Source organism: Azotobacter salinestris (genome assembly GCF_009363155.1).
In the GTDB taxonomy this organism is placed as follows: domain Bacteria; phylum Pseudomonadota; class Gammaproteobacteria; order Pseudomonadales; family Pseudomonadaceae; genus Azotobacter; species Azotobacter salinestris.
Map to the genome: position 1 here is coordinate 2,986,374 of NZ_CP045302.1, position 57,671 is coordinate 3,044,044.

40 protein-coding genes, 1 tRNA gene, 3 pseudogenes and 1 riboswitch (1 of these 45 only partly in view) are annotated in these 57,671 nt (G+C 66.9%); of the genes and pseudogenes, 24 read left to right on the forward strand and 20 right to left on the reverse strand.

Translation table 11 applies throughout. The features are described 5' to 3' along the window. Nucleotides 1–163: 163 nt before the first annotated feature. A pseudogene (locus GCU53_RS13810) lies at nt 164–447 on the forward strand (transposase); the annotation flags it as partial. 96 nt (nt 448–543) lie between these two features. Next, nucleotides 544–1,524: an IS5 family transposase gene (locus tag GCU53_RS13815; protein ID WP_152385958.1), complete on the forward strand. Its 981-nt coding sequence runs from the start codon at nt 544–546 to the stop codon at nt 1,522–1,524. A 164-nt stretch (nt 1,525–1,688) separates the two neighbouring features. Here the strand turns inward: GCU53_RS13815 and GCU53_RS13820 are convergent. The 3 genes from GCU53_RS13820 to GCU53_RS13830 all read right to left on the reverse strand — a co-directional run bounded on the left by GCU53_RS13820 (nt 1,689) and on the right by GCU53_RS13830 (nt 5,364). Next, nucleotides 1,689–2,635, reverse strand: a protein-coding gene (locus GCU53_RS13820; RefSeq protein ID WP_152388129.1) for an IS630 family transposase whose coding sequence is annotated in 2 segments (ribosomal slippage) — nt 1,689–2,296 and nt 2,296–2,635 — 948 coding nt in all. Because the reading frame shifts where the segments join, the coding sequence is not laid out codon by codon here. 103 nt (nt 2,636–2,738) lie between these two features. Continuing rightward, entirely contained in the window at nt 2,739–3,836 is a 1,098-nt protein-coding gene (locus GCU53_RS13825) for an IS630 family transposase (protein WP_152385966.1), read from the reverse strand. Nucleotides 3,837–4,194: 358 nt separating this feature from the next. Beyond that, nucleotides 4,195–5,364: a calcium-binding protein gene (locus GCU53_RS13830; RefSeq protein WP_152388130.1), complete on the reverse strand. Its 1,170-nt coding sequence runs from the start codon at nt 5,362–5,364 to the stop codon at nt 4,195–4,197. Between the two features lie 1,535 nt (nt 5,365–6,899). Here GCU53_RS13830 and tpiA point away from each other — a divergent pair. After that, the gene (gene tpiA, locus GCU53_RS13835; RefSeq protein ID WP_152388131.1) at nt 6,900–7,655 is read left to right on the forward strand and encodes a triose-phosphate isomerase; all 756 of its coding nucleotides are present in this window, start codon (nt 6,900–6,902) and stop codon (nt 7,653–7,655) included. A gap of 384 nt (nt 7,656–8,039) precedes the next feature. Here tpiA and GCU53_RS13840 read toward each other — a convergent pair whose 3' ends face one another. Further along, nucleotides 8,040–9,341 (reverse strand): MFS transporter, encoded by a 1,302-nt coding sequence (locus GCU53_RS13840; protein ID WP_152388132.1) that lies wholly within the window; start codon nt 9,339–9,341, stop codon nt 8,040–8,042. 257 nt (nt 9,342–9,598) lie between these two features. Here GCU53_RS13840 and GCU53_RS25510 point away from each other — a divergent pair, with 257 nt between their 5' ends. After that, nucleotides 9,599–9,751, forward strand: a complete 153-nt coding sequence (locus tag GCU53_RS25510) for a hypothetical protein (protein ID WP_167520003.1) — start codon at nt 9,599–9,601, stop codon at nt 9,749–9,751. Between the two features lie 201 nt (nt 9,752–9,952). Here the strand turns inward: GCU53_RS25510 and GCU53_RS13845 are convergent. From GCU53_RS13845 to GCU53_RS13870, 6 genes are all read right to left on the reverse strand, one after another. After that, a tRNA-Arg gene (locus tag GCU53_RS13845) sits at nt 9,953–10,029 on the reverse strand. 156 nt (nt 10,030–10,185) lie between these two features. Then, on the reverse strand, nt 10,186–12,279 hold the full coding sequence (locus GCU53_RS13850) for a multicopper oxidase family protein (protein ID WP_152388133.1): 2,094 nt from the start codon (nt 12,277–12,279) through the stop codon (nt 10,186–10,188). Between the two features lie 292 nt (nt 12,280–12,571). Then, entirely contained in the window at nt 12,572–14,632 is a 2,061-nt protein-coding gene (locus GCU53_RS13855) for a multicopper oxidase family protein (protein ID WP_152388134.1), read from the reverse strand. 339 nt (nt 14,633–14,971) lie between these two features. Further along, nucleotides 14,972–15,850 carry a calcium-binding protein gene (locus GCU53_RS13860; protein ID WP_244306768.1) on the reverse strand — a complete coding sequence of 293 codons (879 nt, stop codon included), beginning with the start codon at nt 15,848–15,850 and terminating at the stop codon, nt 14,972–14,974. 88 nt (nt 15,851–15,938) lie between these two features. Continuing rightward, nucleotides 15,939–16,013, reverse strand: a riboswitch (cyclic di-GMP riboswitch). Between the two features lie 128 nt (nt 16,014–16,141). Beyond that, the gene (locus GCU53_RS13865) at nt 16,142–16,888 is read right to left on the reverse strand and encodes a TerC family protein (RefSeq protein ID WP_152388136.1); all 747 of its coding nucleotides are present in this window, start codon (nt 16,886–16,888) and stop codon (nt 16,142–16,144) included. A 104-nt stretch (nt 16,889–16,992) separates the two neighbouring features. Continuing rightward, a complete protein-coding gene (locus GCU53_RS13870; protein ID WP_152388137.1) occupies nt 16,993–18,297 on the reverse strand; it encodes a CitMHS family transporter in 1,305 nt (434 codons plus the stop codon). A gap of 279 nt (nt 18,298–18,576) precedes the next feature. On the opposite strand from GCU53_RS13870, the pseudogene GCU53_RS13875 reads away from it, so the two are divergent. The 3 genes and pseudogenes from GCU53_RS13875 to GCU53_RS13885 all read left to right on the forward strand — a co-directional run. Then, nucleotides 18,577–19,105, forward strand: a pseudogene (locus GCU53_RS13875) (IS701 family transposase); the annotation flags it as partial. Nucleotides 19,106–19,239: 134 nt separating this feature from the next. Beyond that, nucleotides 19,240–20,274: an IS630 family transposase gene (locus tag GCU53_RS13880; RefSeq protein ID WP_152388138.1), complete on the forward strand. Its 1,035-nt coding sequence runs from the start codon at nt 19,240–19,242 to the stop codon at nt 20,272–20,274. A 315-nt stretch (nt 20,275–20,589) separates the two neighbouring features. After that, nucleotides 20,590–23,307 carry a M10 family metallopeptidase C-terminal domain-containing protein gene (locus GCU53_RS13885; protein ID WP_152388139.1) on the forward strand — a complete coding sequence of 906 codons (2,718 nt, stop codon included), beginning with the start codon at nt 20,590–20,592 and terminating at the stop codon, nt 23,305–23,307. A gap of 313 nt (nt 23,308–23,620) precedes the next feature. Here the strand turns inward: GCU53_RS13885 and GCU53_RS13890 are convergent, their stop codons facing one another. Then, nucleotides 23,621–24,724, reverse strand: a complete 1,104-nt coding sequence (locus GCU53_RS13890; RefSeq protein ID WP_208845259.1) for a DegT/DnrJ/EryC1/StrS family aminotransferase — start codon at nt 24,722–24,724, stop codon at nt 23,621–23,623. Between the two features lie 23 nt (nt 24,725–24,747). Further along, on the reverse strand, nt 24,748–25,707 hold the full coding sequence (locus tag GCU53_RS13895) for a Gfo/Idh/MocA family protein (RefSeq protein ID WP_152388140.1): 960 nt from the start codon (nt 25,705–25,707) through the stop codon (nt 24,748–24,750). Nucleotides 25,708–26,554: 847 nt separating this feature from the next. Between GCU53_RS13895 and GCU53_RS13900 the strand changes: the two genes are divergently transcribed. From GCU53_RS13900 to GCU53_RS13940, 9 genes are all read left to right on the forward strand, one after another. After that, entirely contained in the window at nt 26,555–27,877 is a 1,323-nt protein-coding gene (locus GCU53_RS13900) for an OprD family porin (RefSeq protein WP_152388141.1), read from the forward strand. Between the two features lie 210 nt (nt 27,878–28,087). After that, nucleotides 28,088–29,425: an OprD family porin gene (locus GCU53_RS13905; RefSeq protein WP_152389899.1), complete on the forward strand. Its 1,338-nt coding sequence runs from the start codon at nt 28,088–28,090 to the stop codon at nt 29,423–29,425. A 281-nt stretch (nt 29,426–29,706) separates the two neighbouring features. Next, nucleotides 29,707–30,438, forward strand: coding sequence for a class I SAM-dependent methyltransferase (locus GCU53_RS13910; RefSeq protein WP_152388142.1), 732 nt, complete (start codon nt 29,707–29,709; stop codon nt 30,436–30,438). An 86-nt stretch (nt 30,439–30,524) separates the two neighbouring features. After that, a complete protein-coding gene (locus GCU53_RS13915) occupies nt 30,525–30,713 on the forward strand; it encodes a transposase (RefSeq protein WP_152388143.1) in 189 nt (62 codons plus the stop codon). Nucleotides 30,714–30,773: 60 nt separating this feature from the next. Then, nucleotides 30,774–31,955, forward strand: a complete 1,182-nt coding sequence (locus GCU53_RS13920; protein WP_152388144.1) for an isovaleryl-CoA dehydrogenase — start codon at nt 30,774–30,776, stop codon at nt 31,953–31,955. A 137-nt stretch (nt 31,956–32,092) separates the two neighbouring features. Beyond that, on the forward strand, nt 32,093–33,700 hold the full coding sequence (locus tag GCU53_RS13925) for a carboxyl transferase domain-containing protein (RefSeq protein ID WP_152388145.1): 1,608 nt from the start codon (nt 32,093–32,095) through the stop codon (nt 33,698–33,700). 12 nt (nt 33,701–33,712) lie between these two features. Next, complete coding sequence (locus GCU53_RS13930; RefSeq protein WP_152388146.1) at nt 33,713–34,513, forward strand: gamma-carboxygeranoyl-CoA hydratase; 801 nt, start codon at nt 33,713–33,715, stop codon at nt 34,511–34,513. Next, nucleotides 34,510–36,456 (forward strand): acetyl/propionyl/methylcrotonyl-CoA carboxylase subunit alpha, encoded by a 1,947-nt coding sequence (locus GCU53_RS13935; RefSeq protein WP_152388147.1) that lies wholly within the window; start codon nt 34,510–34,512, stop codon nt 36,454–36,456. The genes GCU53_RS13930 and GCU53_RS13935 overlap by 4 nt, the downstream gene beginning before the upstream one ends. A 281-nt stretch (nt 36,457–36,737) precedes the next feature. Then, nucleotides 36,738–37,637 (forward strand): hydroxymethylglutaryl-CoA lyase, encoded by a 900-nt coding sequence (locus GCU53_RS13940; RefSeq protein ID WP_152388148.1) that lies wholly within the window; start codon nt 36,738–36,740, stop codon nt 37,635–37,637. 71 nt (nt 37,638–37,708) lie between these two features. On the opposite strand, the gene GCU53_RS13945 is transcribed toward GCU53_RS13940, so the two are convergent. From GCU53_RS13945 to GCU53_RS13965, 5 genes are all read right to left on the reverse strand, one after another. Beyond that, the gene (locus tag GCU53_RS13945; RefSeq protein ID WP_152388149.1) at nt 37,709–38,794 is read right to left on the reverse strand and encodes an AbrB family transcriptional regulator; all 1,086 of its coding nucleotides are present in this window, start codon (nt 38,792–38,794) and stop codon (nt 37,709–37,711) included. Nucleotides 38,795–38,909: 115 nt separating this feature from the next. Next, nucleotides 38,910–39,887: a Bug family tripartite tricarboxylate transporter substrate binding protein gene (locus GCU53_RS13950; protein WP_152388150.1), complete on the reverse strand. Its 978-nt coding sequence runs from the start codon at nt 39,885–39,887 to the stop codon at nt 38,910–38,912. Between the two features lie 262 nt (nt 39,888–40,149). Next, on the reverse strand, nt 40,150–41,673 hold the full coding sequence (locus GCU53_RS13955) for a tripartite tricarboxylate transporter permease (RefSeq protein ID WP_152388151.1): 1,524 nt from the start codon (nt 41,671–41,673) through the stop codon (nt 40,150–40,152). 1 nt (nt 41,674) lies between these two features. Continuing rightward, on the reverse strand, nt 41,675–42,133 hold the full coding sequence (locus GCU53_RS13960) for a tripartite tricarboxylate transporter TctB family protein (RefSeq protein WP_152388152.1): 459 nt from the start codon (nt 42,131–42,133) through the stop codon (nt 41,675–41,677). A gap of 45 nt (nt 42,134–42,178) precedes the next feature. Beyond that, the gene (locus GCU53_RS13965; protein ID WP_152388153.1) at nt 42,179–43,159 is read right to left on the reverse strand and encodes a Bug family tripartite tricarboxylate transporter substrate binding protein; all 981 of its coding nucleotides are present in this window, start codon (nt 43,157–43,159) and stop codon (nt 42,179–42,181) included. 384 nt (nt 43,160–43,543) lie between these two features. Between GCU53_RS13965 and GCU53_RS13970 the strand changes: the two genes are divergently transcribed. Together GCU53_RS13970 and GCU53_RS13975 are read left to right on the forward strand one after the other, a co-directional pair. Continuing rightward, nucleotides 43,544–44,215 (forward strand): response regulator, encoded by a 672-nt coding sequence (locus GCU53_RS13970; protein ID WP_152388154.1) that lies wholly within the window; start codon nt 43,544–43,546, stop codon nt 44,213–44,215. 13 nt (nt 44,216–44,228) lie between these two features. Then, a complete protein-coding gene (locus GCU53_RS13975; RefSeq protein ID WP_152389900.1) occupies nt 44,229–45,632 on the forward strand; it encodes a sensor histidine kinase in 1,404 nt (467 codons plus the stop codon). Between the two features lie 30 nt (nt 45,633–45,662). Here the strand turns inward: GCU53_RS13975 and GCU53_RS13980 are convergent, their stop codons facing one another. Next, a complete protein-coding gene (locus GCU53_RS13980; RefSeq protein ID WP_244306771.1) occupies nt 45,663–46,685 on the reverse strand; it encodes a substrate-binding domain-containing protein in 1,023 nt (340 codons plus the stop codon). 336 nt (nt 46,686–47,021) lie between these two features. Between GCU53_RS13980 and GCU53_RS13985 the strand changes: the two genes are divergently transcribed. The 6 genes from GCU53_RS13985 (at nt 47,022) to GCU53_RS14015 (ending at nt 54,683) form a co-directional block, all read left to right on the forward strand. Continuing rightward, the gene (locus GCU53_RS13985; protein ID WP_152388155.1) at nt 47,022–48,668 is read left to right on the forward strand and encodes a glycosyl hydrolase family 28-related protein; all 1,647 of its coding nucleotides are present in this window, start codon (nt 47,022–47,024) and stop codon (nt 48,666–48,668) included. Between the two features lie 268 nt (nt 48,669–48,936). Further along, entirely contained in the window at nt 48,937–50,535 is a 1,599-nt protein-coding gene (locus GCU53_RS13990) for a glycosyl hydrolase family 28-related protein (RefSeq protein WP_152388156.1), read from the forward strand. Between the two features lie 614 nt (nt 50,536–51,149). Next, nucleotides 51,150–52,286: an efflux RND transporter periplasmic adaptor subunit gene (locus GCU53_RS14000; protein ID WP_152389902.1), complete on the forward strand. Its 1,137-nt coding sequence runs from the start codon at nt 51,150–51,152 to the stop codon at nt 52,284–52,286. A 5-nt stretch (nt 52,287–52,291) separates the two neighbouring features. Further along, nucleotides 52,292–53,506 carry an ABC transporter permease gene (locus tag GCU53_RS14005; protein WP_152388157.1) on the forward strand — a complete coding sequence of 405 codons (1,215 nt, stop codon included), beginning with the start codon at nt 52,292–52,294 and terminating at the stop codon, nt 53,504–53,506. Then, the gene (locus tag GCU53_RS14010; RefSeq protein WP_152388158.1) at nt 53,499–54,215 is read left to right on the forward strand and encodes an ABC transporter ATP-binding protein; all 717 of its coding nucleotides are present in this window, start codon (nt 53,499–53,501) and stop codon (nt 54,213–54,215) included. The genes GCU53_RS14005 and GCU53_RS14010 overlap by 8 nt, the downstream gene beginning before the upstream one ends. 210 nt (nt 54,216–54,425) lie before the next feature. Further along, the gene (locus tag GCU53_RS14015; RefSeq protein ID WP_152388159.1) at nt 54,426–54,683 is read left to right on the forward strand and encodes a DUF2790 domain-containing protein; all 258 of its coding nucleotides are present in this window, start codon (nt 54,426–54,428) and stop codon (nt 54,681–54,683) included. 219 nt (nt 54,684–54,902) lie between these two features. On the opposite strand, the pseudogene GCU53_RS14020 reads toward GCU53_RS14015, so the two are convergent. Further along, nucleotides 54,903–55,775, reverse strand: a pseudogene (locus GCU53_RS14020) (delta-60 repeat domain-containing protein); the annotation flags it as partial. 653 nt (nt 55,776–56,428) lie between these two features. After that, nucleotides 56,429–57,671 carry the 3' portion of an extracellular catalytic domain type 1 short-chain-length polyhydroxyalkanoate depolymerase gene (locus GCU53_RS14025; RefSeq protein WP_152388161.1) on the reverse strand. 56 nt of this gene lie beyond the right edge of the window, so only the last 1,243 of its 1,299 coding nucleotides appear in the window; its start codon lies off the right edge, out of view; the stop codon is at nt 56,429–56,431.

The following is a 57,671-nucleotide window of genomic DNA, read 5'->3' on the forward strand; positions in this document are numbered from 1 at the left end:
GGCCACCCGCAATACTAGCAGCTTGACATTCTTACTTCTGGCACATTTATCCCAATAGCCAGAGAAAAAACACTTTAATACTTGCCCCAAGAAGTTAGGAAAACCCTGAAGAAGACTTCTCGAGTCTGGTGAAATATGTCGATTCCACTACCCGAGTTTCCCGATGAAGCAGATGTCCTTCGCCAACGCCGAGTACGCCGGCAAGCGCAAGCAGACCCGCAAGGAGTTGCTCCTGATCGAGATGGATCAGGTGGTGCCGTGGAAGGGATTGATCGCCCTGATCGAGCGCATTACTCGAAGGGTGCAGGCGGTCGTCCAGCCTATCCGTTGCTGGCGATGCTGCGTCTGCATCTGATGCAGAACTGGTTCGGCTACAGCGATCCGGCGATGGAGGAGGCGCTGCACGAGACCACCATCCGGCGCCAGTTTGCCGAGCTGAGCCTGGAAAGCCACTCTCCTCAGCGTCGTCGCCTGCTAGGGAAATCCTGAAAAAGACTTCCCGATTCTGGTGAAATACACCCGCTCCCTTGTCCGAGTTTCCCGATGAAGCAACTGTCCTTCGCCGATGCCGAGTATGCCGGCAAGCGCAAGCAGACCCGCCGCGAGCGCTTCCTGCTCGAGATGGACCAGGTGGTGCCGTGGCAGGGGCTGATCGCCCTGATCGAGCCCTACTATCCCAAGGGCGAAGGCGGTCGGCCCGCCTACCCGCTGGCAGCCATGCTGCGCGTGCACCTGATGCAGAACTGGTTCGGCTACAGCGATCCGGCGATGGAGGAAGCGCTGTACGAAACCACTCTCCTGCGCCAGTTCGCCGGCCTGAGCCTGGAGCGCATCCCGGACGAAACGACCCTCCTCAACTTCCGTCGCCTGCTGGAGAAGCACGAACTGGCCGGGGGAATACTGGAGGTGATCAACGGCTATCTGGGCGAGCGCGGACTGTCGCTGCGCCAGGGCACCATTGTCGACGCCACCCTGATCCATGCGCCGAGCTCGACGAAGAACAAGGACGGCAAGCGCGACCCGGAAATGCACTCGACGAAGAAGGGCAACCAGTACTACTTCGGCGCAAAAGCTCACATTGGTGCCGACGCTGAGTCGGGTCTGGTGCACAGCGTGGTGGTCACGGCAGCCAACGTGGCAGATGTCACCCAAGTCGACCAACTGCTGCATGGCGAGGAAAACGTAGTGAGTGCCGATGCGGGCTATACCGGCGTAGAGAAGCGCCCCGAGCATGAAGGTCGGCAGGTCATCTGGCAGGTCGCGGCCCGGCGCAGTACCTACAAGAAGCATGGCAAGCGTAGCGCCTTATACAAAGCGATCCGCAAGATCGAGAAGGCCAAGGCCCAGGTACGAGCCAAGGTCGAACATCCGTTCCGCGTGATCAAGCGCCAGTTTGGCTACACCAAGGTGCGCTTCCGGGGATTGGCCAAAAACACGTCACAGTTGGTGACGCTGTTCGCCTTGTCGAATCTGTGGATGGCGCGCCGATATTTACTGGCGAATGCAGGAGAGGTGCGCCTGTAATGCGGGAAACGGTTGCTGCGACGTGCTCGCGGCAGCTAAAAAACGCAGAAACGAGCGGGTGATCTGATCGTTTTTGATCGATTCTCCGCTTTCAAAGTCGGCGGGGGGCTGAAGTCAGCCAGAAATACATGACTACTTCAGACCATCCCTAGAGCATTTTTACCTTATTCCGATTCATATCCGGCTGCCTCGAAGTAGTGCCTGCAGTCCTGTGCAGAGAACTGCGCAATCGCCTCGCCAATGCTCTGCCACAGCTGCGGCACGGTCCGCGCCGCCGCCTTTCTCAGCAGTGCCTTGAGCTTGGAGAAGGCCATCTCGATTGGGTTCAGGTCGGGGCTATAGGGTGGCAAGTAGCGCAGTGTGGCTCCTGCGCCTTCGATGGCCTGGCGTACCCCCGCTACCTTGTGGGCCGGTAGGTTGTCCATCACCACGATATCGCCGGGCGTCAGCTCGGGTACCAGAACCTGCCCGACATAGGCCAGGAAGGCCGGGCCGTTCATGGCGCCATCGAGCACCCGCGGTGCGCTCAGGCCATCCAGCCGCAGGCCGGCGGTAAAGGTCGTGGTTTTCCAGTGGCCGTGGGCTATCGCGGCCCGGCAGCGCTCGCCGCGAGGGGCCCAGCCCCGCAGGCGGGCCAGGTTCGTCGAAGCGGCGGTTTCGTCGATGAAGATCAGCTTGTGCCAATCGAAACCGGACTGCTCCTCGATCCATCCCTGTCGGGCTGCCTGGACGTCCGGCCGTTGCTGCTCGGCTGCATGCGCCGTCTTTTTTTGAACGTCATGGCGTGCCGGTCGAGAAACGTCCACATCGTCGCCAGGCTGACACGGACGCCACGCTCCCGTTCGAGGGGCGCGGCGAGTTCGGCCAGCGTCAGGTCGGGGGTCTGCTCGAGCAGGCCGAGCAGGTAGTCCGCATGGGGATCGAGCCGCAAGCCCCGGGGCTTACCCTGTCGGCGGGCGACGAGCTCCCCGCCTTCCCGGAAGCGCCGTACCCAGACGATCGCTGTTGCCGTCCCGACGTCGAATCGCTCGGCGGCCTGCCGAGCCGACAGCCCACCCATGGCCGCGTCGACGACGCGCTGGCGAAGATCCGCACTGTATGCCCGAGCCATTCCGGTCCCCTTGTCCGAGGGGGAAAGGAGAACCGGAATGACCAGGAAGAGCAACCCCTGTATGTCGAATTCGTATTTTCTAAAAATGCTCTAGTGTGGTGAATCACAAGTTCGCTTCATTATTTCTTTGCAAGGCTCGAGCAGCCCTGCCGACAGAGGCCAGGATTTCACCTGCTCCCTTACGCCAGCGGAAGGGCCTTGGATTCTGGTTGTAAGTCGCCAGGTAATACTCGATGGACTGCTCGAGATCCTTCACGCTGGTATGGGCCTGGCGCCTTATCCACTTCTGGGTGAGCATCGAGAAAAAGCGCTCCACCAGATTCAGCCATGACGCGGACGTCGGGGTGAAATGCACGTGATAACGCGGGTGCGCGACAAGCCAGGCGCGCACCTTGTCGGTCTTGTGCACGGCATAGTTATCCATGATCAGGTGGATGGCCTTGTCGCTCTCGACCGTTTCCTCGATGGCCCTGAGAAACTCCAGGAATTCTGCGCTGCGGTGACGGCGCTTGAGACGTCCGATCACCTCGCCGGTGGCCACATCCAGGGCGGCAAACAAGGACGTCGTGCCATGGCGCTGATAATCATGGGTACGGGTCGCCGGATACCCAGGCTCCAGCGGCAGCCCCGGCTGTGTTCGATTGAGCGCCTGGATCTGGCTTTTCTCATCGACGCACAGTACCAGCGCCTTATCCGGCGGATTCAGGTAGAGCCCTACGATATCCTGCACCTTGTCGACAAAGGCAGGATCGGTGGACAGCTTGAAGGTGTGCTCCAGGTGAGGCTTGAGCCCGAAGGCTCGCCAGATACGCTGTACGCTCGCCGGTGAAATATGGGTGGCCTTGCTCATCCGGCGCGAGCTCCAATGACTGGCATCGTCGGGCCGGGTCTGCCGCACCCGGTCGACCACTTCCTGGACCTTTTCATCACTGATGCTGCGTGGGCGGCCTGAGCGCGGCTCGTCATTGAGGCCTTGCAGGCCCAAACGGGCGAAGCGAAGGCGCCACCTCGAAACGGTTTGCGCCGTAATGCCGAGCCGTCGAGCAATGGAAGAGCCGGACTCGCCTCGAGCGCAGGACAGAATGATCTCGGCGCGCAGCTGCATATCGGCAGGCCCCTTGTGCCTGGCTCGGCGGCGGGTGAGTTCGGCATGCTCGTGTTCGGTCAGTTCGATCCGAACGGCTGGGCGGCCTGTTTTCATCGCATGCCCTCCGAAAAAACTCTGCCAGCTCCGCGGCAGACAAGACTTATCCTGAGTAGTTGTGATTCACCACACTAGTATCGATAAGCAATGTTCAAATTTTTTCAGAGTGCATGACCAAGAGCTCGGCATTCAAGGGCAGGCACAAGCGCCAAGGTCGTTATCGACTTGTGCATTTGTTCAGCGGGGAAAATCGAGATTGGGGAGATCAGTGGGCCGGGCGGCCTGGAGGACGACGGCTTCGACGACGATCTGGATTGGCGGCGGGCGGCGCTTCTCCAGCCAGAAAGGCCCCGGCAAGGTGCCGGGGCCGGTCGGGGCGAGGAGGTTGCCCCAGGAGCGGGTGATCCTGCCCGGCTCAGACGACGATGTCCGTCAGCGCCAGGCTGTTCACGCCGGTGAGAGCGATGGCGAAGTCCGCGGCAGTGTTGTTGTCCACGTTGCCGTAGAGCACGCCCTGGTCGAACTTCAGCTGCCCGGCAGCGGAGAAGTCCGTCGAGCCGGTGAGGAGGGTGCTGAAGGCATTGTCGGCGCCCGTGGCCGTGTTGGCATCCAGCGTCGACAGATCAATCTTGTCTTCGCCCCGGACGAAGTCGCTGATGACATCCCAGGTGCTGCTGGTCAGGCCCGTGTCGGTGAGCGCGTTGAAGTCGAAGGTATCCTTGCCGGCTCCCCCGATCAGCGTGTCCTTGCCGGCACCGCCGTCGAGCCAGTCGTCGCCCCGGCCGCCGTCGAGCAGGTCGTTGCCGTTGCCGCCGAAGAGCTGGTCGTCGCCGTTGTCGCCGTAGAGCTTGTCCTCGCCGTTGTTGCCGTAGAGCTGGTCCTTGCCGTTTTCGCCGCGGAGCAGGTCATTGCCGTTGCCGCCCTCGAGCAGATCATCGCCATTGCCGCCATAGAGTTCATCCTTGCCGTTCTCGCCCCGGAGCTTGTCGTCGCCGTTGTTGCCCTCGAGCAGGTCGTCGCCGTTGCCGCCATACAGCTCGTCCTGGCCGTTGTCGCCGTGCATGTGATCGTTGTCGTTACCGCCATAGAGCGTGTCGTTGTTGTCGCCCCCACGCATCTCGTCCTTGCCGTTCTCGCCATAGAGCTTGTCGTCGCCGTTGTTGCCCTCGAGCAGGTCGTCCCCTTCGCCGCCGTACAGCTCGTCCTGACCGTTCTCACCGTGCATGTGATCGTTGTCGTTGCCACCGTAGAGTCTGTCGTCGCCATTACCTCCATAGAGGCCATCCTTGCCGTTTTCCCCGTAAAGCTCGTCTTTGCCGTTCTGGCCGTAGAGCGTATCGTCATCGTTGCCGCCGAAGAGCTTGTCGTCGCCGTTGCCGCCGTCCAACAGATCCTTGCCATCCTGGCCGTAGAGCCGGTCGTTACCGTTTTCGCCGTTCAGCGTGTCGTCGCCGCGGCCGCCGAAGAGCCAGTCGTTGCCGGCGCGGCCATTGAGCAGATCGTTGCCGCCCAAGCCGTAGATGAAATCGTTGCGGTTGGTACCGTTGATGGTGTTGTTACGGTTATCACCGAAGAGTATGGCCATGACTTTTGCTCCCTACTTATTAACGCCAGGGGATGTCTTGCCTGCTGGCATATTTGTTCCGGGTTCTTTCAAACAATAGGAATCTGCCGACCAGGTTGGTCGGTAGTTCTGTGCTGAAACTCGGCAGGGAGCAAGAATAGCCAGACCCTCTCCATCTGCAGAAAAAAGTCGAATGTATTCTGAGGCGCCCGATATTCGGTCGGCAGAGAAGCGGAATACGCAATTTTAATTGCCCGAGGTAATAATGTGCATATCGGCTAATTATGTCGACCGCTTTGTTTGCTGGCGGTTTGCTGGTCGTGGATGGAAAGCGAAGCCGATGCTGTCGATAACCGTCCGGCAGAAAAACCGGCAGGCGCTGAGTTGGCTCGGCGGACGAGAATAGTTGCATGGCGAATGGCTATTAAATGGCTGGCGGAATCTTTGCAGCGCTCCTTCATACTTCTCGCTGTGTTGGCAGGAGCCCTGTATCTCGAGGGTTACGGCTTGACTGGCGGTCTGCTGGAGGCCTCTGCCGGTGCACTTGCTGCCTGGCGCAAGTACCCGTTTCGTATACTTTCCGCAGGTGGGAAAAGAGGCGGAGTCATTACGGCAGGTTTGCTTGTCGACACTTTTTGCAAGTGTTGCCAGCTTGCCGGATAGCATTGTCCAGTAAGCTCGATGCTGGCTGATAGTTGCAGCTGGAGCGGGTTTGCAAGCGTGGTTTCTGCCTGCCATCCAGGCAGGCAAAGTTTCCCTTCAGAACGCTGCGGTGTGCGGATTATATTTACAGATTGAATATTGCGATGATCGGCGAGATTTTTCTCGGAAGCCGGCAAGTGGGTTGCCGAGCTTCGAGTTGGAGTAGTGCGGTGACGGGCGAATAATTGATGGGCGAAAATTCGCAACGGAGCCTTGCATACCTTGCTTCAATGTTTTCTTTGCGCCGGCGAATATTGTTCGAGGACATCCGGCGATAGGGCGGCGAGCCTGTTGTTCGAATGGCGGGCGCCGCAAGCCAATGGCCGCCCGTTGCGGGGCCGAAGCGGGAGGCCGTCGTGACACGGCCGATCGCCCAGGCGCAGAAAACCCGCATTGCTCGGATTCGGGCCGGGTTATTGGTAAGATTTCCAAAATATTGCTGTGGAAATCCGCCCATGCGGGTGCCTGCCCGTGCCCTCGCGGCCGCCAACGCAGCATGGGTTGCTCCCCAGGCGCCATTCCGTACGCCAGAACGGTCTTGTCCGCCCTTTGTCCTGCTCCTTGGCTGGAGCGATCGAGCGGATACCATTCATTGAGCGGGATCATGGGATGCAAGCGAACGGACAGACCCCTGGCGCCGTCGAAGGGAACGCGCGGGAATGATCCCGCGATCTCGACCTTCGCGCCGAATAACCGAACGACAGGAACTGCTCGCGCCCGCCGGCCCGCCGGCCAAGGCGCCGAGCCCGACACAGGACACCCGGAACCATGAATAGAAAGAGCAAGACCGGCTCGCCATACCACGCCAGGCGAAGCAGCAACCACCCCCGGCCGCAGGACTGAGGAGACGAGCCATGCGTGGAAAACTGGTCATGGGCAACTGGAAGATGAACGGCAGCCTGGCCGCCAACCGGCGTCTGCTGCTCGAGCTGCTGCCGCCGCTGGCCTCGCTGAGGCATGTCGACGTGGCGGTCTGCCCGCCCTTTCCGTACCTGGCGCAGGTCGGCGGCCTGCTGGAGGGCTCCAGCGTGGTGCTGGGCGCGCAGAACCTCCACACCGCCAAGCACGGCGCCTTCACCGGCGAGGTCGGCGGCGGCATGCTCAAGGAGCTGGGCTGCCGCTTCGTGCTGGTCGGCCACTCGGAGCGGCGCAGCCTGTTCGGCGAGAGCGACGAGCTGGTCGCCGAGAAGTTCGCCGCGGCGTTCGCGGCCGGACTGGTGCCGGTGCTCTGCGTCGGCGAGACCCTGGCGCAGCGCCGCGACGGCAGCACCGAGACGGTCATCGCCGATCAGCTGCAGGCGGTGATCCGGCGCGTCGGCGGCCAGGCGCTGCTCTCCGGGGTGATCGCCTACGAGCCGGTGTGGGCCATCGGCACCGGCGAGAGCGCCAGCCCGGAGCAGGCCCAGGCGGTGCACCGGCACATCCGTGCGCAGCTGGGCGAGTTCGATCGCGCCCTGGCCGCCGCCATGCCGATCCTCTACGGCGGCAGCGTCAAGGCCGACAACGCCGCCGCGCTGTTCGAGCAGCCGGACATCGACGGCGGGCTGATCGGCGGCGCCTCGCTGGAAGCCGCCTCCTTCCTGGCGATCTGCCGGGCGGCGCAGCGCTAGCGGCTTCGCGCCAGACTGTCCCGGATACAGCGCCCCTCTCCTCCGGCCCCGCTCCCCGAGGGAGAGGGGCGCAGGACATTGACTGCCTCTGCGTACCCCGACTTTCCGTTTCTCCCGCCCATGCAAGAATTGGTATTCAGGCAGACGCTATCCGGTGGTCGCGCCGCAGGCGTCCAACCGCCCCGGGAGCTGGCTCCATGGGTATGACGACGATCCTGAATGTCGTCCGACAGCGTATCGAACGGGAGGTCTTGAGCCATACGGGACTGGCCATCGGCGGCGTGGATTACCAGGCGCACACAAGAGGCTCGGCCTCGCGCCGCCCCGCTGACAGCGCCCCGACGGCCCTGCAGCGGCAGGCCGGAAGACCGGCCCGCCGCACGGCTACACGGCTGCGGCGCCCTCGCGCGGCGCGGCGGTTTCGCTCTCGGGCACACCGCCGGGCGAGGCGTCCTCGAAGCGGTCGACCCGGCGCAGCGACTTGAAGCCCCACATCCAGCCTCCCGTCACTGTCAGCGTGCACACCGCCCCCAGCACCGCCGCCGGCACCGTGCCGAACCAGGCGGCGCTGCTGCCGGCGCGGAACTCGCCCAGCTCGTTGGAGGAGCCGATGAACAGCATGTTCACCGCGTTGACCCGCCCGCGCATGGCATCCGGGGTGGAGAACTGGATCAGCGAGGAGCGGATGTACATGCTGACCATGTCCGCCGCGCCAGCCACCAGCAGCGCCAGGAAGGACAGCCAGAACAGGCTGGACAGGGCGAAGACCAGGTTGGCCAGGCCGAACAGCGCGACCGCGGCGAACATGGTCATGCCGACGTGCCGGTCGAAGGGCCGCACGCTCAGGTAGAGGCCGACCAGCACCTCGCCGATGGCCATGGCGCTGCGCAGCGCGCCGAGCCCTTCCGGGCCGACCTGCAAAACCTCCTGGGCGTAGATCGGCAGCAGCGCCACCACGCCGCCGAGCAGTACGGCGAACAGGTCCAGGGAGATGGTGCCGAGGATGATCGGCCGCGAGCGGATGAAGTCGATGCCGGCGGTGAAGCGCTGCCAGGCGGTCGCCTCCAGGGTCTTCGGCGGCTCGGCGAAGCTCACCGGCACCCAGGGCAGCAGGCCCAGCGCGAGGGCGAAGCCGGCCAGGCACAGCGTGTAGCTCAGGGCGCCGCCGCCCAGCGCGTAGAGCCCGCCGCCGAGCAGCGGCCCGGCGATGGTGGCGCCGCGCATGATCATGCTGTTGGCGGCGATCGCCGCGGCCAGCCGCTCGCGCGGCACGATCTGCGGCAGCAGACTCTGCAGGGCCGGGCCGATGAAGGCGCGGGCGCAGCCGAACAGCGCCAGTACCGCATAGATCGCCAGGGTGTTCTGCGCGCCGCTCAGCGACAGCCAGAGCAGCAGACTGCTGCACAGGGCGCCGACCACCCAGCTGGCGGCGAGGATGCGCTTGCGGTCGTAGCGGTCGATCAGATCGCCGGCCGGCAGCAACAGCAGCAGCATGGGAACGAACTGGGCCAGCCCGGCATAGGCCAGCGACAGCGGATCGCGGGTCATGTCGTAGACCTGCCAGGCCACCACCACGGCCTGGATCTGCAGGGCGCAGACGGCGCCGAGACGGGCGATCAGAAAGGGCAGGAAACCGGGATGACGGTAGACGCTGGAGCCGGATCCGGAGGAAAGCGCAGGGGACACGTCGATACTCGCAGGCAAGGGATGAAGGGGAGGGCGCCGCTCCGCATGCCGCTGTCCGCAGGCAGCCGGCGGAGGACATGGTTTGTTACAACAGGGTGACACCGTCCGGCGTGCTTTCCAACCGCCAGGACGAGGTAGTGGGCGATTAGCGGCGAAAATCCGAGGCGAAATGTCGCATCTCATGAGCTGGGTCAATATTGACAAGCGTGAGCGCTTGCTAGATTCGAGCACGTCACCACGCCAAGGAGGGCAACCTCATGCTGATCTCTATCGTTCTCACCGTCGTGTTCGCCTGCTTCAGCCTGTTCGTGGCCGGCCTGTGCCTCGGACGCTGGATGCGTTCCTCGTCCGAGCGGACGGCGAACGTGCCCCACATGAACATGCGGGGCGTAGCGGACCATATCCGCTGAGCGAAGGCTGCGCCTGGCGCAGCTTCCCTGATGCTGCCGGGATCGGCCGGCAGCAGACAGGACAAGCCTGTAGGGCGGATGTCGGATGAACCCGGCATCCGCCTTTTTCATTGCGGGTTTTTTCGGACGGCAGGCAAGGGGGGGCCGCACCAGGCGCATCGGGCCGGCAGAGCTGGGTTTTCGATGCAGGAGCAGAGGAGATGGCGCGCTCGGCGGGATTCGAACCCACGACCCCTGCCTTCGGAGGGCAGTACTCTATCCAGCTGAGCTACGAGCGCGTTGCGGATGCGTCCGGGAGCTAGGGTTCGGTCGTGCGACCGGGGCTCCTGGAGCAAAGAGGCCATATTTAAGCATTAGCGGCGCGCTTGCACAACCCGGCGAGCGCGGCGCCTTTCGCGGAGCCGGGCGGCGCGGAGGGCGCCGCCCGGCTGTGCTCAGTGGTGAGCCATCGGCATGGGCGTGGGCATGCCGGAGTTCGCCGTGCCCGGCAGGGCGATGCGCACGTTCTGCATCATGCCTTCGTCCTCGTGGTCGAGGATGTGGCAGTGCAGCACGAAGTCGCCGATGTAGCGGCGATAGCGCGCGCGCACGGTGGCGGTGTAGCCCTGCTGCAGGAACAGGGTGTCGCGCCAGGTGCCCTGCATGTTGGCGTACTGGCTGGGGATGCCGTTGGCGTCCGGCACCGGCGCGCCGCTCACTTCGTTGCCCTCGGGATCCTTCACGGAAACGATCTGGAAGGGGTTGACGTGGATGTGGAAGGGATGGCCGAAGGAGAAGGCGGTCAGCTTCCACTCGTCGACGGCGCCCAACTCCAGCAGGCGGTCGAGGCGGCCCGGCTCGTAGGGCGAGCTGTTGAGCGGCACGGGTTCGCCGTTGCTGCCGGTGCCGATCTCGCCGACTTCGAACAGCGGGGCCTGGTCGGGGCTGCCGGGCAGCACGATCTGGAAGCCGAGGCTGCGCTGGCCGGTCACCTCGCTGGCGGCGACGTCGGCGTGCGGGGCGAAGGCGCTCAGCCTGAGGCCATCGGCCAGGTCGGCCAGCACCTTGTCGCGCACCTTGCCCTGCGGCATGCGCGCCTTGGCGGCGGTTTCCAGGGCCTGGCGCAGCACCGCCTCCGGCGCCTTGCCGGCAGCCGAGCCTTCCACCGTCACGTAGCCGAGCAGCTCGCGCGGGTAGCTCTCGTTGTTGACGCTCTGCTCGGGATGCAGGGTTTCGTCGACGATGCAGTAGGTGCCGGGCTCGGGGAAGACCATCAGCAGGTCCTCGCGGTAGCCGGGCTGGAACACCGTGGAGTCGCGCGTGGAGACCGCGTTGCGGGTCAGGCCGTCGCCGGCGATGGCGAACTGCGCCAGGGGCGCGCCGGTACAGGCCTGCTGGATGAACTGCTCGCGGGCCTGCTGGCCCTTGCCGGGCCTGGCCGAGGCCTGGGCCGGGTCGAGCTTGCGGAAGCTCAGGCGGATGGAGTCGCGCACCCCGGCATGGATGAAGCGCCAGCGCTCGACGGTGCCGGCCCTGGCGCCGACCACGTAGGGCTCGACCAGGCCGTTGATCGCGGTGCGCCGGCCGGAAGCGTTCCACACGGTGCTGCCGGTCGCGGTGATGCCGAACTGGCCGGCGTAGCTCTCGATGCCGCCGACGTCACCCTTGTCGCAGACCCACTTGCCGTCGGCATCGGTCTTGATCTTGCCGGCCTGGTCGCGGCAGGCGTAGGCGATCTGCTGGAACACCAGGACGCGTTCGCGGAAGGCTTCGCCGCTGGGCGCGGTCAGCAGGGTGTCGATGTCGCCGGGGATCAGGCTGCCGTCCTCGCGGGGCTTGGGAAGGCGGTCGCCGCGGATGATCAGCGGGCCGGCCATGCCCGAGGCGACCTGCAGCGCGGTCGCGCCGTGCAGGTGCGGGTGGTACCAGAAGGTCCCGGCCGGGTGGTCGGCCGGCACGTTGTACTCGTACTGGAAGTCGACGCCCGGGTCGATCTTCAGCAGCACGTTGTCGGCGTTGCCGGACGGGCTCACCCACAGGCCGTGGGTGTGCATGTTGGTGCTGTTGAAGCAGTGCGGGCCGTTGTGCTCGTCGCGCGGCTTGCAGCTCGGGTCGTCCTCGGGCAACTGGTTGCGCAGGGTCAGGCGGAAGGTCTCGCCCGGCCAGAGTTCCACCTTGGGCCCGATGTAGGGGATCAGCGGGTCGGTGGCCTCGCCCTGGAAGGCGCGCAGGCGCACGGCGTCGTCGGTGCCGGTGTCGGGGTTGTGGATCTTGCCGTCGACGTAGCGGATGGCCAGGTCGTAGAAGACTTCGGTGCCGACGTCGGCGGTCTGCGGGCGGGCCTGGAGCGGCGTGGCGGCCATCAGGCTCGGCCCGGTCCTGCCGGGCGCGGCGGGTGCGCCGCGCAGCAGGGCGGCCGGCGGTTCGCGGACGATGCGTGCGGCCGGCACCTCGGCCGAGGCCTGCTGGACGGGGACGAGTTGGGCGGCGACCCCGAGGGCAAGGCTGGAGGACAGAGCGAACAGACGGCTCCGGTGGAGGGTGGTCATGGGTTTCGTGGATCCTTGAATTTCTTCTTTGTGGTTGTGCCGCCGCGTCTATGCCATGGGCGGCCTCCTGCCTCGGCGAAACTGGCCGATTCCCGAACACCGATTTCGACATCATCCAACTGAAACGCTCGTCCCAGAGCGGTTTCGCAAGGCGGCGGCATTGTATTGAAAGCCACTGACCATGCCCATTGGGTTTGTGTGGAGTTGCCCGCAGGTTTTATCGCCGCGGCAGCGATTGCGAGCGAATGGCGAACAGCCGGCAGGAACGGGGCCGTCAGGCCCCGTCGCCGTCTCAGTGGTGGCCGTCAGGCATGCCGGTGTCGCCGCCGCCGGGTAGGGAGATGCGCACGTTCTGCATCATGCCCTGGTCCTCGTGGTCGAGGATGTGGCAGTGCAGTACGAAGTCGCCGGTATAGCGCCGGTACCGCGAGCGGATGGTGATCAGGTGGCCTTCCTGCACGAACACGGTGTCGCGCCAGGTGCCCTGCATGTTGGCGTACTGGCTGGGGATGCCGTCTTCGTCGGGGATGGGCGCGCCGCTCACCTCCCGGCCTTCGGGATCCTTCACGGACAGGATCTGGAAGGGGTTCACGTGGATGTGGAAGGGATGACCGAACGAGAAGGAGGTCAGCTTCCATTCCTCGACGGCATCCAGCACGAGCTGGCGCTGCATCTGTTCCGGATCGTAGGGCGCGCTTTCGAGGGGCGCCGGAGTTCCGCTGCTGAAGTCGATCTTGCCCACCTCGAAACTGGGCGGCTGCCCGGGCGCCAGGACGATCTGGAAGCTGAGGGTGCGCTCGCCGCTCAACTCGTGGTCGGCGATATCGGTGTTGGGGGCAAAGGCGCTCAGCTTGAGGCCGTCGGCCAGATCCGCCAGTACCCTGTCGCGTACCGCGCCGCGGGGCATGCGTACCTTGGCCGCGGTTTCCAGAGTCTGGCGCAGCACCGCCTCCGGCGCCCTGCCGGCGGTCGAGCCCTTCACCTCCACGTAGCCGAGCAGCTCGCGCGGGTAGCTCTCGTTGTTGACGCTTTGTTCCTGGCGCAGGGTTTCGTCGACGATGCAGTAGGTGCCGGGTTCGGGGAAGACCATCAGCAGGTCCTCGCGGTAGCCGGGCTGGAACACCGTGGCGTCGCGCGTGGAGACCGCGTTGCGGGTCAGGCCGTCGCCGGCGATGGCGAACTGCGCCAGGGGTTGGCCGGTGCAGGCCTTCTGGATGAAACGCTCGCGCGCCTGGCGGCTTGTGCCCGGTATGGCGGGCAACTGGGCCGGGTCGAGCTTGCGGAAGCTCAGGCGGATGGAGTCGCGCACGCCGGCATGAATGAAGCGCCAGCGCTCGACCTCGCCGGCCCTGGCGTCGACCACGTAGGGCTCGACCAGGCCGTTGATCGCGGTGCGCCGGCCGGAGCGGCTCCACAGGGTGGGAAAGGTGCCGTTGGTCGGGACGACGCCGAACTGATCGTAGCGCTCGATCCCGCCGACATCGCCGGCGTTGCACAGCCATTTGCCGTCGGCATCGGTCCTGATGTCGCCGTTCTCGTCGCGGCAGGCGTAGGCGATCTGCTGGAAGATCAGGGTGCGTTCGCGCAAGGGCCGGCCGTTGGGCGCGGTCAGCAGGGTGTCGATATCGCCGGGGATCAGGGTGCCGTCGCCCTCGACCCGCGGCAGGCGGTCGCCGCGGATGATCAGCGGGCCGGCCATGCCGGAGGAGACCTGCAGCGCGGTCGTGCCATGCAGATGCGGGTGGTACCAGAAGGTGCCGGCCGGGTGGTCGGCCGACACCTTGAACTCGTACTGGAAGTCGGTCTGCGGGGGGATCTTCAGCAGCACGTTGTCGGAGTTGCCGGCCGGGCTCACCCACAGGCCATGGGTATGGATGTTGGTGCTGTTGAAGCAGTGCGGCACGTTGTGATCATGATCGGGCGAGGCGGGGCAGCTCGGATCGTCGGCCGGCAGCTCGTTGCGCAGGGTCAGGCGGAAGGTCTCGCCCGGCCAGAGCTCCACCTTGGGGGCGACATAGGGGATTTTCGGGTCGACCGCCTCGCCCTGGAAGGCGCGCAGGCGTACCGCATCGTCGGTGCCGGTATCGGGGTTGTGGATCTTGCCGTCGACGTAGCGGACGGCCAGCTCGTAGAAGACTTCCGAGCGGGTTCCGGCGGTTCGCTGGCGGTCGGCGCTCAGGCGCTGGCCCGATACTCCCGGCTCGGGAGGGGCGCCGCGCAGGAGGGCGGTCGGCGGTTCCTGGACGATGCGCGAGGAGGCCGGCTGCGGACTGGCGGAGGCGACCTGGCCGGCGAGGCCGAGGGCGAGGGTCGAGGAAAGGGCGAACAGGCGCCCCGGACGGGTGAACTTCATTGCGATGGTCCCTGCTGTTGTTCTTTATGTGCCGCAGGCACATATCCGGCCGGTGGGCGGGCCCGTTGGCCGGCAGGTGCCCGATGGCGGCTTCCTGCCTCGATGAAGTCGGTGATCGCGAGGTACTGCACGGAGTGCCCACTACAGCCCGGAGTGCTCGTCCTGGTGCGGTCTGGCGAGGCTGCTCGAAGTCTAGCGGAGCGGCCGGAAAGTTCCCTGAGGCCCGACGAAAAGCAGGGGCTCGGCTGAGTGGGTGCCGAAAGAGGGGCGGGGACTGACGAAAATGCCCGCATCCTGCGATGCGGGCATCTTTTGTCGCCGTGGGTCTGGGGGGTGGAATCAGACGGGTTGGGCGAACTGGATGTCGTTGCTGGAGAAGTCGGTGACCCCGATCAGGGTCAGCGACCAGCTGTCGTCGCCGGCGATGCTCAGCACGGTGTCGTCGATGCCGTCGTTGCCGATATCGGTTTCGGTGATGGTGAACAGCGCATCGAACTGCGTGGCCGAGAGCCCCGAGAAGTCGAGGATGTCGGTGCCCTTCACGAAGTCGGTGACGATGTCGTGGCCATCGCTGCTGCTGGCGACCGGCTTGCTACCGAAGGTGAACAGGTCGGAGTAATAGCGGGTGTGGATCTGGGGGTTCTTGCCGCTGGTGGTGAAGGTGAAATCTTCGCCTTCGCCGAGCAGGCCGGCCATGATGTCCACGCCGTCGACCCAGACCGAGGGCACGCCGCTGCCGTTCTGGTTGAGCTCGATGCTGTAGCTCTGGCCCCCGGCCAGGTCGTACTGGTCCACCAGATGGCTCAGCCAGTTCGTGTACTGGGAAGAGAAGAAGCCCTGGGTGGTGACGCCGTCGAGCAGTTGGCCGTCAGCGCCGACATACTGTCCCAGGCCCTGGCCGATCAGCCAGTCGGTGAAACGTTCGCTGTGGCTCTCGTCCGCACTCACCTGGAAGCTGTAGTGGAAGGTGTCGGTGCCTGTGCCGCCGGTGAGGATGTCGTTGCCTTCGCCGCCATGGAGGTGGTCGTCACCCTGCTGGCCTTGCAGGGTGTCATCGCCGGCCTCGCCGTGCAGGGTGTCGCTGCCCTGCTGGCCGTTGAGCGTGTCGTTACCGGCACCGCCAGAGAGGGTGTCGTTGCCCTGCTGGCCGTTGAGCGTGTCGTTATCGCCAGTGCCTTCGAGCGTGTCGTTGCCTGTGGTTCCGTTGATCGTTGCCATGTTTCCTCCCCCACCCAGGCCCGCGGAGGAGGCAGATGTGCCTTGAATGCACGGGCCAGGGTTTACCGTCATTGGATGAAGTTGAACGTCTGGCGGCCCGGCCATCTCGGTGAGATCCGTGGCTTTCCGTGCTCGCATCGCTGCGAGGTTGGCTTTTGCAGGCAAAATGCTAGCACTGGTGCGGGGAGTCTGCTAGACCCCGAGGGGCGTGTGGGTATGCCGGCTGCGGGAGGGGCTTGATGCAACGAAAACGGGGCCGCGCGGGCCCCGTTTTCGTACGGCAGGTGCGGTTTACTGACCGGGAATGTCCTTGCTCAGGTGCACCGGCTCCGCCCGTGCGCGGCGCATGCGGATGTTCAGCGCTTCCACCGCCAGCGAGAAGGCCATGGCGAAGTAGACGTAGCCCTTGGGCACGTGCACCTCGAAGCTCTCGGCGATCAGCACGGTGCCGACCACGGTGAGGAACGACAGGGCGAGCAGCTTGAGGCTCGGGTGCTTGTCGATGAAGGCGCTGATGGTGCCGGAGGCGGCCATCATCACCAGCACGGCGACGACGATCGCGGCGATCATCACCGGCACCTGGGAGACCATGCCGACCGCGGTGATCACCGAGTCCAGGGAGAAGACGATGTCGATGATGGCGATCTGGATGATGGTGCCGATGAACTGGCCGCCGCCCCTCGGCGTCTCGTTGGTCTCGTCCTCGCCTTCCAGGCCGTGGAAAATCTCGGTGCTGCTCTTCCACAGCAGAAACAGGCCGCCGAAGAACAGGATCAGGTCGCGCCCGGAGATGCCCTGGTCGAAGAGCTGGAAGAGGTCGGCGGTCAGGCCCATCACCCAGGAGATCGACAGCAGCAGGAGAATCCGGGTGACCATCGCCAGCGCCAGGCCGAACAGGCGGGTGCGGGCCTGTATCTCCTTGGGCATGCGGCCGACGAGGATGGAGATCATGATGATGTTGTCGATGCCGAGCACGATCTCCAGCGCGGTCAGGGTAAAGAAGGCAACCCAGATCTCCGGGTTGGTCAGCCAGTCCATAAGGGGTCCTCTAATCGTCGGTTGAACGCCCGGCAGCCTGAAGGCTGCCGGGCGTGAGAGTCTGTACGCGACAGTGTGAAATTTTCGTCAGTACGCTGTGCCGCTCAGTTGCCGGCCAGCGGGAAGACGCCCATGACCAGCGCGGCGAGCATTATCGCCAGACAGAGCAAGGTTGCCAGCTTCAGGGCGAAGCGCTGCAGGTCGCCGAACTCGATCTTCGCCAGGCCCACCAGCAGGTAGGTGGAGGGCACCAGCGGGCTGAGCAGGTGCACGGGTTGGCCGACGATCGAGGCGCGGGCCATCTCCACCGGGCTGATGCCATAGTGGCTGGCGGCCTCGGTGAGCACCGGCAGCACGCCGTAGTAGAAGGCGTCGTTGGACATGAAGAAGGTGAACGGCATGCTGACCAGCGCGGTCACCACGGCGAGATAGGGGCCCATCGCGTCGGGGATCAGCGCCAGCAGGCTCTTCGACATGGCGTCGACCATCCCGGTGCCGGTGAGGATGCCGGTGAAGATGCCGGCGGCGAAGATCAGCCCGACCACCGCCAGCACGTTGCCGGCATGGGCGGCGATGCGCTCCTTCTGCGCCTTGAGGCAGGGGTAGTTGATGATCATGGCGAGGCTGAAGGCGATCATGAACAGCACCGGCAGCGGCAGCACGCCGGTGATCAGCGTGCCCATCAGCCCCAGGGTCAGCATGGCGTTGATCAGCAGGAGCTTCGGCCGGCGCGCCTCGGGGTACTGGGAAACGCTGACGTCGGAGTGATCTTCGCTGCCGTCGGCCAGCTGCAGCACGCCGAGACGCTCGCGCTCGCGCTTGCCGTAGAGCCAGGCCATGCCCAGCAGGCTGGCCACGCCGATCGCCATGGCCGGGATCATCGGCACGAAGACGTCCGACGGATCGACCTGCAGGGCACTGGCGGCGCGGGCGGTGGGGCCGCCCCAGGGGGTCATGTTCATGATGCCGCCGGCGAGGATGATCAGGCCGGCCATGATCCGCGGGTTCATGCCGATGCGGCTGTACAGCGGCAGCATGGCGGCGACGCAGATCATGTAGGTGGTGGCGCCGTCGCCGTCCATGGAGACGATCAGCGCCAGCGCGGCGGTGCCGACGGACACCCGCAGCGGATCGCCCTTGACCATGCGCAGGATGAAGCGCACCGGCGGGTCGAACAGCCCCGAGTCGATCATCAGGGCGAAGTAGAGGATGGCGAACATCAGCATCACCCCGGTCGGGGCGAGCTTGGTGATGCCCTGCAGCATCATCGGGCCGATGTCGCCGGCGAAACCGCCGAACATGGCGAACAGCACGGGGATGACGATGAGGGCGATCAGCGCCGAGAGGCGCTGGGTCATGATCAGGAACATGAAGGTCAGGACCATGGCGAAGCCGAGGAAGGTCAGCATGACGAGTACTCCGGAAGCAGGGAAGGACGCGCGGTCAGCGTGGGGAGGTCGACAGGCTGGACGACGGCTGGGCGTGGTCGGACGAATGCGGGATGGGGTGCATGGCAATCTCCACTCATTGTTTTTGTCGGACGGGCCGGTCTGATGCCGGCTCTGGCGGCGGATGCTACGCGGCTAAACTTTCAGCGAGCTTTCGCTGAGGAAATGCGCTGATCGTGGGGTGAAAACGTATTTCTTGGGGGGGATCTGCCGAAAGTGTGAGTTCGGCGCCCTCCTGTGCCGCGGAGCTGGACGGGCAGGAGGCGTCCGCCGGTGGCCACGCGGTGCTCGCCGGAGCATCGACCGCTGTCAGTGAAGAGGCTGGCCCTGTCGCTGCCGCCCGATGTCTTTACGGAACTCATCTGGCGCCAGGGAGCCAACGAACCGCTGAGCGGGCGTTTCGCTGCAGTACGGGTACGCCTTGCCGACAGCGTGTCGGCAGAACAGCGGCTACACCCGCTGCAATGGCTGCTGATCGAATGGCCCTCGCTCAGGACGAGCCGACCCGCTACTGGCTGTCCACGCTCGCGGAGGACACCTCGCTGTCGGAGCTGGTACGCATCGCCCATCTGGGTTGGCGTATCGGGCGCGACTACCAGGATCTCAAGCAGGACCTGGGGCTGGGACATTACGAGGGCCGTGGCTGGCGGGATTCCATCACCATGCCCGCCTGAGCATCGCAGCCTGTGGTTTTCTGCTCGGGCAGCGCCTGCGCCGCAAGGCCATGCCCGGACAGGATGGCCAAGGAAAAAACCGCATGGGCTGCACGTATGTTTATGACACAGGATTAAGGCAGAACTTGGCAAGGAAAAGTCAGTCTTAAAAAGCCGGCTACAGGATAGGCGGCCAAACACTCTTACTAATTTTATCGAAAGTATTGTCATATTGAGAGACAATACCCCCATGAAATGCAAACGAAACTCCGACGGTCGAGCAATCGACCACCATTCCCTTCAGGTCATGCGTCAGCAGGCGATCAAGGCCGTTCGCGAAGGGCAGACCGTCCAAAGCGTGGCGGCCGCCTTCGGCGTCAATATCCGCAGCGTCTTTCGCTGGCTGTCCGACTTCGCCAATGGCGGACAGAACGCCCTGCTCGCCAAGCCGGTTCCCGGACGTCCGCCCAGGATCAGTGCCGAGGAAATGCGCTGGCTGGCACAGGCCGTTCGGGACCACTCGCCGCTGCAATACCGTTTCGAGTTCGGCCTGTGGACCTTGTCGCTGATCGCCGAATTGATCCGCCGCCAGTTCGGCAAGACGCTGTCGCTGTCCGCCGTGAGCCGGATCATGAAGCTGCTCGGCTTCACCGCGCAGAAACCCTTGCATCGCGCCTGGCAGCAGGATGCGGCGCTGGTGCGCCAGTGGGAAAACGAGACCTACCCGGCGATTCGGGCCGAGGCCCGTGCAGCGGGGGCAAGGATCTACTTCGCGGACGAGTCGGGCCTGCGCTCCGACTACCATGCCGGCACGACCTGGGCACCGCAGGGGGAAACGCCGGTGGTCGAGGTGACCGGCCGACGCTTCTCGGTGAACATGCTGTCGGCGGTCGGGACGCGCGGCGAGTTCCGCTTCATGCTGCACGACGGGACGGTGACGGCCAGCGTGTTCCGCGAGTTTCTCAAGCGCCTGCTGATCGGTGCCGAGCAGCCGGTCTTCGTGATCGTCGATGGCCATCCGGTGCACAAGGCCCGGCTGGTCAGGGCGTTCGTCGAAGAACAGGCGGGGCGCCTGAAACTCTTCTATCTGCCGCCGTACTCGCCGCAGTTGAACCCGGACGAGCAGGTCTGGGGGCACGTCAAGCGCAGTGTGTCCAGGCGTCTTGTGCAGAACCGGGAAGAGATGAAGAGGTTGGCACTGGGTGCGCTGCGTAGAATCCAGAAGTTACCGGAGTTGGTGAAGTCGTTTTTTCGCCACCCGGACTGCCGATATGCAGCAGCATGACATTACTTTAAAAAAGGCTAGTAATTGCTCTTGAGAAAACCCAGCCTATTAAAGAGTGCTTTTTGTACAAAACCTCAGTAAGCCTTTACCGACAGGCTGCTGAAGCTAAGTTCGGCACACCCGATCGAATGGTTGGTTCTTCTCTTTCATCGTGCTGATCTCATACCGCCTGGGTTTTCATCGGTGACTCATATCAGAGCTTTGTTGTTTATCCCCCAGGCTGCCACAAAGTAGCAGCAGATCGCCTCCCCAATGAGGGCGAATGTCTTCGACCAAAGCGCTCGTTGAAAGCAACAAACCCAAAAGGATCGTTGAATGGATATCTCGATACCGAGCAATGGCGCGCCCAGCCCTACTCCCCGCGCAGCCACAGGTAAGATGGTTGTAGATATAGCAAGGCATCACGATTACAGCTATGACTCAGCCCTGCAACCGGATGGCAAGATCCTGCTGGTCGGACATGGCTATAACCCCGGCAGCAATAGTGACGACTTCAGCGTGATCCGGCTGAACGCCGATGGCACCCTCGACACTGGTTTCAGCGGCGACGGCAAGGCCATCGTCGATATCGGGGGAGGCTACGATCAAGGCCTTAGCCTGGCTGTGCTGCCCGACGGCAAGCTCCTGCTGAGCGGCAACCATAATGGCGACTTCAGCGTGATCCGGCTGAACGCCGACGGCAGTCTCGATACCGGCTTCGGCAGCGATGGCAAGGCCATCGTCGACATCAGAGGGAGCAACGACCAAGGCCTTGGCCTGACTGTGCTGCCCGACGGCAAGCTCCTGGTGGCCGGACAGAGCCATAACTCCGGCAGCCATAGTTATGACTACGACTTCAGCGTGATCCGGCTGAACGCCGACGGCAGTCTCGATACCAGCTTCGGCAGCGATGGAAAAGCCACTTTCGATATCGCGGGCGCGGGAAGGAACCTGGTCCATAGCATGACCGTGCAGCCTGACGGCAAGATCCTGCTGGCCGGCATCAGCTCTTACACTCTTGAGGTGATCCGGCTGAACGCCGACGGCACCCTCGACACCGGCTTCGGCAGCGACGGCAAGGCCACCTTCGATCTCGGATGGAGCGACGACCAGGGCTATAGCCTGACGGTGCAGCCCGACGGCAAGATCCTGCTGGCGGGCTCTAGCTATGACTATGCGTATGACTCTCCCGAGAACAGCACCTATTTCGACTTCAGCGTGATCCGGCTGAACGCCGACGGCACCCTCGATACCGGTTTCGGCAGCGATGGCGAAGCCACTGTCGATATTAATGGGGACACCGATCAAGGCTACAGCCTGAGCGTGCAGCCCGACGGCAGGATCCTGGTGGCCGGACGGAGCTATAACCCTAACTATGACACCGAGTTCAGCGTGGCTCGACTGAATGCCGATGGCAGTCTCGATATCAACTTCGATAGTGACGGTAAGGCCAGCTTCAATCTCGGAAATGGCTACGCCCAAGTCAATAGCCTGGCCCTGCAACCGGACGGCAAGATCCTGTTGGCCGGACATAGCTATAACTCCAACAGCGCGAGTTACGATTTCAGCGTGATCCGCCTGAACGCCGACGGCTCACTCGATAAAACTTTCGGAGCGCTGGACGATGGGGTCGTAATTCTCGAAGGCTCCGACGACAACGACGTTCTGATCGGCAACAACGCACCCGAGTTGATCCTCGGCGAGGGCGGCGAAGACCGCCTGGAGGGCAGCGCCGGCAACGATATCCTCGACGGCGGCGCCGGGCGCGACAGCCTGAGCGGCGGCGCCGGCGCCGACCTGTTCCGCGTCTCGAGCCGCGAGGACAGCTACCGCACCGCCAGCGAGGGCTCAACCGACCGCATCCTCGACTTCGATCCCGGCGAGGACCGCATCGACCTCTCGGCGCTCGGCTTCACCGGGCTGGGCGACGGCCACGGCGGCACCCTGGCGGTGCGGGTGAACAGTGCCGGCACGCACACCTACCTCAAGAGCTTCGAGGCGGATGCCGAGGGGCGGCGCTTCGAGATTTCGCTGAAGGGCAATCTTGCCGGCCAGCTCGACAGCGGCAACCTGATCTTCGCGCCGCTCGTCCTCGAAGGCACGGCGGCCGCCGACAGACTGACCGGCAGCCCGCTGGCGGAAATTCTCACCGGCGGGGACGGCGACGACCGCCTGCATGGTGCCGGCGGCGACGACCTGCTCGACGGCGGCGCCGGGCGCGACCGGCTGATCGGCGGCAGCGGCGCCGACCTGTTCCGCATCGCAAGCCGCGATCACAGCTACCGCACCGACAGCGAGAGCTTCGCCGACCGGATCCTCGACTTTGATCCCGGCGAGGACCAGCTCGACCTCTCAGCGCTGGGCTTCGTCGGGCTGGGCGACGGCCGCGACGGCACCCTGGCCGTGCGGGTGAACGAGGCCGGCACGCGGACCTATCTGAAAAGCTTCGAGGCGGATGCCGAAGGGCGGCGCTTCGAGATCGTCCTGGACGGCGACCTCGCCGGCCGGCTCGACAGCGGCAATCTGCTCTTCGCTCCGGTGGCCCTCGCGGGCGGTGCGGCCGGCGACCGCCTGATCGGCAGCGCAGCGGCGGAAAGCCTCGCCGGCGGGGCCGGAGACGACTACCTGCATGGCGGTGCCGGCGGCGACAGCCTCGACGGCGGCCTCGGGCGCGACACCCTGGCCGGCGGCAGCGGTGCCGACCTGTTCCGCTTTTCGAGCCGCGAGGACAGCCACCGCACCGATGGCGCGGGCTCAAGCGACCTGATCCTCGACTTCGAGGCCGGCGAGGACCGCATCGACCTCTCGGCGCTCGGCTTCACCGGCCTGGGCGACGGCCACGGCGGCACCCTGGCGGTGCGGGTGAACGACGCCGGCACGCGCACCTACCTCAAGAGCTTCGAGGCGGATGCCGAGGGAAAGCGCTTCGAGATCGCCCTGGAGGGCAACCACCTCGACCACCTTGCCGCCGACGTATTCATCTTCGCTGCGGCGGGCGAGTCCACCGGCCAGCTCGAAATCATCGGCACCCCGCCGATCGAACAGGCCATCTAAGGAGGCACAGGGCGTGTTCCTTGGAAGCGGATGACGCTTCCATAAGAGCCTCACCCCTGCAGGGGAATACAGTCCCAAGGTACTGCTCGGCCAGCGCCTTGGGATCTGCCCGCTACCCAGTAGCATGCAAGCTCTACCCCAATGCTGGCCAGCTCAGAGGGCTGGAGCATTTTTACCTTTTCATGTTTTCAAAAATGCTCTAAAGGCCAGCCTGACCTACTCCAGTGGCGACGACGTCGATGCCGACGGCAGCGACAAGAAGGAGCGGGCGCGGAAGGCGCAGCGATCCGTGCGCCAGGCGGCGCCCGGCCGTCTACTCGAGCGCCCCGCGCACGACCGTGGCGACCCGCTCGACGTCCTCGTCGGGCATCTCCGGATAGATCGGCAGCGACAGGCAGCGTGCCGCGGCCGATTCCGCGACCGGCAGGGAAAGCCCGGCGCCGTACGCCGCGAAGGCCGGCTGGCGGTGGAGGGGCAGCGGATAATGGATGGCGCATTCGATGCCGGCAGCGGCGAGCGCCGCCATCACCCGCTCGCGTGCCGTGCAGCGCACCGTGTACTGGTGATAGACGTGCTCGCCGTGTTCATCCGCCCGGGGCGTCTCCAGCGGCAGCCCGGCCAGCAGCACGCCGTAGCGATGCGCGATGCGCCGGCGTCCGGCGTTGAAGCGCTCGATGTGCCGCAGCTTGACGCGCAGGATCGCGGCCTGGAGCTCGTCCAGGCGGCTGTTGAAGCCGATCAGGTCGTGGTGGTAGCGCGCCGGCGCGCCGTGATTGCGCAGTATCCTCAACCTGTCGGCCATGTCCGGGCAAGCGGTGGTCACCAGCCCGCCGTCCCCGTAGCAGCCGAGGTTCTTGCTGGGAAAGAAGCTGAAGCAGCCGAACGCGCCGATGGCGCCCGTGTGCCGTCCCTGTACGCGCGCGCCGAAGGACTGCGCGCAATCCTCCACCACGAGGATCCCGCGCGCCGCACACAGCTCGCCGAGCGCGGCCATGTCGGCGGGCCGGCCGAAGAGATGCACGGGAATGACCGCCGCCGTGCGCGACGTCAGGGCCGCTGCCACCCGCGCCACGTCGATGTTGAGGCTGTGCGGGTCGATGTCGACGAACACCGGCGTGGCCCCCGCCCGGACCACGGCTTCCGCGGTCGCGGCGAAGGTGAACGCGGTGGTGATCACCTCGGCGCCTGGTCCGATGCCCGCCGCGGTGAGCGCGAGCTGCAGCGCATCGGTGCCCGACCCGCAGCCGACGGCGTGGGCGACCCCCAGGTAGGCGGCCACCTCCTGCTCGAACTGCCGCAGGTTGGGGCCGAGCACGAAGTGGCCTTCCTGGAGCACGCCTGCGATTGCGCCGTCGATCTCGTCCTTGAGGCTCGCATACTGGCTCTTGAGATCGACCATCGGGATGGTTCGTGTCATCGGTACGCTGTCCGCATGGTCGTTCAGATGGTGTTGCCGAGCTGTGGCGCGTTGTCCTCCACCAGCCGGGCGATGCGGATCGCCGTCGCCAGCGCCTGCTGCCCCTCTTCGCCGGAAACGGCGACCGGCGCGCCCTGCTGCACGGAGCGCAGGAATGCCTCGATCTGGGCGCGCAGCGCGTCGTGCTCGTCGAATGAGCGCTCCTCGCAGACGATTCGCTCGCCGCCGCTCGCCGCGTGGCCGTGCAGGCGGCATTCGGCCAGGCGCCGATGCTGGAAGTCGATGGAGAAATAGGCATTGCGCAGGAAGAGGCGCATCTTGCGCTCGGTCTTCGTGCTCACCCGGCTGGCGGTGATGTTCGCGATGCAGCCGTTGCAGAATTCGAGGCGGGCGTTGGCGATGTCGATCGATTGCGAGAGCACCTTGGCGCCGCTCGCCTGCACCGTGCGCAGCGGCGAGCGCACCACGCTCAGGACGATGTCGAGATCGTGGATCATGAGGTCCAGCACGACGTCCACGTCGGTGGCGCGGGACTTGTACGGCGACAGGCGATGGGCCTCGATGAAGAGCGGTTCGATCTCCCGGTCGGCCAGTTCCGCAAGAGCCGCATTGAAGCGCTCCAGATGTCCCACCTGGAACACCACGTCCCGCCTGCGGGCGATCCGGTTGAGCTCGGCGGCCTCTTCGAGGTTGCTGGCGATGGGCTTTTCCAGCAGCACGTGGACGCCGTGTTCCAGAAACGCCCGGGCCACTTCGAAGTGCTGCGCCGTAGGCACGGCGATGCTGACCGCCTCGACCCGTCCGAACAGCGCCTGGTAGTCCGTCACCGCCTCGCAGGCGCATTCGGCCGCCACGTGCGCGGCCCTGTCGCGGTCCCGGTCGGCTACCGCGACGAGCGCGGCGTTGGTGGATGCGGCGTACTTCTGGGCGTGAAACCTGCCGATATGGCCCACCCCCACGACCGCGCAGCGGGTAACTGGCATCCTTGATCCTCGCGTTGCCCGAGTCGCCGAAGCCCTTGGCCGAAAGGGCTGTGTGCACCCGTTGCCGCTTCCCTTTGGCGATGACGCCAAGACCAATGCGATGAAATGGAGCGGCGGCGATGCTCCTTGCGGCGCCATGGCCGTTTCGGCTGGAGTCGCTTGCTGTCTGTTCCATCACTCTAGCCGGCTGGTCGGCCAGTCGCCGGGTGTGGACAAGAGAATCCTGCATCCAGCATGGCGAAAAGCCGCCATTTCGGCGCCTTTTCATGGCGACATGTCGCCACTTTCGGCCGCCTGCCTGTGTCGCCTCCTTTTCATGCCATGTCGCCGGTGCGCCGCTCTGCATCCTGACTCTCCTGCGGCTCTTGCCGCGGGACAAGAGCGGTGTCGCCGGCCCGGCATGCCGATTGCTGTGGGCTTGTCCAGCGAGCACGTCCGTGCCCAGCAGTCCAGCACGGGCTGTCGCCTCGCCGAGGCCGTGTCCGCGGGTTCGATCCCGGCGGCTCGCCCCTCACGACGAACGACACAACAATAAGGAGACGTTCATGTCCGGCCCGACCGCCACGGTATCCTGCCTGCCCCTCGGGTATCGGTGTTGCCGCCCCTCGCCCCGCTCGCCTCGAGGCTGCATCCCTTCGCTCTTCCCAACCGCTCTGTCCGCATCGGGCCGCTGAGCCGATTTTCTGCTGCGCGGATGCTCCGCCCGGCCCGCCGGGCTGCTCTGGCGCAGGGTATCCGCCGGCCGGCCCGCTGCGGCCGGAGCGACCGGAAAATCCCGCGCGCGGTAGCGGTTTTCCCATGACAACAAGAAGCACCGCGCATCATCCATCCCGGAGACAAGACCAACATGCACAAGACTCCACGTGCCCGGATAGCCCTTTCCACGCTGGGAGCGGCGCTGGCCGTTCCGTCCATCGCTCAAGCGGAATTCATCGAGGACAGCAAGGCCACGCTGAGCTTCAAGAACTTCTACATCAACCAGGACGTGCGCAACCAGGACGCGCCGCGCTCCGAGGAGTGGGGCCAGGGCTTCTTCCTCGACTTCAAGTCCGGCTTCACCGAAGGCCCGGTCGGCTTCGGCCTCGACGTGCTGGCGATGCACGCCATCCGCCTGGACGGCGGCGGCCGCGCCGGCAAGGCGGACATCGAACGGACTCCGGGAGGCATGTTCCCGCTGGAAAGCAACGGCAAGGCCAGGACCGACTTCGGCCGGGTCGGCGTGACCGGCAAGATGCGCTTCTCCAAGACCGAGGCGCGCCTCGGCACCCTGATGCCGAAGATGCCGGTCTTGACCTACAACGACGGCCGCCTGCTGCCGCAGCTGTTCCACGGCGCGCAGATCACCTCCAACGAGATCGACAACTTGAGCCTGACCGCCGGCAAGATCGAGCACTCCACCGAGCGCAACTCCAGCGACAGCCACGGCCTGTCCATCGGCGGCGCCAACAGCGGCAGCAGGGCCCAGTTCAGCAACGAGTTCTACTTCGGCGGCGCCGACTACAAGCCCACCAAAGACCTGCTGCTGCAGTACTACTACGGCAACCTGCGCGACTTCTACAAACAGCACTTCTTCGGCTTGGTGCACGACTGGAAACTGCCGGTCGGCGCGCTGAAGTCCGATCTGCGCTACTTCACCAGCGATTCCGACGGCAAGAACGAGAGTTCCTCCGGACGTGCCGAGGGCTACCGGAGCAGCGGCGCCAACGGCAGCAGCGGCGAGGTCGACAACAACCTGCGGAGCGCCATGTTCACCTACAGCCTGGCTGGCCACGCGCTGAGCGCCGGCTACCAGAAGGTCACCGGCAACAGCGACTTCCCGCACATCAACCTGGGGACCGGGCGCACCCTGCACCTGATCACCAACGGCCAGATCGGCAAGTTCGCCAGCGCCGGCGAGAACACCTGGGTGGTCGGGCATACCTACGACTTCGCCGCGCTCGGCGTGCCGGGGCTGAAGACCCGGCTGATGTATTTCAGCGGCGACGACATCGACGCCGCCGGCAGCGACAACAAGGAGTGGGAGCGCAACTTCCGCGTCGACTACACGGTGCAGAACGGTCTGCTCAAGGGCGTCGGCCTGTCCTGGCTCAACGCCGCGACCCGTGGCAACGACGGCCGTGACCTGGACGAGAACCGCCTGGTCGTCAGCTACAGCCTGCCGCTGTTCTGATCCTCCCGGGGCGCGGAGCCGCAGGGACGCGGCTCCGTGCCCGTTCGGCGCCTGCCAGCCGGTCGGATTTCGCGGCGCCCCGGCTGTCGTCTGCCAGACTGGAAGAACCCGCCGCCGGGCGCCGTCGCCCGTCTGGCACAGGCGCCTGCCGGCGGGCTCCCCATGACAGCGAGAACCCTGTGCATCCTTCCGCCAGGAGGTAGAACGATGATGTACCAGCGTCCCGTCACCCGCAGCGCCGCCCTGCCCACCCTGGGAGCGGCCCTGGCCATTCCCGCCGTCGCCCAGGCCGAGTTCATCGAGGACGGCAAGCTCTCGCTGAACCTCAAGAACTTCTACATCAACCAGGACACCCGCAACGAGGACCGCCCGCGCTCGGAGGAGTGGGGCCAGGGTTTCTTTTTCGACTACAAGTCCGGCTTTACCGAAGGGCCGCTCGGCTTCGGCCTGGATGTGCTGGCCATGCATGCCATCCGTCTGGACGGCGGCGGCCGCGAGGGCAAGCCGGGCATCGAGCGCACCCCGGGCACCGTGTTCCCGCTGGAGAGCAACGGCAAGGCGAAGACCGACTTCGGCCGGCTCGCCGTCACCGGCAAGCTGCGTATCTCCAGGACCGAGGCGCGGCTCGGCACCCTGATGCCCAGGCTGCCGGTGGTCACCTACAACGACGGCCGCCTGCTGCCGCAACTGTTCCACGGCGGGCAGATCACCTCCAGCGAGATCGACGACCTGACGCTGATCGCCGGCAAGATCGAGCACTCCACCGACCGCAACTCCAGCGACAGCTTCCCGCTCTCCATCTCCGGCGCCAACAGCGGCCCCAACGCCCGGTTCAGCAACGAGTTCTACTACGCTGGCGCCGACTACAAGGTCGGCAAGGACCTCCTGCTGCAGTACTACTACGGCAGCCTGGACGACTTCTACGAGCAGCACTTCCTCGGCCTGATCCACACCTGGGCGTTGCCGGTGGGTTCGCTGAAGACCGACCTGCGCTTCTTCGCCAGCGACTCCGACGGCAGGAACGAAAGCGCCTCCGGACGCAGGGAAGGCTACGTCAGCAGCGGCTACTGGGACGCCGGCGCGTCCAGCCGCGGCGAGGTCGACAACCACCTGTGGAGCGCCCAGTTCACCTACACGCTGGGCGGCCACGAAGTGAAGGCCGGCTACCAGAAGATCAGCGGCAACAGCGACTTCCCGCACCTCTTCAAGGGCAGCGGGCGCACCCTGTACCTGATCACCGACGCGCAGATCCACAAGTTCACCAGCGCCGGCGAAAACACCTGGGTGGCGGGCTACTCCTACGACTTCGGCAAGATCGGCATCGCCGGCCTGAAGGCCAGCCTGGTCTACTGGAGCGGCGACGACATCGACGACGCCGGCAGCGACAACCGCGAGTGGGAACGCAACTTCCGCATCGATTACGTGGTGCCGGAAGGCACCTTCAAGGGCCTCGGCCTGACCTGGCGCAACGCCACGCTGCGCAGCAACGACACCCGCGATATAGACGAGAACCGCCTGATCGTCACTTATAGCCTGCCGCTGCTCTGAAGGCCGGGGCAGAGCGCGGGGGAGCGGTTTCGACCGGGAGGCGGGCGGTCGCCGTCTAGCGGCACTTTCATGAAATACCGGTTCACTGCTGCAACCAATCGTAGGTCGGGCTTCGCACTGCGAAGCCCGACGCTGCTGGGGTGTCGTCGATACGTAGGTTGGGGTTCGCAAGCTCACCCCAACCTACGTAGTTCACCCAAAGGTAAATCCGAATAAGGTGAAAATGCTCTAGTCTTTTCGAAGGCATAAGGTCAAAGACTCTTGAGAGGGAGTTTCGAGCAATGAGCTTCAGGATCGAGGAGGTCTCCGCTGGGGTGTTCATGACGCTAAATAGCGAGAAGGGACCTGGCGAACTTGACTTTGAAGGTCAAAGGTTATTTAGATTCATGGACTGCTTCTACATCCGTAAGCAGCACCTTGACGAGCTCTCGCCCGAGGAAGTGAAGAACTTGTGTCGCGTGCGAGAGAATTTTCCGGGTTTGATTGATCCGGCCAATTCCGAAGTTCATGCACTATTTGGTAGGCTTATCGAAAGGATTCAGCCAAGGAAACTGCTGGAAATTGGTGCTGGAACCAGGCCTGTTCTTGCAGAGGTTCCGCCCTATATGGACTATGTACTCTCTGATGCCGATCGAGCAGTCTTTTCCGATACTGAAGGGGTTGGGAGTAACTGTCATGTCTTTTCTGGTTCGGAATACAAGCTTCCATACAGCGATAGCTATTTTGAGATGGTTGTAGCGGTATTTGTTTTGCAGTTTCCATTTTACAAGGAACAAATCGCTGAGCTGTATAGATGCCTTGCTCCGAGTGGTATCGTTGCTGCCAATATGTATCGTCGAACAGAGCTTTCCAGAGAGCGCCTGGCAGGAGATTTCGAGTGTGTTGGTTTTAAACTTTATAAGTTGCCCGATATTAAGAGCCTATGCCGGGGGCACGAGTACTGGATTCTTGGGAAGAATTACGAAAGCGTGATGGCATGTGGTAAGTCGCTCGAAGAGCTGATGGGGGATTAGTTGCCGAGGTGTGCGACGCTATTCTTCTGATCTTGCCCAGCCTTAGTGGACACTCCGTTAAGCGATACACTGCAGCGAGGTGATCCATGGCAAGGCAGGCAGGCCCAGTGCTAAAACTGGGCTTTTGCCATGACCGACAGAAGTCGTCCGACGTGGTCGAGTGCCTGTTCGGCAAGCTGAAGTATTACCGGCGGATCGCTTCGCGTTACGAGAAGCAAGCCAGCCGCTTCGAGGAAATACTGGCCTTCGCCGCCGTTCTGCTGTGGTTATGCTGATACGTCAACCTGGCATATTCTCAAGAGAGGGAACGACAACAAGGCCTGGAGCACCCGATCATGAGCAACCTGCCCGGACTGAATTTCTTCCTCGGCGAGGAGATCGACATGCTGCGCGACTCGGTGGCCGGCTTCGCCGCCCGGGAGATCGCCCCGCGCGCCGCCGAAGCCGACCGCAGCGACCAGTTCCCCATGGACCTGTGGCGCAAGTTCGGCGACATGGGCCTGCTCGGCCTGACCGTCTCCGAGGAGTACGGCGGCGCCGGCATGGGCTATCTGGCGCACATGATCGCCATGGAGGAGCTGTCCCGCGCCTCAGGCGCCATCGCCCTGTCCTACGGCGCGCACTCCAACCTGTGCGTCAACCAGATCCACCGCAACGGCACGCCGGCGCAGAAGGAGCGCTTCCTGCCCAGGCTGATCTCCGGCGAGCACATCGGCGCCCTGGCGATGAGCGAGTCCAACGCCGGCTCCGACGTGGTGTCCATGCAGCTGCGCGCCGACCGCAAGGGCGACCGCTATGTGCTCAACGGCACCAAGATGTGGATCACCAACGGCCCGGACTGCGACGTGCTGGTGGTCTACGCCAAGACCGACCCGGCGGCCGGCGCGCGTGGCATCACTGCCTTCATCCTGGAGACGGACAGCCCCGGCTTCTCGGTGGCGCAGAGGCTCGACAAGCTCGGCATGCGCGGCTCGCACACCGGCGAACTGGTGTTCCGCGACGTGGAGATCCCCGCGGAAAACGTGCTCGGCCAGGTCAATGAAGGGGTCAAGGTGCTGATGAGCGGCCTGGACTACGAGCGCGCCGTGCTCGCCGGCGGCCCGCTGGGCCTGATGCAGGCGGCGATGGACGTGGTGGTGCCCTACATCCACGACCGCAGGCAGTTCGGTCAGAGCATCGGCGAGTTCCAGCTGATCCAGGCCAAGGTCGCCGACATGTACACCACCCTGCAGGCCTGCCGCGCCTACCTCTACGCGGTCGGCCGGCAGCTCGACGCGCTGGGCTCCGGGCACGTGCGCCAGGTGCGCAAGGACTGCGCCGGGGTGATCCTCTACTGCGCCGAGAAGGCCACCTGGCTGGCCGGCGAGGCGATCCAGATCCTCGGCGGCAACGGCTACGTCAACGACTACCCGACCGGCCGGCTGTGGCGCGACGCCAAGCTCTACGAGATCGGCGCCGGCACCAGCGAGATCCGCCGCATGCTGATCGGCCGCGAGCTGTTCGACGAGACGCGCTGAAATCCATCGACCCATTCGGTGGAAAACCGCTGCGCGGGTTTTCCACCCTACGCCTCACGGTCGCTCGGGTAGGGTGGAAAACGGCCGCAGGCCTTTTCCACCGAGACCAGCGCCGACGGCATCAGGGAGCTAGCCCCATGGCCATCCTGCACACCCAGATCAATACCCGTTCGCCGGAGTTCGCCGCCAACGGCGCGGCCATGCGCGAACAGGTCGACCAGTTGCACGCCCTGCTCGGGCGCATCCGCGAGGGCGGCGGCGCCAAGGCCCAGGAGCGCCACACATCGCGCGGCAAGCTGCTGCCGCGCCAGCGCATCGACCGCCTGCTCGATCCCGGCTCGCCGTTTCTCGAGATCGGCCAGCTCGCCGCCTTCGAGGTCTACGACGAGGAGGTGCCGGCCGCCGGGGTGATCGCCGGCATCGGCCGGATCGAGGGCGTCGAGTGCATGGTCATCGCCAATGACGCCACGGTGAAGGGCGGCACCTACTACCCGCTGACGGTGAAGAAGCACCTGCGCGCCCAGGCCATCGCCCGCGAGAACCGCCTGCCGTGCCTCTACCTGGTGGATTCCGGCGGCGCCAACCTGCCGCGCCAGGACGAGGTGTTCCCCGACCGCGAGCACTTCGGGCGGATCTTCTTCAACCAGGCGAACATGAGCGCCGCCGGCATCCCGCAGATCGCCGTGGTGATGGGCTCCTGCACCGCCGGCGGCGCCTACGTGCCGGCGATGTCCGACGAGACCATCATGGTGCGCGAGCAGGCGACCATCTTCCTCGCCGGCCCGCCGCTGGTGAAGGCCGCCACCGGCGAGGTGGTGACCGCCGAGGAGCTGGGCGGCGCCGACGTGCATTGCCGGACCTCGGGGGTGGCCGACCACTACGCCGAGAGCGACGAGCACGCCCTGGCGATCGCCCGGCGCTGCGTGGCCAACCTCAACTGGCGCAAGCTCGGCCAACTGCAGAGCCGCGTGCCGCGGGCGCCGCGCTACCCGGCCGAGGAGCTGTACGGGGTGATCCCGAGCGACGCCCGGCAGCCGTTCGACGTGCGCGAGGTGATCGCCCGCCTGGTCGACGACAGCGAGTTCGACGAGTTCAAGGCGCTGTTCGGCCCCACCCTGGTCTGCGGCTTCGCCCACCTGCACGGCTATCCGCTGGCCATCCTCGCCAACAACGGCATTCTGTTCTCGGAGGCGGCGCAGAAGGGCGCGCACTTCATCGAGCTGGCCTGCCAGCGCGGCATCCCGCTGCTGTTCCTGCAGAACATCACCGGCTTCATGGTCGGCCAGAAGTACGAGGCCGGCGGCATCGCCAAGCATGGCGCCAAGCTGGTCACCGCGGTGGCCTGCGCCAGCGTGCCGAAGTTCACCGTGATCGTCGGCGGCAGCTTCGGCGCCGGCAACTACGGCATGTGCGGCCGCGCCTACGACCCGCGCTTCTTGTGGATGTGGCCGAACGCCCGGATCGGCGTGATGGGCGCCCAGCAGGCCGCCGGGGTGCTGGTGCAGGTCAAGCGCGAGCAGGCCGAGCGCGCCGGGCAGTCCTTCTCTGCCGAGGAGGAAGAAGCGATCCGCCAGCCCATCGTCGAGCGCTACGAGCGCCAGGCGCATGCCTTCTATTCCAGCGCCCGGCTGTGGGACGACGGCGTGATCGACCCGGCGCAGACCCGCGAGGTGCTGGCCCTGGCGCTGTCCGCCGCGCTCAATGCGCCCATCGAGCCGACCCGCTTCGGCGTGTTCCGGATGTAAGAGGTCCCGACCATGACCGACTTCCAGACCCTGCAACTCCACTTCGATCCGCGCGGCTTCGCCACCCTCTGGCTCGACCGCCCGGAGAAAAACAACGCCTTCGACGCCGCCATGATCAAGGAGCTGATCCTCGCCCTCGACGCGCTGAAGGATCGCCGCGAACTGCGCTTTCTCGTGCTGCGCGGGCGCGGCAGGCACTTTTCCGCCGGCGCCGATCTGGCCTGGATGCGCGAGGCCGCCGACCTCGACTACAACGCCAACCTGGCCGACGCCCAGGCCCTCGCCGAGCTGATGTACAACCTCCATCACCTCAAGCTGCCGACTCTGGCCGTGGTGCAGGGCGCGGCCTTCGGCGGGGCGCTGGGGCTGATCGCCTGCTGCGATCTGGCCATCGGCGCCAGTGACGCGCAGTTCGCCCTGTCCGAGGTGCGCATCGGCCTCGCCCCGGCGGTGATCAGTCCTTTCGTGGTGCAGGCCATGGGCGAGCGCGCCGCGCGCCGCTACGCCCTGACCGGCGAGCGCTTCGACGGCGAGCGCGCCCGCGAGCTGGGCCTGCTCGCCGAGTGCTACCCGGCCGCCGAGCTGGACGGCGCGCTGGAGCAGTGGATCGCCACCCTGCTGCAGAACGGCCCGCAGGCCATGAAGGCGACCAAGGACCTGCTGCGCGAGGTCGGCAGCGGCGCGCTCAACCCGGCCCTGCGCCGCTACACCGAGAGCGCCATCGCCCGCCTGCGGGTCAGCCCGGAAGGCCAGGAGGGGCTGCGCGCCTTCCTGGAAAAACGCCGCCCCGCCTGGCAGGAGGACCGCTCATGAGCCGTTCCATCGACACCCTCTTGATCGCCAACCGCGGCGAGATCGCCTGCCGGGTGATGCGCAGCGCCAGGGCCCTGGGCATCCGCACGGTGGCCGTGCACAGCGCCATCGACCGCCACGCCCGGCATGTGCGCGAGGCCGATCTGGCGGTGGACCTGGGTGGCGCCAAGCCGGCCGAGAGCTACCTGCGGATCGACAGGATCGTCGCCGCCGCCCGCGAGAGCGGCGCCCAGGCCATCCATCCGGGCTATGGCTTTTTGTCCGAGAACGCCGACTTCGCCCGCGCCTGCGAGGCGGCCGGGCTGCTGTTCCTCGGCCCGCCGGCTGAGGCCATCGAGGCGATGGGCAGCAAGTCGGCGGCCAAGGCGCTGATGGAGGCGGCCGGCGTGCCGCTGGTGCCCGGCTACCACGGCGAGGCGCAGGATTTCGAGACCTTCCGCGGCGCCGCCGAGACCATCGGCTACCCGGTGCTGCTCAAGGCCACCGCCGGCGGCGGCGGCAAGGGCATGAAGGTGGTCGAAACGGAGGCCCAGCTTGCGGAAGCGCTGGAGTCCGCCCGCCGGGAGGCCCGGGCGGCCTTCGGCGATGCGCGCATGCTGGTGGAAAAATACGTGCTCAAGCCGCGCCACGTGGAGATCCAGGTGTTCGCCGACCGGTACGGCAACTGCCTGTACCTCAACGAGCGCGACTGCTCGATCCAGCGCCGCCACCAGAAGGTGGTCGAGGAAGCCCCGGCGCCGGGCCTGTCGCCCGCGCTGCGTCGCGCCATGGGCGAGGCGGCGGTGAAGGCGGCCCAGGCCATCGGCTACGTCGGCGCCGGCACCGTGGAGTTTTTGCTGGATGCGCGCGGCGAGTTCTTCTTCATGGAGATGAACACCCGCCTGCAGGTCGAGCACCCGGTCACCGAGGCGATCACCGGCCTCGACCTGGTCGCCTGGCAGATCCGCGTGGCCCGCGGCGAGCCCTTGCCGATCACGCAGGAGGAGGTCCCGCTCAACGGCCACGCCATCGAGGTGCGCCTCTACGCCGAGGACCCGGAGCACGACTTCCTGCCGGCCAGCGGCACCCTTGCGCTGTACCGCGAGCCGAGCGCCGGGCCGGGGCGCCGGGTCGACAGCGGGGTGGCCGAGGGCGATGCGGTGTCGCCCTTCTACGACCCCATGCTGGCCAAGCTGATCGCCTGGGGCGAGAACCGCGAGGAGGCCCGCCAGCGCCTGTTGGCCATGCTCGCCGAGACCGCGGTCGGCGGGGTGAAGACCAACCTGGCCTTCCTGCGCCGCGTGCTCGCCCATCCGGCCTTCGCCGGCGCCGAGCTGGACACCGGCTTCATCCCGCGCCATCAGGAGGCGCTGCTGCCGGCTCCGCGGGAGCTGCCGGAAGCCTTCTGGCAGCTGGCCGCCAGCGCCTTGGTGCAGAGCGAGGCGCCGCGCCGGCGCGAGGAGGATCCGCACTCGCCGTGGAGCACCAGCAGCGGCTGGCGGGCCGGGCTGCCGGCGCAGATCGACCTGGCGCTGCGCTGTGGCGAGGCGCAGCGGGTGGTGCGTCTGGACAGCGCCCCCTCATCCCGCCTGCACGGCGAGCAGCTGTGGCTGGAGCAGGACGGCGTGCGCCGCCAGCATCTGGCACTGCGCCGGGGCGAGATCCTCCATCTGGAGTGGGACGGCGAACTGCACGCCGTCAGCCGCGTCGATCCGCTCGCCGAGGCCGGAGCCGGGCATGCCCAGCATGGCGGCCTGACCGCGCCGATGAACGGCAGCATCGTCCGCGTGCTGGTGGAGACCGGCCAGAAGGTCGAGGCCGGCACGCCGCTGGTGGTGCTGGAGGCGATGAAGATGGAGCACAGCATCCGCGCGCCGCAGGCCGGGGTGGTCAAGGGCCTGTACTGCCGCGAGGGCGAGCTGGTCAGCGAGGGTGCCGCGCTGGTGGAGCTGGAGGAGGCCTGAGGCTGGGCGGGCGTTCGCCGGTCTTGGTAGGGTGGGCAATTCGCGCAGCGATTGCCCACCGTCGGGCCCGCATGCCGGTGGACAAGGCTGCGCCGTTGTCCACCCTACCAGACTGCTCGCGATGGTGGCGCACGCTGTTGCCTGGATCGCCAGCAAGCTGGCTCCGACAGGGTAATGCCGCGACACCGGACCTGTAGACGGTATCTACCGTCACGTAGGGTGGAAAAGCCGCACAGCGGTTTTCCACCATTCCTTTTTCCACCCTACCCAGAGGTTATGCCATGACACTGCCCCAGCACGTCCGCCTGGTCGAAGTCGGCCCGCGCGACGGCCTGCAGAACGAGAAACAGCCGATCGGCGTGGCCGACAAGGTGCGTCTGGTCGACGACCTGAGCGCCGCCGGCCTGGAATACGTCGAGGTCGGCAGCTTCGTCTCGCCCAAGTGGGTGCCGCAGATGGCCGGCAGCGCCGAGGTGTTCGCGCAGATCGGGCAGAAGAGCGGCGTCACCTATGCCGCGCTGACCCCCAACATGCAGGGCTTCGAGGCGGCGATGACCGCCGGGGTCAAGGAAGTCGCGGTGTTCGCCGCCGCCTCAGAGGCCTTCTCGCAGAGGAACATCAACTGCTCGATCGCCGAGAGCCTGGCGCGCTTCGTGCCGGTGCTGGACGCCGCCCGTGCGCGGGGCGTGCGCGTGCGCGGCTACGTGTCCTGCGTGCTCGGCTGCCCCTACGAGGGCGAGGTCCCGGCGCAGCAGGTCGCCAGCGTGGCCGGCGAGCTGTTCGCGATGGGCTGCTACGAGGTGTCCCTGGGCGACACCATCGGCACCGGCACCGCCGGCAAGACCCGCAGCCTGTTCGAAGTGGTCGGCCGCGACATCCCGCGCGACCGGCTGGCCGGGCACTTCCACGACACCTACGGCCAGGCGCTGGCGAATGTGTACGCGAGCCTCCTGGAGGGCATCGCCGTGTTCGACAGCTCGGTCGCCGGCCTCGGCGGCTGCCCCTATGCCAGGGGAGCCAGCGGCAACGTGGCCAGCGAGGACGTGCTGTACCTGCTCAACGGCCTGGGCATCCACACCGGCATCGACCTCGACCGGCTGATCGCCGCCGGCGAGCGCATCTGCGCCGTGCTCGGCCGGGAGAACGGCTCGCGGGTGGCCCGGGCGCGGCGCGGTGCCTGAAGCTCTGGCGGAAAACGCTGCGCGGTTTTCCACGGGGTGGCCATCCACCCGGCTGCTGACAACCGCGTGCCTCACTCCCGCACCGCCAGCTCCCCGCCCTTGCCGATCCCCAGCCGCCCGCTGCACAGGCGGAACACCGGCCCCGCCAGGAACAGCACCAGCAAGAGGCGCAGCACCTGCATCGCGGTGACCAGCGGCACCAGCAGGTTCAGCGCCTCGGCGGTCAGGCTCATCTCGGCGATGCCGCCGGGCACCATGCCGAGCAGCAGGGCGCGCGCGTCCAGGCCCGAGGCCCAGCTCATGGTCAGGGCGATGGGCAGGGCGAGGAGGATCGCCGCCAGCGTCGCCAGCAGGGTGCGCAGCAGGAAGGCCGGGGCGCGGCGGAAGAACGAGCGGTCGAAATGGCAGCCCAGGGCGCTGCCGACCAGCCACTGGCCGAATTCGCCGGCGCCGGGCGGCAGGCCGATGTGCAGGTCGAAGCCGATGCTGTACAGGATGCTGATCAGCAGGGCGCCCAGTTGCCAGGCGTTGGGGAAGCGCCAGCGCTGGAAAAGCAGCGCCAGTAGCCCGCCCAGGACGAACAGCAGGGCCAGCCAGGCGGCATCGGGGCCGGGGTGGACGAGGCTCGCGGCCTGCCCGTCGGCGAACAGCCAGGCGTAGGTGGCGGGGATGCCGAGCAGCACCACGAACATCCGCAGGCTCTGCGCGGCGGCCACGCTCTGCAGGACGGCCCCGTGCCGGCTGCCCAGGTTGACCATCTCGTTGGCGCCGCCCGGCATGCTGGCGAAATAGGCGGTGGCGAAGCTCTCCCCGGCGCGCCGGTGCAGGGTGATGCCGAGGGTGCAGGTGAGCAGGGTCAGCAGGGTGCCGAGCAGCACCAGGCCGAGGTGGGCGAGGATCTGCTCCAGCACCGCCCGGTTGAAGTGCAGGCCGATGCCGATGCCGAGAATCCATTGGCCGAGTTTGACGCCATTGGGGATGGCGACGCTCGGGCAGCCCAGGCAGCGCAGCGTGGCGACGCCGACCAGTGCCCCGATCATCCAGGGTAGAGGCCAGCCGAGCAACTGGGCGAGCCCGCCGCCGAGGGCGCCGGCCAGCGGGGTGAGAATCCAGGGGCGGCAGCGGGCCGCGAGATCCGCGAGCGATCCGAAGGTCACGGCAAGTCCTCGTGCAGGGGCGACGGCGCGCGGCGTCCGGGCCGGCGGCGCGTCGCGGGGTGGGGGAGCGGGGCGGGCCCGGAGGGGTGCGGGAAGGCGGGTGCCGGCGACCGGCTCAGCGGATCAGGCCGAAGTCCCGGGCCAGCTCCCGGTAGTGGGCGACCTTCTGCCGGACATGCGCCTCCAGGTCCTCGCCGGTCAGGGCGTAGGGGAACAGCTCGTAACGGTCGCGCAGGGCGGCGAAGTCCCCGGAGGCGAGCAACTGGTCGAAGGCGTCCCGCCAGCGCTCGTAGTCGGCATCGCTCACCTTCGGGCCCATGTAGAAGCCGCGCAGCACCGGCCAGACCACGTTGTAGCCCTGTTCGCGGGCGGTCGGGATGGCAGCCATTCCCGGCTCGTCCAGGCGCCGCTCGGCGAATACCACCAGAAGGCGCAGGGCGCCGCTGTCGAGATGCGGCATGGAGTCGGAAATGTCGGTGCTGCCCACCTGCACATGGCCGGCGACCAGCGCCGTGGAGATTTCCCCGCCGCCCTCCAGGGCGACGTAGTGCAGCTCGCGCGGGTCGATGCCGGCCAGCCGGGCGAGCAGGGCGAGCTGCATCCAGTCCTGGCTGCCGACGGTGCCGGAGGTGCCGATCACCACCGAGCCGGGGTCCTTCCTGAGCGCCGCGAGCAGGTCGTCCAGGGTCTGGTAGGGCGAGTCGGTGCGCACTGCCAGGGCGCCGTAGCTGGTGCCGATCACCGCCAGCCAGCGCACCGCGCTCTCGTCGAAGCGGCCAAACTTGCCCAGGGCGAGGTTGAGCAGCGAACCGCTGGAGAAGGCGATCAGGGTGTCGGGCTCGGCCGGTCGCTGTGCGGCGATGGTGTTGTAGGCCACCGCGCCGACCCCGCCCGGCATGTAGGAAAGCTGCAGCGGCTGGCGGGTCAGCCCGGCCTCCTGCAGCGCCTCGCGCGCCAGCCTGCAGACCAGGTCGAAGCCGCCGCCGGGGGCCGCCGGAACGATGCATTCCGCAGGTCGGGGCTCGGCGGCCCGGGCGCTGCACAGCAGCAGTGCGGCGGCTGCCAGCAGGGCGCGACGGATCGATGGGCCCATGGGGGTCTCCTCCACTGCGGTTCATGGGCGGGCGCTCGGCCGGACGGCGGTATGACCGGGGGCCGGCAGGCACAGGATACAGGCAGGAGGAGCGGGACGGGGGATGGCGCGGAGGGAGCGAGGCATGCGGGGGAGTTCCTTGTTGTCGTCGCCGCCTGCGGGCGGCGCTTTTGGCGTCCGAGCCTAGTGGGGCAGGCTTTCGCCAGGCTTTCAGCCGGCGGACGGGACGCCCCGGACCTCCTGTCCGGGGCGCCCGCAGCGGTCATTCCGCCAGGGCGACCGGCCCGGCCTGGCGGCGGGCGGCGCGGCGGCGCCAGAGGCGCAGCAGCGGCAAGGCCAGCATCAGCAGCACCAGCGCCCAGGTGCCCAGGGTGATGCCGCTGGACCAGAGGATGTCCAGCTCGCCGTTGGAGATCGACAGGGCGCGGCGCAGGTTCTGCTCCATGTGGCCGCCGAGGATGAAGCCGAGCAGCAGCGGCGACAGCGGGAAGTCGAGCTTGCGCATGGCGTAGCCGAGGATGCCCACCGCGACCATCAGCAGCAGGTCGAAGGTGGTGGCGTGCACGGCATAGACGCCGATGGCGGTGATGATGGCGATCGCCGGGGCCAGCGCCCAGTTCGGCACGGCGAGGATGCGGGTGAAGAGCTTGATCATCGGCACGTTGAGCACCAGCAACATGAAGTTGGCGATGAACAGCGAGGCGATCAGGCCCCAGACCAGCTCCGGCTCGTTCTGGAACAGCAGTGGGCCGGGGGTGATGTTGTAGAGGGTCAGCGCACCGATCATCACCGCCGTGGTGCCCGAACCGGGCACGCCGAGGGTCAGCATCGGCACCATGGCGCCGCAGCAGGAAGCGCCGATGGCGGTTTCCGGGGCGGCCAGGCCGCGGATGTCGCCCTTGCCGAACTGGCCGTCGGCGCCGGCCATGCGTTTTTCCGTCGAGTAGGCCAGGGCGCTGGCCAGGGTGGAGCCGGCGCCGGGCAGCACGCCGACGATGAAGCCGCCGATGCCGCAGCGCAGGTTGAGCATGAACACCCGGCGCGCCTCGTCGAGGTTGAACAGCATGCGCCCGGTGGCCTGGATCGCCTGCTGGCCGTGGTGGGTCTTCTCCAGCAGCAGGAGGATCTCGCTGACCGAGAACAGGCCGAGCACCAGGACCACGAACTGGATGCCGTCGGCGACGTGGATGCTGTCGAAGGTGAAGCGGTACACGCCGCTGTTGGCGTCGATCCCCACGCAGGAGAGGAACAGGCCGAGCAGCGCGGCGACCAGGGTCTTCATCGGCTTGTCGCCGGCCATCCCGGCCAGCGCCACGATGGCCAGCACCATCAGCACGAAGTACTCGGCCGGGCCGAAGGCGATCGCCCACTTGGCCAGCATCGGCGCGAACAGCACCATGCCGCAGGTGGCGATGAAGGCGCCGAGGAAGGAGCTCCAGGCCGACAGCGACAGGGCGACCCCGGCACGGCCCTGGCGGGCCATCGGGTAGCCGTCCAGGCAGGTCATCAGGGTCGCCGCCTCGCCGGGGATGTTGAGCAGGATCGAGGAGATCCGCCCGCCGTATTCGCAGCCCAGGTAGACCGCGGCCAGCAGGATCAGCGCCGACTCCGGCGGCAGGCCGAAGGCGAAGGCCACCGGGATCAGGATGGCCACGCCGTTGATCGGGCCGAGGCCGGGCAGCAGGCCGACCACGGTGCCGATCAGGGTGCCGATCAGGGCGATCAGCAGATTGGTCGGGGTCAGCGCGACGCCGAAGCCCTGCATCAGGAAGTTGAGGGTTTCCATGTCAGATCTCCAGGCCGGCGAGCAGGCCGAGCGGCAGGGGCACGTCGAGCAGGCGGTCGAACAGCAGGTACAGGCCGAGCGCCATCGCCACGGCGAGGCCGAGGCTCGGCAGCCAGCGGCCGCCGTACAGGCGGGCGAAGCACAGCCCGGCCAGGGTGCTGGCGGGGATGAAGCCGAGCGGCTCGAAGGCCAGGGCGAAGCCCAGCAGCAGGGCGATGCCCAGCCCCACCTTGCGGTAGCCCTCCACGCCGGGCGGCGGCTCGTCGGCGTCGTGCGCCAGGGGCGTCGGCTGGATCAGCAGGTAGATCAGGCCGGCGGCCAGCAGTCCCAGCATCAGCAGGGGAAAGGCCCGCGGGCCGACCGGCTCGTAGGCGAACGGCGCCTGGTAGGCGGAACCGATGTACATCATGGCCAGCGCGGGCAGCAGCCAGGCGGCCAGGAACAGGCGTTGCAGCAGCATGATGGCATCCTCGGGCGAAACCCCGGCGGGGGCTTCGCCGTGTGATCACTGGGTGAGGCCGAACTCCCGGGCCAGCTCGCGGTAGCGGGCGACTTCCTTCGACACGTGGGCCTGCAGTTCCGGGCCGGTCATGGCGAAGGGGAACAGCTCGCGCTGGTCGCGCAGGCGGGCGAAGTCCTCGGAGGCGAGCAGGCGGTCGAAGGCATCCTTCCACCAGGCGTAGTCGGCATCGCTCACCTTGGGTCCCAGGTAGTAGCCGCGGATCACCGGCCAGACCACGTCGTAGCCCTGCTCGCGGGCAGTGGGGATGGCGGCCATCGCCGGCTCCTCCAGGCGCTTGTCGGAGAGCACCGCGAGGATGCGCATGCCGCCGCTCTCGACATGCGGCATGGAGTCGGAGATGTCGGTGCTGCCCACCTGGATGTGCCCGCCGAGCAGTGCGGTGGCGATCTCGCCACCGCCCTCCATGGCCACGTAGCGCAACTTGCGCGGATCGACGCCGACGGCCTTGGCGAACAGCGCGGTCTGCATCCAGTCCTGGCTGCCGACGGTGCCGCCGGAGCCGATCACCACCTGTTCGGGGTTGGCCCTGAGCACGGCGGCCAGATCGTCGAGGGTCTTGTACGGCGAGTCGGCACGCACGGCAATGGCGCCGTAGCTGGTGCCGACCGCCGCCAGCCACTTCACCGCGTTCTCGTCGAAGCGGCCGAACTTGCCCTGGGCGAGGTTCAGCAGCGAGCCGCTGGAGAAGGCGGTCAGGGTGCCGGAGTCGGCCGGGCGCTGGGCGACGATGGTGTTGTAGGCCACCGCGCCGACGCCGCCCGGCATGTAGGTGACGCGCATCGGCTTCTCCAGCAGCTTCGACTCGACCAGCGCGCTCTGCGCCAGCTTGCAGGTGAGGTCGAAACCGCCGCCGGGGGCGGCCGGGGCGATGCATTCGGGACGTCTGGGCTCGGCGTTGAGCGAGCCGGACAGCAGCACGGCCGAGCCGGCCGCCAGCAGGGTGTTGCGCAGCGATGGACGCATGGAGGCTTTCCTCTGGTTTGTTGTTGTTCTTGTTGCAGGTGCTTCAGATGCCCGCGGACGGGCAGGCCGCGGCGGCACGGCATCGCCGGCGGGCACGGGACGAAAGACAGGCGGTTCGGGGCACACGGGCGCGCAGAGGCGCCGGGAGCGGGATGCGAGGCATACAGTGGTTTCCATTGTTGTTGTTGTCGGGGAGCCGCGTCACTGCACGGCGGCTGCCGGATCGAGGCCCGTCCGGGCAGGCCCGGTGAGCGACTCTGGGACGATCCTAGAGCGCGAAGCTTTCATGAAGCTTTCACTGCGCTTTCGCCGCCGATCACGGCTGATCAACCTGGCTTCGTGTCTGTACACTGGTCGGCATGCCCCCTATCCGCGGAGATCGCCATGCGCATTCTTTTGGTCGAGGATCACGCCCCGCTGGCCGACAGCGTGGCTCAGGCGCTCCGCGCGGCGGGGCTGACCGTGGACGTGCTGCACGACGGCGTGGCCGCCGACCTGGCGCTGTCCAGCGAGGACTTCACCCTGGTGGTGCTCGATGTCGGGCTGCCGCGGCTCGACGGCTTCGAGGTGCTGGCGCGGCTGCGCGAGCGCGGCAACCGGGTGCCGGTGCTGATGCTCACCGCCCGCGCCGAGGTCAAGGACCGCGTGCAGGGGCTCAACCTCGGTGCCGACGACTACCTGGCCAAGCCCTTCGAGCTGACCGAGCTGGAGGCGCGGGTCAAGGCCCTGCTGCGCCGCAGCGTGCTCGGCGGCGAGCGCCAGCAGCGCTGCGGCGAGCTGGTCTACGACCTGGCCACCAGCCGCTTCAGCCTGGCCGGCGAGCCGCTCAACCTGACCGCCCGCGAGCAGGCGGTGCTGAGCGCGCTGATTGCCCGTCCCGGACGGGTGATGAGCAAGGAGCAACTGGCCTCCCAGGTGTTCGGCCTGGACGACGAGGTCAGCCCCGACGCCATCGAGATCTACGTCCACCGCCTGCGCCGCAAGCTGGAGGCGAGCGCAGTGCGCATCGTCACCTTCCGTGGCCTGGGCTACCTGCTGGAGGCGCGCGGTGAATGAGCCGGCCGGCGGCATCCGCGTCGACGGCAGCCTGCGCGGGCGCCTGCTGCGGCGCATGGCGGTGTTGCTGGCGCTGCTGTTGGCGGTCAGCAGCCTGAGCGCCTACTACAACGGCCGCCAGGCGGCCGACCGGGCCTACGACCGCACCCTGCTGGCCTCGGCGCGCAGCATCGCCGACGGCCTTTCCGAAACCGACGGCAGCCTGCGTGCGGATATCCCCTACCTGGCGCTGGACAGCTTCGCCTTCGACAGTGCCGGGCGCATCTACTACCAGGTGCTGGATATCCACGGCCAGCTGCTGTCCGGCTACGAGAACCTGCCCGGCGCGCCGCAGGGCACTCCGCTGACCCGCGACTACCCGGCCCTGGCGCGCTTCTACGACGCGCATTATCGAGGCCAGAACGTGCGGGTGGTCAGCCTCCAGCAGCCGGTCAGCGAAACCACCCTGAGCGGCATGGCGGAGATCCGCGTCGCCGAGACCGAGGAAGCCCGCGAGCGCATGGCCCGCGGCCTGCTCGTCGACACCCTGCTGCGCATGGGCCTGCTGGCGGTCGGCGCCATGGCCCTGGCCTGGGTCGTGGTCACCGCCGCGCTGCGCCCGCTGGAGCGTCTGCGCCAGGCGGTGGAGGAGCGCAGCCCGGAAGACCTCAGGCCCCTGCCGCGGGTCACGGTGCAGCGCGAACTGCTGCCGCTGGTTTCCGCCCTGAACCTGTTCACCGGGCGCCTGCGCACTCTGCTGGAGCGCCAGGCGCAGTTCATCGCCGACGCCGCCCACGAGCTGCGCACGCCGCTGGCGGCGCTCAAGGCGCGCCTCGAACTGGGCCTGCGCGAGCGCGACCCGGACGCCTGGTACCGCACCCTGGAGGAGGCCCGGCAGAGTGGCGACCGGCTTTCCCATCTGGCCAACCAGCTGCTCTCCTGGGCGCGGATCGAAAGCAGCGCCCAGGCCATCGCCGAGGGCGGCGCCGAGCCGGTCGAGCTGGGCTCGCTGTGCCGCGAGCTGGGCCTGGCCCTGGCGCCTCTGGCCCACGCCCGCGGCGTGGCGCTGGCCTTCGAGGGCCGCGGCGAGGTCTGGGTGACGGGCGAGCCGACGCTGCTCAACGAGCTGCTCAGCAATCTGGTGGACAACGCCCTGGCGCATACCCCGCCGGGCGGCAACGTGATTCTGCGGGTCGCCGCGCCGGCCGTGCTGGAGGTCGAGGACGACGGCCCGGGCATCCCGGAAAGCGCCCGGCAGAAGGTCTTCGAGCGCTTTCAGAGGCTCGATCCGCAGCGCGGCGGCGCAGGGCTCGGGCTGGCCATCGTCGGCGAGATCTGCCGGGCGCACCAGGCGGCGATCCGGCTCCTGGACGGTGCCGCCGGCGGGCTCAGGGTGCGGATCGAGTTCCCGCCATCGCGCCGCACAGAAGAAGCGTAGGGGAATGTCGATACAGGCCCTGCGCTGGCGCTAGGGCTCCGGGGCGATGGCCGGCGGCACGCCGGGCAGGTAGACGTGGCTGGCGACGAAGACCTTCTCGGGAACGGGCTCGCCCTGCACCAGGCGCTTGAGCATCCGGTAGCTCTGCCGGCCGATCTCCCGGCCTTCCATGTTCAGGTAGGCCTGGGCCAGCCCGTCGTCGAGCAGCGCCCGCTGCGCCGCGTCCATTTTATGGGTGGCGACGATGATGACCGGGCGCCAGCCCTGTTTGTCGAGTTCGGCGAGCAGCGGGCCGATCTGCTTGCGGTACTCGTCCGCCTCGCAGAGCGGCCAGTTGCCGAGGACGAGGATGACATCCAACTGGCTGCCGGGGGCCAGCAGAGTGGCGAGCCGAAGCCGCGCGATGGCCGGGTCATTGTTGTCGTAGAGGGGACAGCGGTTCGCTTCGCTCCAGCCGTTCTCGCCCTTGAGCCGGCCGGTCGCGCCGTCCTCGGTCCGCTTGCCGCGCAACTGCTGGCGGATGCCCTGGATACGCTCCAGGTGGTTGGTGTTCTGGATGCCGCCGCTCAGGATGCACAGCTTCCCGCCCTGCGGCCTGAAACGCTGGGCGAGCATGGCCAACTGCCGGCCGAAGCGCAGGTTGTCGAGCCCGACGTAGCTTCGGCGCAGGTGCTGTTCCGCGGGGGCCAGGTCCGAGTTGAAGGCGATCAGCGGGATGCGACCCGCGCCTTTCAGGGCATGCTTGGCCAGCCACTCGGAGTGGGTGACCGCCAGGCCGATGCCGTCCAGATCGTTCCGGGCGAGGGTCTGCCTCAGGACTTTGTTCTGCTCGCGGAAATGCTGCGTCCCCAGGGGGCCGAGCAGCAGGCAGGTGTCGCCCTCGGCCTGCGCGGCCTCGGCGCAGCCCTCGCCGGCCATGGCGTAGAAGGACTGGTCCATCCGCTTGGCGACCAGGGCGAAGCGTAACGGCTCGGCACCGGCCGGCAGGGCAAGCAGCAACCCGCACAGCAGGCCGGCGGCGGAAAGACGGCATAAAGGTAAAGATCCTTTCAAGGCAGCTCCTTGCTCGCCATCCCTTTGACCGCGCAGATGATAGTCCCTGGGCTTCGCCAGCACCGGCGCGATTTGAGGGCGATTCAAGGGCCTTTTCAGAAAAGGCTGTTAACGGCGGTTCTTTATGCCAAAAGAACGTGAGGAGCTTTTCGGCGGTCAGAAAGAGCGGCCGTGATTCGGCCGCTCCGAAGTGCCTTCGGGGCGCACTGACACTGGAAGTGCAACCTTTCACGACGATGTCACGGGCCGGGATGGCTTGTTCGGGCAGTCGGCTGTTTCCGTCCCTCTCCCTCACATTGCGTCCAAGTACGCATTCTGGATACGGAAGCGAAGCAAATGGATTTCAACGTCAAGGATTTCGGGGCAAAGGGCGACGGCAGGACCGATGACACGGATGCCATCCAGGCGGCGATCGATGCCGCCTACAAGGCCGGTGGGGGGAGCGTCTACCTGCCGGCCGGCGAGTATCGGGTCAGCGGCGGCGACAAGTCTTCGGATGGCGCCCTGATGATCAAGAACAACGTCTACCTGGCCGGCGCCGGCATGGGCGAGACGGTGATCAGGCTGGTCGATGGCTGGAGCCGGAACGTCACCGGCATGATCCGCTCGGCCAATGGCGAGCAGACGCACGACTACGGCATCAGCGACCTGACCCTGGATGGCAACCGCGACAACACCAGCGGCCGGGTCGACGGCTTCTATACCGGCTACATCCCCGGCGAGGACGGCGCCGACCGCAACGTCATCGTCGCGCGGGTCGAGGTCCGCGAGATGTCCGGCTACGGCTTCGATCCCCACGAGCAGACCATCAACCTGACGATCCGCGACAGCGTGGCCCATGACAACGGCCTCGACGGTTTCGTCGCCGACTACCTGATCGACAGCAGCTTCGAGAACAACGTTTCCTACGCCAACGACCGCCACGGCTTCAACGTGGTCACCAGCACCCACGACTTCACCCTGACCAACAACGTCGCCTACGGCAACGGCGGCAATGGCCTGGCAATTCAGCGGGGCATGGAGGATATCGCCCAGCCGGCCAACATCCTGATCGATGGCGGCGCCTACCACGACAACGCCCTGGAAGGCGTGCTGCTCAAGATGACCCACGACGTCACCCTGCAGAACACCGAGGTCTACGGCAACGGCAGCGCCGGCGTGCGCCTCTCCGGCGCGGAGGACGTGCAACTCCTCGACAACCGGATCCACGACAACGCGCAGAATGGCACCTACCCGGAAGTCCTGCTGCAGGCCTTCGACGACAGCCAGATCACCGGGGAGCTGTACGAAACCCTGAACACCTGGATCGAGGGCAATGTCATCGCTGCCTCGGCCAACGCCAACTACGCCGTGCAGGAGCGCAACGACGGCAGCGACTACACCACCCTGCGGGACAACGACATCAGCGGCGGGAAGGTCGCCGCGGTGCAGCTCTCCGGGGTTCATTCGACGGTGTCCGATTCGTCCGTCAAGCTCATCCAGGGAGGCGACGGCAACGATGTGCTGGTCGGCGGCGAGGCCGACGAGCAACTCCTCGGCAATGCCGGCGACGACCGTCTGGACGGCGGGGCCGGCGACGATGTGCTCGACGGCGGTGCCGGGCGCGACCGCCTGAGCGGTGGCGAGGGCGCCGACACCTTCGTCTTCTCCAACCGCCAGGACAGCTACCGCACCAGCAGTTCCAGCCTGGCCGACCTGCTCCTCGACTTCGATGCCGGGGCGGACCTGATCGACCTGTCCGCGCTGGGCTTCATTGGCCTGGGCGACGGCCACGACGGCACCCTGGCCGTGCAGCTGAACGGCACCGGCACGCGCACCTACCTCAAGAGCTACGAGGCCGATGCCCAGGGCAAGCGCTTCGAGATCGCCCTGGACGGCAACCATGCCGGCCTGAGCGAGGCCAGCTTCGTCTTCGGCGAGAGCGGCAGCGCCACGGAGCTCGAGGTGGTCGGCAGCAGCGCGCAGAGCGACCCGGTCGCCTGAGAAAAGGCGCTCACACGGCGATTCCTTGTTCCGAAGAACTCCAAGAGCTTTCCGGTGGTCGGAAAGGAGCGGCAGTGGTTCGGCCGCTTCTCCGGAGTGCCTCCGGGCCCCATGGCTGGGAAGGGTTCTGAGGGCACCGGAGCTGCAGTGTTCAGGTAATCACGACAATGTCACGGGGCCGGGATGGCCTGTTGGGAAAACCGGCTGTTTCCGTCCCTTTCCCTCTCATTGCGTCTGAGTACGCATTCTGAATACGGAAGTGCAGTAAATGGATTTCAACGTGAAGGATTTCGGGGCACTGGGCGATGGCGTCAGCGACGATCGGGCGGCCATCCAGGCGGCGATCGATGCCGCCCACGCAGCCGGTGGCGGCACCGTCTACCTGCCGGCCGGCGAGTATCGGGTCAGCGGCGGCGAGCAGGGAGTGGATGGCGCCCTGATGATGAAGAGCAATGTCTACCTGGCGGGCGCCGGCATGGGCGAAACCGTCGTCAAGCTGCTCGATGGCTGGAACGGGGATGTCAACGGCATGATCCGCTCGTCCGGGACCGAGGAGACGCACAACTTCGGCGTCCGCGACCTGACCCTCGACGGCAACCGCGACAACAACCCCGAAGGCACGGTCTTCGGCTTCTATAGCGGCTACAAGTTCGGCGACGGCGCCGACCGCAATGTCACCATCGAGCGGGTGGAGGCCCGCGAGATGTCCGGCTACGGCTTCGACCCGCACGGGCGGACCGCCAACCTGGTGATCCGCGACAGTGTGGCCCACGACAACGGCTTCGTCGGTTTCGTCGCCGACCACCAGATCGACGGCGCGTTCGAGAACAACGTCGCCTACAACAACGACCTCCACGGTTTCAACGTGGTCACCAGCACCCACGACTTCACCCTGACCGGCAACGTCGCCTACGGCAACGGTGGTGCCGGCCTGGTAGTGCAGCGCGGCTCGTACGACGTGCCCCATGCCTACAACATCCTGATCGACGGCGGCTCCTACCACGACAATGCCCTGGAAGGCGTGCTGATCAAGCTGAGCCACGAGGTCACCCTGCAGAACGCCCACATCTACGACAACGGCACGGCCGGCGTACGCATCGCCGGCGCGCAGGACGTGCAGCTCCTGAACAACCGGATCCACGACAACGTGCAGAACGGCAAATACCCGGAGGTCCTCCTGCAGGCCTTCGACGACGCCAGCGTCACGGGGAATGTCTACGAGACCCAGAACACCCTGATCAAGGGCAACGTCATCACCACCTCGGGCAACGCCACCTACGTTGTGCAGGAGCGCAACGACGGCAGCGACTACACCACGCTTCGGGACAACAGCATCAGCGGCGGGCAGATCGCCTCGGTGCAGCTCTCCGGCGCCCACTCGTCCAGCGGGCCCCTCCAGGGCACCGACGGCGACGACACGCTGATCGGCGGCGACGCCAACGAGCAGCTTCTCGGCGGTGCCGGCGACGACCTGCTCGATGGCGGCGCCGGCCGCGACCGGCTGACCGGCGGCGAGGGCGCCGACACTTTCGTCTTCTCCGCGCGCGAGGACAGCTACCGCACCAGCGACGCCAGCTTCAACGACCTGATCCTCGACTTCGATGCCGATGAGGACCTGATCGACCTGTCCGCGCTGGGCTTCACCGGCCTGGGCAACGGCTACGACGGCACCCTGGCCGTGCAGGTGAACAGTGCCGGCACACGGACCTACCTGAAAAGTTTCGAGGCAAATGCCGCCGGCGAGCGCTTCGAGATCGCCCTGGAGGGCAGTCACGCCGGACTGGGCGAGGCCAGCTTCGTCTTTGACGGCAGCGCCACGGAGCTTGCGCTGGTAGGCGCCAGTCCGCAGAACGATCCGGTCGCCTGACGCGACGCGGGCGTCCCCATCGGGGGCGGCCGCGCCGGCTGCCGTCGGCGTGCACCGCTACGGGCGTGGGTACTGGCTGTGACCTGCCTAGTTGACTGCAGCTCGCCCGCTCAGACAGGCGTCCAGCGCCAACGGTTTCTGCCCGGCCGAGGGGGAGGCGATCACCTCGTAGCTGCCGGACGGCGGCGCCGGTACCTCTGGCGGCGGCTGGAGTCACATACCGCTTGCGCTCGGCGTTCCACAGGCTGTAGGTGCCCGGCGAGGAAGTACAGGGGGCTTGCCGATCCGCACCTCGCGGGCGAAATCCGGCAGGCCGTGGCCGCCCGGAGGGCCGGAAAGGATCACCGGCAGTACTGCGATCGCCGTGCGTCGGCCTCGGGGTTTCATCCCGTGCGCCTCCTCGTGCGCAAGGCGGGCGTGTCCCGCGTTGGCGGCCGTATCGGCGCAGCGGTGGCAAGGGGCTGGCAAGGCAGGATGGAGACGGGTAACCCGCTGCGTCCCGCGGACGCTTGCCAGGCCCGGGGCGCCCGGTCAGGATTGAGCGTCCTGGCCGGATTCAAGGAGAGCCGGTGCCTTCCCCCCTGCGTTCGCGTGTTCTGTGGTTCGTTCCGTTGATGCTGGCCATCGCCGGCGGCTGGTTCTGGCGCGACTGGCGCGGGCCCGAGCTGCCCGGCTATCGCCTGGAGCTGCGGCCCCTGGTGCAGCGGGTAGTGGCCAGCGGCGAGGTCGGCAGCCAGTCCCTCGCCCAGGTCGGCAGCGAGATCACCGGCGTGGTGGCGGCCCGTCATGTGCGCGAGGGCGATGCGGTGCGCGCCGGCGACCTGCTGCTCGAGCTGCGCGACGACGAGCAGCGCGCCCGGGTGCGCGAGGCCGAGGCGGCGCTGGAGCAATTGCTGCATTCCACTCGCCCGCAGGCCGAGGCGCTGCTGCGCGAGACCCTGACCAACCTGGAGCAGGCGCGCCGCGAGCGGGAGCGCCGCGACGTGCTCGCCGAGCGCCGGGTGATCGCCGCCGAGGAGCGCGAGCAGGCGCGCCGCGCCGAGACGGCCGCACGGGTGGCCCACGAGCGGGCGCGGCTGGCCGCGGCGGCGCTGGCCGCGGGCGGCAGCGAGGAGCGGGTGCTGCGCCAGCGCCTGGAGGCGGCGCGCGTGGCGCTGGCGCGCACGCGCATCCACGCCCAGGTCGACGGTACCGTGCAGACCCGCGCGGTGGAGCCGGGCGATCTGGTGCAGCCGGGGCGCACTCTGCTGGAGATCGCCCGCGAGGGCACCCGCGAGATCCTCCTGCCGCTGGACGAGAAGGACCTGGCGCCGGTCGCCCCCGGCCAGCTCGCCCACGTGGTCGCCGACGCCTACCCCGAGCGGGTCCTCGCGGCACGGGTCAATTATCTGGCCCCGGCGGTGGACACCAGCCGCGGCACCCTCGACGTGCACCTGGACCTGCTCGAGCCGGCCGACTTCCTGCGCCAGGGCATGACGGTCTCGGTGAACATCGAGACCGGCCGCCGCGAACAGGCGCTGGTGCTGCCCAACGATGCCGTGCAGGGGCGCGACGGTTCGCGCGGTGCGGTGCTGCGCCTGAACGGCGAGCGCGTCGAGCGGGTGCCGGTGCGCCTGGGCCTGCGCGGCACCGCGCTTAGCGAGGTGGTCGAGGGCCTGGCACCCGGCGACCGGGTGCTGGCGGTGGCAGCCGGGGAGGGCGAGCGCGTGCGCCTGCGCGAGCTGGCCCTGCCGCTGGGGCGGGCGGAGTGAGGGCGATGGGCGATTCGCTGTGGCTCGAGTGGAAGATCGCCCTGCGCTTTCTGCTCGACAACTACCTGCAGACGCTGCTGATCCTGGTGGGGATCACCGTCGGCTGCGCGGTGATCGTGTTCATCACCGCGCTGGTCACCGGGCTGCAGAGCAACGTCATCGCCCGCACCCTGGGCACCCAGGCGCACATCCGCATGCTGCCGCCGGACGAGGTCAACCGCGTGCTGCCCGCGCCGCCCGGGATGCTCGCCCTCGACCTGGAGAACCCGCGGCCGCAGCGGCTGCGCTCGGTGAGCAACTGGCAGGACGTGCGCGACGTGCTCGACCGGGAGCCGCGCATCGTCGCGGTGTCGCCGGTGGTCAGCGGACCGGCCATGGGCCGGCGCGGCGTGGCGCGGGTCTCCGTGGTGCTCCTCGGGATAGAGCCGGAGCGCTACCTGCGCGTGGTGCCGGTGGCCGACGACCTGATCGCCGGGCGCTTCGAGGTCGGCGCCGGGCATGCGGTGGTCGGCAGGGAGCTGGCCGAGGACCTGGGCCTGGACCTGGGCGACAAGCTGCGTCTGGATGCGGGCGAGGGGCGCGAGGCGATCGTCGACATTACCGGCATCTTCGAGCTCGGCGTGCGCGAGCTGGATTCCCGCCACGTCTACCTGGATCTCAAGCAGGCGCAGACCCTGCTCGACCTGCCTGGCGCGGTGACGGTGATCGACACCAAGGTCGACGACATCTTCGCCGCCGAGGACATCGCCGTGCGCCTGGCCCGGCTCACCGGGCTGAAGGCCGAGAGCTGGATGGCCACCAACGGCGAGCTGCTCAATGCACTGCGCTCGCAGACCATGACCACTCAGATGATCCGTATCTTCGTCGGCCTCTCGGTGGCCTTCGGCATCGCCAGCGTGCTGGCGGTGAGCGTGGTCCAGCGCACCCGCGAGATCGGCATCCTGCGCGCCATGGGCAGCCCGCGCGGGCAGATCCTGCGGGTCTTCCTGATCCAGGGCGGGCTGCTCGGGCTGCTCGGCTCGGGCGTCGGCAGCGCGCTGGCCTGGGTTCTGGTGCAGGCCTTCAACCGCTTCGGCGCCCGGCTGTTCGAGATCCTGGTCGAGCCTGGCCTGATTCTCGGCGCCATGGCAGTGGCGGCCCTGACCGGGGTGCTCGCCGCCGCCGTGCCGGCGCGCCGCGCCGCGCGCTACGATCCGGCGGTGGCGATCCGCTATGTTTGACGAAGTCCTGCGCCTGGCCGGCGTGCGCAAGGTCTACAACCCCGGCACCCCACAGGAGACCGAGGTGCTGCACGGCATCGATCTGCGCCTGGCGCGCGGCGAGCTGAGCGCGCTGATCGGCCCCTCTGGCTCCGGCAAGAGCACCCTGCTCAACCTCATCGGCCTGCTCGACAGCCCGAGCGCCGGCGAGCTCTACCTGCAGGACCGGCCGACCCGCGCGCTGGACGATGCGGCGCGCACCCGCCTGCGCAACGAGGCGATCGGCTTCGTCTTCCAGTTCCACCACCTGATCCCGGCCTTCAGCGTGTTGGACAACGTGCTGATGCCGCTGATGATCCGCCACGGCAAGCCAAGTGCCGAGGACACCGAGCGCGCCCGGGGCCTCTTGGCCGAGGTCGGCCTCGAGGGTTTCGCCGCCAAGAAGGCCACCGAGCTGTCGGGCGGCCAGCAGCAGCGCGTCGCCATCGCCCGCGCGCTGGTCACCCATCCGGCCCTGCTGCTGGCCGACGAGCCGACCGGAAACCTGGATACCCGTACCGCGGAGAACGTCTTCGAGCTGTTCCGCCGCTTCAACGCCCAGTTCGGCTGCGCGGTGCTGGTGGTCACCCACGACCCGCGCCTGGCGGCCGGCTGCCCGCGCACCATCGAACTGGTGGACGGGCGGATCGTCGGCGCGCCGGATCAGGCAGCCGGCCCCGCGTCTCCCTGAGCGATTCTTTCCGGAAAGTACGAAGCCTTTGGCCAGGCAGTGAATTTATCGTGGAACGTTAGCCAAATAATCTATAGCTGGCTTACGAAAAAGCCGCGACACCTGCAGACATCCGGCTCACGCAAACGGCCCGGCAGGTTTCGCAGTGCCTTCAGCGTCATTCGTTCCGACTGAAGACTTCCGAAAGTTTGCACAGTTAGGACATTCACGATGAAACGCTTCCTGTCCGTTTTCATGGCCGCCGCCTCTCTTGCCGCACTGAGCGGCGCAATGGTCCAGGCCGCCGAGCAGCCCAAGGCCGAGCAGTACACCTATGGCACCAAGCTGGACATTGCCAAGGTCATCAGCGTCGAAGATCCGGGCAACGTCTGTGAAGTCGTCCCCGTGCACATGGTCTACGAAGACCATCAGGGTCAGCGGCACGTCGTCGAATACAGCGTCATGGGCAAAGGTTGCCAGGGCAACTGATACGAGCCTTTCCCGCCGGTAGCTCCTCTCCAGCAGGCCGAGCCGTGCGGACGCGACGGGGGTCGACTGGCATGAAAGGACCAAGCGAACCGGCGGGGCTTTCGCCCTGGCCGGCCGTGATCCTTGCGCGTAGGCCCCTTGGCGGGGACGCCACGCCTTCCTTCAGCCGACCTGTTCGGGCGGCGTACTGCCGATCACCCCGAGCGGAGTGGTCGTGATCGCCGCCGCACTGCCGATCAGGCTGTCGCCGGCCGCACCGCCCGCGAGGGCCACCGGGGCGAAGAGCAGATTGCCGCTGTCGAGCCGGTCGGCGAGGTCGCCGTCCAGGACGAGCTCGAAGCGCCGTCCTTCGGCATCCGCCTCGAAACTTTTCAGATAGGTCCGCGTGCCGGCCTCGTTCACCCGCACGGCCAGGGTGCCGTCGCGGCCGTCGCCCAGCCCGACGAAGCCCTGCGCCGAGAGGTCGAGGCGGTCCTCGCCGGGATCGAAGTCGAGGATCCGGTCGGCGAAGCTCTCGCTGTCGGTGCGGTAGCTGTCCTCGCGGGCCGAGACGCGAAACAGGCCGGCGCCGCTGCCGCCGCTCAGGCTGTCGCGCCCGGCGCCGCCGTCGAGGATGTCGTCGCCGGCTCCGCCCTCCAGGCGGTCGTCGCCGTCCTTGCCGAGGAGCAGTTCGCTGGCGTTGCCGCCGGCCAGTTCGTCGTTGCCGTCGCTGCCCTCGATGAGGGCGATGCCATCGTCCAGGGCGCCGAAATTCCTGTCGAGGGTGCCGTCGGCATTCAGGCGGATCACGCTGAAGTCGTAGTCGCTGCGGCTGGGGTTATAGCTGGAGCCCGCCACTAGGATCCTGCCGTCGGGCTGCACGCTCAGGCTATAGCCCTGGTCGTCGCTTCCAGCGATATCGAAGACGACCTTGCCATCGTCGCCGAAGCCGCTATCGAGGCTGCCGTCGGCATCCAGCCGGACGAGGCTGAAGTCGTAGTTCCGGCTGCCGGTGTCGTAGCTGTAGCCCGCCAGCAGAATCCTGCCGTCGGCCTGCAGGGCCAGGGCGTGGCTGTAATCGTCGTGGCCTCCCGCATCCACCAGCATCTTGCCGGTGGCGGCGCGGGGAGTGGAGTTCGATGCGCTACTGCTCGGTATCGATGTTTCCATTCAACGACCCTTGTGTGGTTTATTGTTTTTGCGCGATTCAGTCGAGAGCATCTGCCCCTGCCGCCTTGTTGCAGCCGGGGTTAGAAGGTTTGATATGCGCCGCCACCGAAAGCCGCAGGCTGTGGAAGGTCCAGGCGCTGGCAGGAGTTGAACTTCCGTTTTTTCGGGTACGCTGGATTTGGCTCCAACTTCGGCGGTCTTCTCGTGCAAGCTCCCGATTCTTCGAGAGAGCTTCCTGTTAATCAGGTTGCCTCGGGAAGCCGGAAAATACTTGGTTATTGATTTGCCTTCGGCAGTCTTTCAAGACTGTCTTTTTCTGGCCAGGTTCCGTCTCGACAACGTTTCGTATAAAGCCCGGCAGGATTGAATGTGCGGATAAAGGTCCAACTTTTCCCGCGCTTATGGCCGTGTTCCTGCCGTGTACTGAGGGCCTGGTGCCGTTGGTTGCTGCTGAGAAAGCCCGACCGTCCTCGCGACTCTTGCAGGAGATCCTGGTCGAGCCGACCTCGATTCCCGGCGCCACCGTCTCCGCTGGCGCCGGGAGCGTTCGAACGGATCTCCGCTTGCCTTGCCGGCCCTGCGTGCCGCGCCCGGAGTCAATCGAAAGGATGCGCGAGGAAGAAGCGCATCATTTCCTTCGTCGCATCCGGGCCCCGGGGATCGGTATAGGAGCCGCGGCTGCTGCCCCCGGACCAGGCGTGCCCCCCGCCGTGAATCGTCCACTGCTCCACGTGCGGCAGGCCGCTCGGGTGGTGGTAGATGGTGCGGGTGTAGGCATGCCCGTTCGGCGCCTGGCCCCGCTCCACCTTCACATCCGGAGTCGCGCCGGTTTCCGGCTGGGCGGCGGGGCGGGAGGCGGTCGGCGAAAACTGGATGATCACCTGGTCGCCATTGCCGGGATGAACGGTCGTATCGCGGTCCCCATGGAAGACGATGATCGGGACGGGGCGTGCGGGCGCGCTGCCGTTTCCTGTCCGCGTCGCCTGCTGCCCGGCGTGCCTGGCTCCCTGCTGCATCGCGGCGAACGCGGAGGGCAGATCGTGCGCGGCCGCGTGGGGCAGCCCGGAATGGATGCCGGCAGCGGCATACAGGTCGGGATAGGTCATCGCCATCGTCGTTGCCATTGCGCCGCCGGCCGACAGGCCGGCGACATAGATCCGCCGCGGATCGGCCTTGTAGCTTGCCGCGACAGTGCGCGTCATGCCGGCGATCAGCGATGGCTCGCCCTGGTCGGTGCGCTGGTCCGCCGGATTGAACCAGTTCCAGCATCTCGAACAATTCGCCGCGGTCGACTGGGCCGGGTAGAGCACGAGACAGGGCTCCTGCTCGGCAAATTCGTTCATGCGGGTACCGGCGGCAAAATCGTCGGGACTCTGCGTGCATCCATGCAGCATGACGACCAGGGGCAACGGCTGCCCGGCATAGCCGCTCGGGACATACAGCTTGTAGCTGCGGGTACCCGCCGGATTGGTGTACGAGCCCGTGATGAATCGGGCTCCCGCGGGTATCGCATCCGGCGCTTGCTCGGGGATGAGCGGGTCGAAGGCCGGCGTCGGTCCCCGGAAATTGACCAGTTTCTCGCGCAGGACGGCACCGAAGCGCGACGACGGGAAGATCGACTCGATAACGGTTTCGCACTTGTCCCGGGTATCTGCCTTATTCCGGTCGACATTCTGCGCGGTGCTGCCGGTGGCGGACGGGTTCCCATCGATGACCCGGAAGCTGCCTTCGATCAGCGTTTCCCCTGCGCTGTTCTTCGCAGAAGGATTGGCGCTGGGCTGTGGCGCCGAGTGCCCTCCCAGCGCACGTTGAATGAGCGCCGTTGCTTCGCGGAGCTGG

What these genes read in the sequence shown, in the direction of transcription:
- GCU53_RS13860 (WP_244306768.1), bottom strand. Translation starts at nt 15,850, where the DNA reads ATGGCAACGATCAACGGAACCACAGGCAACGACACGCTCGAAGGCACT.
- GCU53_RS13950 (WP_152388150.1), bottom strand. Translation starts at nt 39,887, where the DNA reads ATGGGCCCATCGATCCGTCGCGCCCTGCTGGCAGCCGCCGCACTGCTG.
- GCU53_RS13855 (WP_152388134.1), bottom strand. Translation starts at nt 14,632, where the DNA reads ATGAAGTTCACCCGTCCGGGGCGCCTGTTCGCCCTTTCCTCGACCCTC.
- GCU53_RS13985 (WP_152388155.1), top strand. Translation starts at nt 47,022, where the DNA reads ATGGATTTCAACGTCAAGGATTTCGGGGCAAAGGGCGACGGCAGGACC.
- GCU53_RS14010 (WP_152388158.1), top strand. Translation starts at nt 53,499, where the DNA reads ATGTTTGACGAAGTCCTGCGCCTGGCCGGCGTGCGCAAGGTCTACAAC.
- GCU53_RS13865 (WP_152388136.1), bottom strand. Translation starts at nt 16,888, where the DNA reads ATGGACTGGCTGACCAACCCGGAGATCTGGGTTGCCTTCTTTACCCTG.
- GCU53_RS25510 (WP_167520003.1), top strand. Translation starts at nt 9,599, where the DNA reads ATGCTGATCTCTATCGTTCTCACCGTCGTGTTCGCCTGCTTCAGCCTG.
- GCU53_RS13870 (WP_152388137.1), bottom strand. Translation starts at nt 18,297, where the DNA reads ATGCTGACCTTCCTCGGCTTCGCCATGGTCCTGACCTTCATGTTCCTG.
- GCU53_RS13930 (WP_152388146.1), top strand. Translation starts at nt 33,713, where the DNA reads ATGACCGACTTCCAGACCCTGCAACTCCACTTCGATCCGCGCGGCTTC.
- GCU53_RS13940 (WP_152388148.1), top strand. Translation starts at nt 36,738, where the DNA reads ATGACACTGCCCCAGCACGTCCGCCTGGTCGAAGTCGGCCCGCGCGAC.
- GCU53_RS13910 (WP_152388142.1), top strand. Translation starts at nt 29,707, where the DNA reads ATGAGCTTCAGGATCGAGGAGGTCTCCGCTGGGGTGTTCATGACGCTA.
- GCU53_RS14005 (WP_152388157.1), top strand. Translation starts at nt 52,292, where the DNA reads ATGGGCGATTCGCTGTGGCTCGAGTGGAAGATCGCCCTGCGCTTTCTG.
- GCU53_RS13955 (WP_152388151.1), bottom strand. Translation starts at nt 41,673, where the DNA reads ATGGAAACCCTCAACTTCCTGATGCAGGGCTTCGGCGTCGCGCTGACC.
- GCU53_RS13990 (WP_152388156.1), top strand. Translation starts at nt 48,937, where the DNA reads ATGGATTTCAACGTGAAGGATTTCGGGGCACTGGGCGATGGCGTCAGC.
- GCU53_RS13905 (WP_152389899.1), top strand. Translation starts at nt 28,088, where the DNA reads ATGTACCAGCGTCCCGTCACCCGCAGCGCCGCCCTGCCCACCCTGGGA.
- GCU53_RS14015 (WP_152388159.1), top strand. Translation starts at nt 54,426, where the DNA reads ATGAAACGCTTCCTGTCCGTTTTCATGGCCGCCGCCTCTCTTGCCGCA.
- GCU53_RS13890 (WP_208845259.1), bottom strand. Translation starts at nt 24,724, where the DNA reads ATGACACGAACCATCCCGATGGTCGATCTCAAGAGCCAGTATGCGAGC.
- GCU53_RS13965 (WP_152388153.1), bottom strand. Translation starts at nt 43,159, where the DNA reads ATGCGTCCATCGCTGCGCAACACCCTGCTGGCGGCCGGCTCGGCCGTG.
- GCU53_RS13880 (WP_152388138.1), top strand. Translation starts at nt 19,240, where the DNA reads ATGAAATGCAAACGAAACTCCGACGGTCGAGCAATCGACCACCATTCC.
- GCU53_RS13925 (WP_152388145.1), top strand. Translation starts at nt 32,093, where the DNA reads ATGGCCATCCTGCACACCCAGATCAATACCCGTTCGCCGGAGTTCGCC.
- GCU53_RS13920 (WP_152388144.1), top strand. Translation starts at nt 30,774, where the DNA reads ATGAGCAACCTGCCCGGACTGAATTTCTTCCTCGGCGAGGAGATCGAC.
- tpiA (WP_152388131.1), top strand. Translation starts at nt 6,900, where the DNA reads ATGCGTGGAAAACTGGTCATGGGCAACTGGAAGATGAACGGCAGCCTG.
- GCU53_RS13900 (WP_152388141.1), top strand. Translation starts at nt 26,555, where the DNA reads ATGCACAAGACTCCACGTGCCCGGATAGCCCTTTCCACGCTGGGAGCG.
- GCU53_RS13960 (WP_152388152.1), bottom strand. Translation starts at nt 42,133, where the DNA reads ATGCTGCTGCAACGCCTGTTCCTGGCCGCCTGGCTGCTGCCCGCGCTG.
- GCU53_RS13915 (WP_152388143.1), top strand. Translation starts at nt 30,525, where the DNA reads ATGGCAAGGCAGGCAGGCCCAGTGCTAAAACTGGGCTTTTGCCATGAC.
- GCU53_RS13815 (WP_152385958.1), top strand. Translation starts at nt 544, where the DNA reads ATGAAGCAACTGTCCTTCGCCGATGCCGAGTATGCCGGCAAGCGCAAG.
- GCU53_RS13935 (WP_152388147.1), top strand. Translation starts at nt 34,510, where the DNA reads ATGAGCCGTTCCATCGACACCCTCTTGATCGCCAACCGCGGCGAGATC.
- GCU53_RS13895 (WP_152388140.1), bottom strand. Translation starts at nt 25,707, where the DNA reads ATGCCAGTTACCCGCTGCGCGGTCGTGGGGGTGGGCCATATCGGCAGG.
- GCU53_RS13850 (WP_152388133.1), bottom strand. Translation starts at nt 12,279, where the DNA reads ATGACCACCCTCCACCGGAGCCGTCTGTTCGCTCTGTCCTCCAGCCTT.
- GCU53_RS13825 (WP_152385966.1), bottom strand. Translation starts at nt 3,836, where the DNA reads ATGAAAACAGGCCGCCCAGCCGTTCGGATCGAACTGACCGAACACGAG.
- GCU53_RS13885 (WP_152388139.1), top strand. Translation starts at nt 20,590, where the DNA reads ATGGATATCTCGATACCGAGCAATGGCGCGCCCAGCCCTACTCCCCGC.
- GCU53_RS14000 (WP_152389902.1), top strand. Translation starts at nt 51,150, where the DNA reads ATGCTGGCCATCGCCGGCGGCTGGTTCTGGCGCGACTGGCGCGGGCCC.
- GCU53_RS13830 (WP_152388130.1), bottom strand. Translation starts at nt 5,364, where the DNA reads ATGGCCATACTCTTCGGTGATAACCGTAACAACACCATCAACGGTACC.
- GCU53_RS13970 (WP_152388154.1), top strand. Translation starts at nt 43,544, where the DNA reads ATGCGCATTCTTTTGGTCGAGGATCACGCCCCGCTGGCCGACAGCGTG.